At 72.4% G+C, this 57,671-nt stretch carries 48 protein-coding genes and 1 pseudogene (1 of these 49 running past the window's edge); 27 read left to right on the forward strand and 22 right to left on the reverse strand.

The window, feature by feature from the left end; genetic code table 11:
* The 7 genes and pseudogenes from ACWDEN_RS11140 to ACWDEN_RS11170 all read right to left on the reverse strand — a co-directional run.
* Positions 1-431, reverse strand: a pseudogene (locus ACWDEN_RS11140) (LCP family protein); the annotation flags it as partial.
* Positions 432-658: 227 nt separating this feature from the next.
* Positions 659-931: a hypothetical protein gene (locus tag ACWDEN_RS11145; protein WP_450858467.1), complete on the reverse strand. Its 273-nt coding sequence runs from the start codon at positions 929-931 to the stop codon at positions 659-661.
* Between the two features lie 93 nt (positions 932-1,024).
* Entirely contained in the window at positions 1,025-1,717 is a 693-nt protein-coding gene (locus ACWDEN_RS11150; protein WP_450858469.1) for a lytic transglycosylase domain-containing protein, read from the reverse strand.
* Entirely contained in the window at positions 1,714-4,359 is a 2,646-nt protein-coding gene (mgtA, locus tag ACWDEN_RS11155) for a magnesium-translocating P-type ATPase (RefSeq protein ID WP_450858471.1), read from the reverse strand. The genes ACWDEN_RS11150 and mgtA overlap by 4 nt, the downstream gene beginning before the upstream one ends.
* Positions 4,352-4,714 (reverse strand): ArsR/SmtB family transcription factor, encoded by a 363-nt coding sequence (locus ACWDEN_RS11160; protein ID WP_069779703.1) that lies wholly within the window; start codon positions 4,712-4,714, stop codon positions 4,352-4,354. The genes mgtA and ACWDEN_RS11160 overlap by 8 nt, the downstream gene beginning before the upstream one ends.
* Before the next feature lie 163 nt (positions 4,715-4,877).
* Positions 4,878-5,438 carry a phosphate ABC transporter ATP-binding protein gene (locus ACWDEN_RS11165; protein ID WP_450858664.1) on the reverse strand — a complete coding sequence of 187 codons (561 nt, stop codon included), beginning with the start codon at positions 5,436-5,438 and terminating at the stop codon, positions 4,878-4,880.
* Between the two features lie 42 nt (positions 5,439-5,480).
* On the reverse strand, positions 5,481-6,134 hold the full coding sequence (locus ACWDEN_RS11170; protein WP_450858473.1) for a TetR/AcrR family transcriptional regulator: 654 nt from the start codon (positions 6,132-6,134) through the stop codon (positions 5,481-5,483).
* A 109-nt stretch (positions 6,135-6,243) separates the two neighbouring features.
* Here ACWDEN_RS11170 and ACWDEN_RS11175 point away from each other — a divergent pair, with 109 nt between their 5' ends.
* Genes ACWDEN_RS11175 through ACWDEN_RS11185 form a run of 3 tightly spaced genes read left to right on the forward strand, consistent with a single transcriptional unit; the run spans position 6,244 to position 9,006 of the window.
* Positions 6,244-6,702 carry a cupin domain-containing protein gene (locus ACWDEN_RS11175; RefSeq protein WP_450858475.1) on the forward strand — a complete coding sequence of 153 codons (459 nt, stop codon included), beginning with the start codon at positions 6,244-6,246 and terminating at the stop codon, positions 6,700-6,702.
* Positions 6,703-6,751: 49 nt separating this feature from the next.
* Positions 6,752-7,570: an alpha/beta fold hydrolase gene (locus ACWDEN_RS11180; RefSeq protein ID WP_450858477.1), complete on the forward strand. Its 819-nt coding sequence runs from the start codon at positions 6,752-6,754 to the stop codon at positions 7,568-7,570.
* Positions 7,571-7,584: 14 nt separating this feature from the next.
* Positions 7,585-9,006, forward strand: coding sequence for a DHA2 family efflux MFS transporter permease subunit (locus ACWDEN_RS11185; protein WP_450858479.1), 1,422 nt, complete (start codon positions 7,585-7,587; stop codon positions 9,004-9,006).
* Positions 9,007-9,097: 91 nt separating this feature from the next.
* Here ACWDEN_RS11185 and ACWDEN_RS11190 read toward each other — a convergent pair whose 3' ends face one another.
* Genes ACWDEN_RS11190 through ACWDEN_RS11200 form a run of 3 tightly spaced genes read right to left on the reverse strand, consistent with a single transcriptional unit; the run spans position 9,098 to position 11,492 of the window.
* Complete coding sequence (locus ACWDEN_RS11190) at positions 9,098-9,283, reverse strand: hypothetical protein (RefSeq protein WP_351209663.1); 186 nt, start codon at positions 9,281-9,283, stop codon at positions 9,098-9,100.
* Positions 9,280-10,191: a class I SAM-dependent methyltransferase gene (locus tag ACWDEN_RS11195; protein WP_351618904.1), complete on the reverse strand. Its 912-nt coding sequence runs from the start codon at positions 10,189-10,191 to the stop codon at positions 9,280-9,282. The genes ACWDEN_RS11190 and ACWDEN_RS11195 overlap by 4 nt, the downstream gene beginning before the upstream one ends.
* Positions 10,188-11,492 (reverse strand): cytochrome P450, encoded by a 1,305-nt coding sequence (locus ACWDEN_RS11200; protein WP_450858482.1) that lies wholly within the window; start codon positions 11,490-11,492, stop codon positions 10,188-10,190. The genes ACWDEN_RS11195 and ACWDEN_RS11200 overlap by 4 nt, the downstream gene beginning before the upstream one ends.
* A gap of 445 nt (positions 11,493-11,937) precedes the next feature.
* Between ACWDEN_RS11200 and ACWDEN_RS11205 the strand changes: the two genes are divergently transcribed.
* From ACWDEN_RS11205 to ACWDEN_RS11235, 7 genes are all read left to right on the forward strand, one after another.
* Positions 11,938-12,306: a hypothetical protein gene (locus ACWDEN_RS11205; protein WP_351618910.1), complete on the forward strand. Its 369-nt coding sequence runs from the start codon at positions 11,938-11,940 to the stop codon at positions 12,304-12,306.
* A gap of 40 nt (positions 12,307-12,346) precedes the next feature.
* Positions 12,347-13,375, forward strand: a complete 1,029-nt coding sequence (locus ACWDEN_RS11210; protein ID WP_450858484.1) for an ABC transporter ATP-binding protein — start codon at positions 12,347-12,349, stop codon at positions 13,373-13,375.
* Positions 13,376-13,443: 68 nt separating this feature from the next.
* Complete coding sequence (locus ACWDEN_RS11215) at positions 13,444-14,259, forward strand: ABC transporter permease (protein ID WP_351618916.1); 816 nt, start codon at positions 13,444-13,446, stop codon at positions 14,257-14,259.
* A 184-nt stretch (positions 14,260-14,443) separates the two neighbouring features.
* Entirely contained in the window at positions 14,444-15,718 is a 1,275-nt protein-coding gene (locus ACWDEN_RS11220) for a cytochrome P450 (RefSeq protein WP_450858487.1), read from the forward strand.
* Positions 15,718-16,968, forward strand: coding sequence for a flavin monoamine oxidase family protein (locus ACWDEN_RS11225; protein ID WP_450858489.1), 1,251 nt, complete (start codon positions 15,718-15,720; stop codon positions 16,966-16,968). The genes ACWDEN_RS11220 and ACWDEN_RS11225 overlap by 1 nt, the downstream gene beginning before the upstream one ends.
* Before the next feature lie 2 nt (positions 16,969-16,970).
* On the forward strand, positions 16,971-17,972 hold the full coding sequence (locus tag ACWDEN_RS11230) for a Rieske 2Fe-2S domain-containing protein (RefSeq protein WP_450858491.1): 1,002 nt from the start codon (positions 16,971-16,973) through the stop codon (positions 17,970-17,972).
* Positions 17,969-18,739, forward strand: a complete 771-nt coding sequence (locus ACWDEN_RS11235) for an alpha/beta fold hydrolase (protein ID WP_450858493.1) — start codon at positions 17,969-17,971, stop codon at positions 18,737-18,739. The genes ACWDEN_RS11230 and ACWDEN_RS11235 overlap by 4 nt, the downstream gene beginning before the upstream one ends.
* A 65-nt stretch (positions 18,740-18,804) precedes the next feature.
* Here ACWDEN_RS11235 and ACWDEN_RS11240 read toward each other — a convergent pair whose 3' ends face one another.
* Together ACWDEN_RS11240 and ACWDEN_RS11245 are read right to left on the reverse strand one after the other, a co-directional pair.
* Complete coding sequence (locus tag ACWDEN_RS11240; RefSeq protein WP_450858495.1) at positions 18,805-20,811, reverse strand: carbamoyltransferase C-terminal domain-containing protein; 2,007 nt, start codon at positions 20,809-20,811, stop codon at positions 18,805-18,807.
* Between the two features lie 243 nt (positions 20,812-21,054).
* Positions 21,055-21,999, reverse strand: coding sequence for a helix-turn-helix transcriptional regulator (locus ACWDEN_RS11245; RefSeq protein WP_351618934.1), 945 nt, complete (start codon positions 21,997-21,999; stop codon positions 21,055-21,057).
* Between the two features lie 449 nt (positions 22,000-22,448).
* On the opposite strand from ACWDEN_RS11245, the gene ACWDEN_RS11250 reads away from it, so the two are divergent.
* The 4 genes from ACWDEN_RS11250 to ACWDEN_RS11265 all read left to right on the forward strand — a co-directional run bounded on the left by ACWDEN_RS11250 (position 22,449) and on the right by ACWDEN_RS11265 (position 24,545).
* Positions 22,449-22,613, forward strand: coding sequence for a hypothetical protein (locus ACWDEN_RS11250; RefSeq protein ID WP_351618937.1), 165 nt, complete (start codon positions 22,449-22,451; stop codon positions 22,611-22,613).
* A 54-nt stretch (positions 22,614-22,667) separates the two neighbouring features.
* Complete coding sequence (locus ACWDEN_RS11255; RefSeq protein ID WP_450858498.1) at positions 22,668-22,934, forward strand: hypothetical protein; 267 nt, start codon at positions 22,668-22,670, stop codon at positions 22,932-22,934.
* Positions 22,935-22,998: 64 nt separating this feature from the next.
* The gene (locus ACWDEN_RS11260; RefSeq protein ID WP_450858500.1) at positions 22,999-23,886 is read left to right on the forward strand and encodes a hypothetical protein; all 888 of its coding nucleotides are present in this window, start codon (positions 22,999-23,001) and stop codon (positions 23,884-23,886) included.
* Positions 23,820-24,545, forward strand: coding sequence for a VOC family protein (locus ACWDEN_RS11265; RefSeq protein ID WP_351618946.1), 726 nt, complete (start codon positions 23,820-23,822; stop codon positions 24,543-24,545). Before ACWDEN_RS11260 ends, ACWDEN_RS11265 begins: the two co-directional genes overlap by 67 nt.
* Here the strand turns inward: ACWDEN_RS11265 and ACWDEN_RS11270 are convergent.
* Positions 24,532-27,081 carry an AAA family ATPase gene (locus ACWDEN_RS11270; RefSeq protein WP_450858502.1) on the reverse strand — a complete coding sequence of 850 codons (2,550 nt, stop codon included), beginning with the start codon at positions 27,079-27,081 and terminating at the stop codon, positions 24,532-24,534. The two genes, ACWDEN_RS11265 and ACWDEN_RS11270, sit on opposite strands and share 14 nt — an antisense overlap.
* Before the next feature lie 249 nt (positions 27,082-27,330).
* On the opposite strand from ACWDEN_RS11270, the gene ACWDEN_RS11275 reads away from it, so the two are divergent.
* From ACWDEN_RS11275 to ACWDEN_RS11330, 12 genes are all read left to right on the forward strand, one after another.
* On the forward strand, positions 27,331-29,607 hold the full coding sequence (locus tag ACWDEN_RS11275; protein WP_450858504.1) for a TOMM precursor leader peptide-binding protein: 2,277 nt from the start codon (positions 27,331-27,333) through the stop codon (positions 29,605-29,607).
* Between the two features lie 21 nt (positions 29,608-29,628).
* Positions 29,629-31,269 carry a SagB family peptide dehydrogenase gene (locus ACWDEN_RS11280; RefSeq protein WP_351621777.1) on the forward strand — a complete coding sequence of 547 codons (1,641 nt, stop codon included), beginning with the start codon at positions 29,629-29,631 and terminating at the stop codon, positions 31,267-31,269.
* A gap of 22 nt (positions 31,270-31,291) precedes the next feature.
* Entirely contained in the window at positions 31,292-32,104 is an 813-nt protein-coding gene (locus ACWDEN_RS11285) for an HlyD family efflux transporter periplasmic adaptor subunit (protein WP_450858507.1), read from the forward strand.
* A 26-nt stretch (positions 32,105-32,130) separates the two neighbouring features.
* Positions 32,131-34,401: an NHLP family bacteriocin export ABC transporter peptidase/permease/ATPase subunit gene (locus ACWDEN_RS11290; RefSeq protein WP_450858509.1), complete on the forward strand. Its 2,271-nt coding sequence runs from the start codon at positions 32,131-32,133 to the stop codon at positions 34,399-34,401.
* Positions 34,398-37,415 carry an NHLP bacteriocin export ABC transporter permease/ATPase subunit gene (locus ACWDEN_RS11295; protein ID WP_450858511.1) on the forward strand — a complete coding sequence of 1,006 codons (3,018 nt, stop codon included), beginning with the start codon at positions 34,398-34,400 and terminating at the stop codon, positions 37,413-37,415. Before ACWDEN_RS11290 ends, ACWDEN_RS11295 begins: the two co-directional genes overlap by 4 nt.
* A 67-nt stretch (positions 37,416-37,482) precedes the next feature.
* Entirely contained in the window at positions 37,483-37,833 is a 351-nt protein-coding gene (locus ACWDEN_RS11300) for a YciI family protein (protein ID WP_450858513.1), read from the forward strand.
* A gap of 1,056 nt (positions 37,834-38,889) precedes the next feature.
* Positions 38,890-40,257 (forward strand): alpha/beta hydrolase family protein, encoded by a 1,368-nt coding sequence (locus ACWDEN_RS11305; RefSeq protein ID WP_351621793.1) that lies wholly within the window; start codon positions 38,890-38,892, stop codon positions 40,255-40,257.
* Positions 40,258-40,503: 246 nt separating this feature from the next.
* Positions 40,504-42,756, forward strand: a complete 2,253-nt coding sequence (locus tag ACWDEN_RS11310) for a HAMP domain-containing protein (protein WP_450858516.1) — start codon at positions 40,504-40,506, stop codon at positions 42,754-42,756.
* A gap of 14 nt (positions 42,757-42,770) precedes the next feature.
* The gene (pgsB, locus tag ACWDEN_RS11315) at positions 42,771-44,234 is read left to right on the forward strand and encodes a poly-gamma-glutamate synthase PgsB (RefSeq protein WP_351613205.1); all 1,464 of its coding nucleotides are present in this window, start codon (positions 42,771-42,773) and stop codon (positions 44,232-44,234) included.
* Positions 44,231-44,713 (forward strand): poly-gamma-glutamate biosynthesis protein PgsC/CapC, encoded by a 483-nt coding sequence (locus ACWDEN_RS11320; protein ID WP_351613208.1) that lies wholly within the window; start codon positions 44,231-44,233, stop codon positions 44,711-44,713. Before pgsB ends, ACWDEN_RS11320 begins: the two co-directional genes overlap by 4 nt.
* 44 nt (positions 44,714-44,757) lie before the next feature.
* Positions 44,758-45,849 carry an NlpC/P60 family protein gene (locus ACWDEN_RS11325; protein ID WP_450858519.1) on the forward strand — a complete coding sequence of 364 codons (1,092 nt, stop codon included), beginning with the start codon at positions 44,758-44,760 and terminating at the stop codon, positions 45,847-45,849.
* A gap of 103 nt (positions 45,850-45,952) precedes the next feature.
* Positions 45,953-47,869 (forward strand): ArnT family glycosyltransferase, encoded by a 1,917-nt coding sequence (locus ACWDEN_RS11330; protein ID WP_450858521.1) that lies wholly within the window; start codon positions 45,953-45,955, stop codon positions 47,867-47,869.
* Positions 47,870-47,908: 39 nt separating this feature from the next.
* Here the strand turns inward: ACWDEN_RS11330 and ACWDEN_RS11335 are convergent, their stop codons facing one another.
* From ACWDEN_RS11335 to ACWDEN_RS11365, 7 genes are all read right to left on the reverse strand, one after another.
* Positions 47,909-48,577, reverse strand: a complete 669-nt coding sequence (locus ACWDEN_RS11335) for a response regulator transcription factor (RefSeq protein WP_351613217.1) — start codon at positions 48,575-48,577, stop codon at positions 47,909-47,911.
* Positions 48,574-49,857: a histidine kinase gene (locus tag ACWDEN_RS11340; protein ID WP_450858523.1), complete on the reverse strand. Its 1,284-nt coding sequence runs from the start codon at positions 49,855-49,857 to the stop codon at positions 48,574-48,576. The genes ACWDEN_RS11335 and ACWDEN_RS11340 overlap by 4 nt, the downstream gene beginning before the upstream one ends.
* Positions 49,858-49,902: 45 nt before the next feature.
* A complete protein-coding gene (locus ACWDEN_RS11345; protein ID WP_351613223.1) occupies positions 49,903-50,754 on the reverse strand; it encodes an ABC-2 transporter permease in 852 nt (283 codons plus the stop codon).
* Complete coding sequence (locus ACWDEN_RS11350; RefSeq protein WP_351613225.1) at positions 50,751-51,692, reverse strand: ABC transporter ATP-binding protein; 942 nt, start codon at positions 51,690-51,692, stop codon at positions 50,751-50,753. The genes ACWDEN_RS11345 and ACWDEN_RS11350 overlap by 4 nt, the downstream gene beginning before the upstream one ends.
* 193 nt (positions 51,693-51,885) lie before the next feature.
* Positions 51,886-53,844 (reverse strand): sensor histidine kinase, encoded by a 1,959-nt coding sequence (locus ACWDEN_RS11355; protein WP_450858526.1) that lies wholly within the window; start codon positions 53,842-53,844, stop codon positions 51,886-51,888.
* A 243-nt stretch (positions 53,845-54,087) separates the two neighbouring features.
* Complete coding sequence (locus ACWDEN_RS11360; RefSeq protein ID WP_351613231.1) at positions 54,088-54,315, reverse strand: hypothetical protein; 228 nt, start codon at positions 54,313-54,315, stop codon at positions 54,088-54,090.
* 116 nt (positions 54,316-54,431) lie between these two features.
* Positions 54,432-55,277: a TrmB family transcriptional regulator gene (locus tag ACWDEN_RS11365; protein ID WP_351613234.1), complete on the reverse strand. Its 846-nt coding sequence runs from the start codon at positions 55,275-55,277 to the stop codon at positions 54,432-54,434.
* A 248-nt stretch (positions 55,278-55,525) separates the two neighbouring features.
* Here ACWDEN_RS11365 and ACWDEN_RS11370 point away from each other — a divergent pair, with 248 nt between their 5' ends.
* The gene (locus ACWDEN_RS11370) at positions 55,526-56,785 is read left to right on the forward strand and encodes a S53 family peptidase (protein WP_450858529.1); all 1,260 of its coding nucleotides are present in this window, start codon (positions 55,526-55,528) and stop codon (positions 56,783-56,785) included.
* A gap of 81 nt (positions 56,786-56,866) precedes the next feature.
* Here the strand turns inward: ACWDEN_RS11370 and ACWDEN_RS11375 are convergent, their stop codons facing one another.
* Both ACWDEN_RS11375 and ACWDEN_RS11380 read right to left on the reverse strand, forming a co-directional pair.
* Positions 56,867-57,226, reverse strand: coding sequence for a PASTA domain-containing protein (locus ACWDEN_RS11375; protein ID WP_450858531.1), 360 nt, complete (start codon positions 57,224-57,226; stop codon positions 56,867-56,869).
* A 432-nt stretch (positions 57,227-57,658) separates the two neighbouring features.
* Positions 57,659-57,671: the 3' end of a contact-dependent growth inhibition system immunity protein gene (locus ACWDEN_RS11380; protein WP_450858533.1), read on the reverse strand. 638 nt of this gene lie beyond the right edge of the window; 13 of the gene's 651 nt are visible here — the last part of the coding sequence; its start codon lies beyond the right edge, outside the window; the stop codon is at positions 57,659-57,661.

The following is a 57,671-nucleotide window of genomic DNA, read 5'->3' on the forward strand; positions in this document are numbered from 1 at the left end:
CCGCCGAGCCGGCAGTCGGCCTGACTGGTACGGCCGTCCGAGCCCATGACCAGGATGTTGATCGGGGTACGGCCGAAGGCGTCGGCCTTCTCGGTGCCGCCCTTGCCGTCGAGCGCGACGCTGTTGATGTTGCCGTTCAGGTGCTGGTAGAACCACCAGCCCGCACCGGCGGTGATGACGATCAACACGGACAAGGTGATCGCGGCGATCTTGAGCACCCGTCGGACACGCCCGACGGGATGTGCGCGGCGCCGCGACCGGCTTGCGCCCCGGGACCGGGTTCCACCGCGAGACCGGGAAGCCGCCCGGGCCGCGGCCCGGCCGCCCGGTGGGCGCGTGCCCTCCGCCTCGGACGTACGCTGTCCGGGCACCCGGGTGGTGGTGCGGCTGCGCGTGGCCTGGCCGGCCGGGCCGTCCCACGGGTCGCTCATCTTCCACTCCCATGTACGGTCGGGCTCGTCAGGCCGGGCCATCAGGGGTACGGCCGGGCATGCGCGGCTGGGTACGGACAGGCGAGGGTGGACCCCACCTCGATTGCGTAGTTGCGCAATCTAACAAACCCGTGGCGCGGGTTGTACAGGTCCTTACGTATCTCACGGGCGACGGGTCTCATGAGCGGGTGGACCGGCGCTCCCACGCCCGGTCGGACCCGGCTGCCTCAGTGGTCGTTCCTTCCGTACCGCGCGATGATCCACGCGGCGCCGCGTTCCGCCAGGGCTCGCCGCCGTCCCCGGCGCGAGCGCTGACCGGCGGGGCGTGGCGGCGGAGCCTGCGTCGGCATGGCCGCCACAGCCGCCAGACGGCCGGCGGCGCGGGCCAGCTCCGCCTGCAACCCCCGACGCCGCTCGGAGGAACCGGCTCTCAATAACGCCGCGTAGAGCCCTTCGACCTCGGCCAGGGCCGCCCCCAGCCGCATGTTCGCATCACGCACTCGCCGAATGTCACCGCGCGGCATGAACACCCTTCCTCCCCCGATCACGGGGTTTTACCCCCGCTGACTGCGATTATTGCGCAACCCGGCAACTCAGCCTGCGTCGACGGCCCTTCCCGCTTTCGCCCAGTTCTGGTGCAACTGGTCCAGATATGACCGGGCCCGACTGCCCAGGGTGGCGCCGCGGGCGAAAGCGAGCATGTTGCCCGCACCGGCGTTGTACCCGAGCGCCAGGAGGTCGTTCTTCGTGTAGGAAACCGGCCAGTGCGCGGGCAGTTCGGCTGCCAGGTCGTGCAGGTACCAGGCTTCGGCTTCGATCGCCAGGTCGCGGTCGTCGGGCAGTTCCTCCCAGCGGCGGCCGGCGAAATCCCGGCCTCTCCTGACCTCGTCGAAGGTGGCGCGGTGCATGTCGGCGATGCCGAAGGCGGCGTCGGGCTTGTACTTCTGCCAGGCCCGCTCGAAGGACGGATCGTGCGGTTTGTACGACTCGTTGTAGAGGATCGCCATCACCAACTGCGCGCTGACGCCCGCCTGGCGGGCCCGGGCGCGAACCTGGGAAGCGTGGTCGGCGGGGTCGTACGAAGAGGAGACCGACGTCGACGGGGAGGAAACGGACGGGCTGACAGACGGGGTTGGCCCGGTGGACGACGCCTTGCCCTGAGGCGGGGTGGTGTCGCCCTGAGGGGTGCCGGCGGCACGGACGATGACGTACAGCGCCAAGGCGAAGACCACCAAAGGCAGCCACCGCTTGCGCCTCGGTGCCCCGTGTGCCGTGGGATCGCTCATGGCGTGCGTGCCCTGGCCACCAGGAGGGCGGCGGCGTACAAGGCCAGGACCACACCGAGCAGGAGGTAATAGGCGGTCGGCAGTGCGGCGAGGCCGACCAGCGGGCCGAGCGGTGAAGGCGGCAGCACCAGGCCGATGACGGACAGGGCGATCGCGGCCCAGCCGACCGGGCCCGGCCTGCGGCTCTGCGCGCCCTGCCGGCCGGCCCGGAGCAGCACCATCACCAGGGCCTGGGTGAGCAGGTTCTCGGTGAACCAGCCGGAGTGGAACACCGCCTCGTCGCCGCCCGTGCCAAGCCCGTGCAGGGTGAAGGCGAGCACGGCGAAGGTGGCGAGGTCGGCCACGGCGTTGAGCACTCCGAACCCCGTGATGAAGCGCAGGAGGTCACCGGGGCGCAGCACGGTCGGCCGACGCAGCGCCGGCGGGTGCGGACGGTCGTGGGCAAAGCTGAGCTGGGCCGCGTCGAAGCAGAGGTTCTGGGTGAGGACCTGGGCGGGGAGCATCGGCAGGAAGGGCAGCAGCAGGCCCGCCGAGAGCATCGCGATCACGTTGCCGAGGTTGGAGGACAGCGTGACCCTCAGGTAGGTGGCGATGTTGCCGCCCGCATGCCTGCCCGTGTCGATGGCATGGGTGATGGCGGTGAGGTCCTTCTCGGCGAGCACCACGTCCGCGCCCTCGCGGGCCACGTCGGCGGCGCCCTGCGGAGCGATGCCGACGTCGGCGGCGCGCAGGGCGGGCAGGTCGTTGACGCCGTCGCCGAGGAAGCCGACGGTGTGCCCGGCGCTGCGCAGTGCCTGGGTGATCCGGGCCTTGTGGTCGGGGGTGCAGCGGGCGAAGACGGCCGTACGGGCGACCAGGGCGGTCAGTTCGGCGTCGGTGAGGGTGTCGATGGCGTCGGCGGTCACAACGGCGTCCTCGGGGGCCGGGACACCGAGGTCGCGGCAGGCCCGGGCGGCCGTGCCGGGGTGGTCGCCGGTCAGGACCTTGACGGTGACTCCTTGCCCGGTGAGGACCTTCAGCGCCTCGGCGGCGGTGGGCGCGAGCGCGTCCCGCAGGGTGACCAGGCCACGGAAGGTGAGGCCGCGTTCGTCGGCCTGTGTGTAGCCGCGGGTGCGGGCCGGGCGTTCGGCGGTGGCGACGGCCAGGATGCGCAGCCCCTCGCCGGCCTGCCGGGCGGCGAGGTCGCGCAGCCGTGCGCGTTCCTCGTCCGGGAGGGCGCAGCGTGCCAGGACGGCTTCGGGGTCTCCCTTGGCGACCAGGGTGTGCGTGCCGAGGCGGCCGGGGGTGCGGACGACTGCGGTGGCGAGGCGGCGGGCCGGGTCGAAGGGGATGGCGGCGATGCCCTCGTACGCGAGGAGGTCGTCCTCGTCGACCGCGTCCAGGACCGCCTCGTCCAGGGCGTCGGGCTCGGGCAGGTCGGCGAGTTGCAGGGTCCACCAGGCGTTGACGGCGGCCCAGTGCAGGACGTCGGGGTCGTCCCGGCCGTCCGGGCCGAGGCTGCGGTCGACGACGGGCTGGTCCTGGGTGAGCGTGCCGGTCTTGTCCAGGCACAGCACGTCGGCAGCGCCGATGTCGTACAGGGCGGGGAGCCGTCTTACGATCACCCCGTGGGTCCGGGCCAGCAGTGAGGCTCCGCGGGACAGGCAGGTGGTGACGAGGACCGGCAGCATCTCCGGGGTCAGCCCCACTGCCACCGCGACCGCGAACGGCAGGGTCTCCAGGCCGCGTCCGCGCAACGCCGCGTTGGCCATCAGCACCAGCGGCGGTGTCAGCAGCATGAACCGGATCAGGATCCAGGAGACGCCGTGGACGGAACGGTCGAAGGCGCTCGGCTCCGGCCGGCCTGTCGTACGGCCGTGCGCGGCGCCGAACCGGGTCTCCGCACCGGTCGCGGTGACGACCGCCGTGGCACTGCCGGAGGCGATGCTGCTGCCCTGGAAACACCACTGCGGCTGATCGAACGGTCCGCTCCCGCTGCCCGCAGGCGCGTCGTCGGTGTGCTTCGCGACGGGCGCCGACTCTCCCGTGAGCGCGGACTGGTGCACGGTCAGGCCGCTCGTGCGCAGCAGGCGTACGTCCGCCGGCACGAGGTCACCGGGCCCGAGGCGAATCACGTCGCCGACCACGAGTTCGTCCACGGGGATCTCGCGAGAGGTGGGTACCGCGTCCTCGTCGGCGCGCCGCAGCACGGTCACGGTGGTGGCGACCAGCTGACGCAATGCGGCCGTGGACCGGTCGGCCCGGTGCTCGCCCGTCGCGCGCAGCCCGCAGCTGACCACGACGAGGGAGAGGATCACCGAGGCGGTGCCCCAGGCGAGGACGGCCGCCGAGACCAACCCGAGGCAGAGCAGGACCGCGGTGAAGGGATCGCGCAGGCTGCGCACGAACAGTCGGGGCCAGGAGGCCACGCCCCGAGCCGGAACCGTGTTCCCGCCGAACCGGGCCAGGCGCGCCTCGGCCTCGGCCTCCGTCAAGCCGCGCGGACCGCTGTCCAGCCGGCGCAGCACCTCCAGCAGCGTCGGCGCGGAGGTTCCCGGACCCGGCGCCCCGAGTACCCCGGAGCCTGCAGCTCCTACCGCGGATACAGCCACCGGAACGGTCGGGTCGGCGTCCCGGTCCGAGGCCGCGGTGGTCTCAGCCACTGGTCCCGTGCAGGAGCCGTACCGGCGCGGAAACCTGGTGAGAACGTGCCGTCAGCTGCCCGATCATCACTCGCACGAGCGTCACGACGTCCGGGTCGTCGATGTAGTAGACCTGCCGCCGGCCCTCACGGCGAGAGCGCACGAGCCCGGCGAGCTTCAGCTTCGCCAGGTGCTGGCTGACGGCGGGCAGTGCCCCGCCCACCCGGTCGGCGAGGTGCGTGACGTCACTCTCCCCCTGCGACAGCGCCCACATCAGGTGGAGCCTGACGGACGAGGCGAGCAGCCCGAAGGCGCCGGCAGCAGCCGCCAGCACGTCGGCCGACGGGTCCTCGAAGCCACCGACGTTGTCCGTCACAGTCCTGTCCCCTCCCGCCCACACTTCACAGTCGACGTACATGCGCCCACACAGTGTAGGCGCCGGGTCCGGGCGGTCCCCCGCAATCGCAGTGCCCGGCCGGACGGCTGCCGACCGGGCTCACGGGGCTCGACGGGTCGGAGCACCGGTGCCGCAAAGCGGGTCAGCCGAAGCGGCCCTCGACGTAGTCCGCTGTGCGGGGGTCGGTGGGGGTGGAGAACATCGTGGTGGCGGGGCCGTGTTCCACGATGGCGCCGAGGGTGCCCTGTCGGGCGAGGAAGAAGGCGCACAGGTCGGAGATGCGGGCCGCCTGCTGCATGTTGTGGGTGACGATGACGATCGTCACCTCGTGGGCCGGCTCGCGGATCGTCTGCTCGATGCGGAGGGTGGAGGTGGGGTCCAGGGCGGAGCAGGGCTCGTCCATCAGCAGGACCTCGGGGCGTACGGCCAGGGAGCGGGCGATGCACAGGCGTTGCTGCCGGCCGCCGGAGAGTGCGCCGCCGGGCTGGCGGAGGCGGGAGCGGACCTCCTGCCACAGGGCCGCCTTCGTGAGGCACTCCTCGACGAGGTCGTCGCGGGCGTCGCCGTTCACGTGCGTGCCGGTGAGCTTCAGGCCCGAGGTGACGTTGTCGTAGATCGACATCGCGGGGAAGGGGTTCGGTTTCTGGAAGACCATGCCGATGCGGCGCCGGGTCTCGGTCAGACGGCGGCCCCGGGCGTAGATGTCCTCGCCGCCAGGACCGCTTCGCGGGCCTGCGTGCCCGGCTCACCCTCGCGGGGTCGTCCGCTGTGCGGCTTCGGTCAGCGTGGTCGCCGTGTGTACCGCGCTGGCGATGGCGTCGTCGGGGGCGAGGCCGCACAGGTCGGTGAGGGAGAAGAGGGCCTCGGCGCTGACGACCACGGCGAGGTCCCGCTTGAGCTGGGCGAGGGCTTCCGGATCCGTCGCCCCCAGCGTGTCCTCCAGGGGCTGGAGCGCGAGGTCGATCAAACCGAACCGGATACCCGGCCTGGCGGTCGCCGCCTCGGGGCGGGTGATGGTGGCCGCGATCATGGCGCGCACCGCTCCCTGCCGGAGGAGTACGCCGCGCAACAGGAACTCGCAGGCGTAGGCGACCCGTTCGACGGGGTCGGTGGAGTCCGCGACCGGAGCGAGGGCCTCGGCGGGGGGCGGCCAGGCGCCGGCCAGGGCCTCGCTGATCAGCGAGGGGAGGTCGGGGAAGTATCGGTAGGCGGTGGCCTCGGAGACCAGGGCCGCGCGCGCGATCGCGGGCATGGTCACCTCGCCGCCCGTGCCGATGAGTTCACGGGCGGCTTCGACGATCGCCGCGCGCGTGCGCCTCTTCTGATTGCTGCGGCCGGTGCCTGTGTCCGCCTGCGTCGCCACCCGGTACGCCCCCTCTCCCCTTTCGCGTCCGTCCATCCGCCGTCAGTTTATCACTGCCTGCTCTCGTCGTGAGAGTTCACTTGCATAACGAGACACCGCCCTCTAATCTCCTTCATGAGAGCTGACTCTCACGAAGGAGATGGCGATGACCGAGGTTTCCGTGGTCGGCCCCGACGACGGCGAGACGATCCGTCTGGGTCCGGCGCAGATCCGCATCCTCGAGGACGGCAGCACCACCGGGCACCGTCTCGGCATCGGCGAGATCACCCTCGCCCCGCACAGCGCAGGGCCCCCGCAGCACCGCCACGCCCAGCACGACGAGGGCTTCTACGTGGTCTCCGGCACCGTGCACTTCACCGTCGGGGAGACGACCCACGTCGCGCCGGCCGGCACCCTCGCGATGATCCCGCCCGGCGCCCCGCACACCTTCGCCAACCCCGGCGACGAGCCGGCGGTGATGCTCAACACCTTCACGCCCGACCTGTACGTGCAGTACTTCCGCGACCTGCGGGACATGATCGCCGGCGGCCGGGAGCTGACCCCGCAGGCGACCGTCCAGGTGATGAGCCGGTACGCCACCGAGCCGGCGACCGACTACGCGTGACGGCCCGCGTCAGCAACCCCTGCCACCAGAAACCGACTTGGAGACGTCCATGACCAGCACCGCCCGCACGATCACCCTCACCCTCGACTCCGGCGACGTCGACGTGAACTTCACCGTCGACGAGCGGGGCAAGGGACACCCCTTCCTGCTCCTGCACGGCGGGGGCGGCCCGCAGACCGTCACCGGGTTCGCCGCGCTCCTCGCCGAGCAGCGGCCCGCGCGGGTCATCACCCCGGTCCACCCCGGCTTCGGCGGCACCGCCCGGCCCGACTGGCTGACCGACGTGCCCACCCTCGCCCAGATCTACGGACGGCTGCTGGACGAACTCGGCCTGCAGGACGTCACCGTCGTCGGCAACTCCATAGGCGGCTGGATCGCCGCCGAAATCGCCCTGCTCGGCAGTGACCGGATCAGCAGCGTCGTCCTCGTCAACGCCGCCGGCATCCAGGTCCCCGGCCACCCGGTCGCCGACCCCTTCACCCTGACGCCCGCCGAACTGTCCGCCCTGGCCTTCCACGACCCCGCGAAGTTCGCCGTGGACCCGAGCACGTTCTCCGAGGCGCAGCTGGCCGCAGCGGCCGCCAACCGGGCCGCGCTGCAGGTCTATTCGGGCCCGCACGCCATGGCCGACCCCACCCTGCGCGAGCGCCTGGCCAAGGTCACGTCCCCGGTCCTCGTGGCGTGGGGCGGGAGCGACCAGGTCGTCGACACCGCGTACGGACGTGCGTACGCCGCCGCCGTCCCCGGAGCCCGGTTCGAGCTGCTCCCCCGCACCGGTCACATGCCCCAGATCGAGACCCCGGGGCAACTCCTCCCCGTGGTCTGGGACTTCGCCGACACGCACGCCACCCGTCGGCCCACCGACTGAGCGCGGGAGCCCACGTGCCCGATCCCGTACCGGGGCGGCGCGCCTCCGTCCTGGCCGTCTGCTGCCTGAGCGTGCTGCTGGTCAGTCTCGACGTCACCATCCTCAACGTCGCACTCCCCTCGATGCAGCGGTCCCTGCAGTCCTCCGTCTCCGGCCTGCAGTGGACGCTCGACGCGTACACCATCGTCCTGGCCTCGCTGCTGACCCTGGCCGGTGCCACCGCCGACCGCGTCGGACGGCGGCGCGTCTTCCAGCTCGGTCTCGTGCTGTTCACCGGTGGCTCGGCCCTGTGCAGTCTGGCGCCCACGACGGGCTGGCTCGTCGTCTTCCGTATGGTGCAGGCGGTGGGCGGCAGCATGCTCACCCCCGTCGCCATGGCCATCCTCGTCAACACCTTCACCGCACCACGGGAGCGGGCACGGGCCATCGGCGTCTGGGGCACCGTGGTCGGCCTGAGCATGGCGGCCGGGCCGGTTCTCGGCGGGGTCCTGGTCGAGTCGGCCGGATGGCGGTCGGTGTTCTGGCTGAACGTGCCGATCGGGCTGGCCGCGCTGACGCTCGCCGCGCTGTTCGTCCCGGAGTCCCGCGCCCCGGCCGCCCGACGCGCCGACCCCGTCGGCCAGCTGCTGGTGATCGTCCTGCTCGGCACGCTGACGTACGCCATCATCGAGGCGCCCGGCCAGGGCTGGACCGCGCCGCCGATCGTGACCTGCCTGGTCGTGGCAGCGGGCACGCTGGCCGCCTTCGTACCGTACGAGAACCGGCGCGCCGAACCGCTGATCGAGCCGCGGCTCTTCCGCAGCGCACCCTTCAGCGGGGCCACCGCGACAGCGGTCCTCGCCTTCGGCGCGCTCGGCGGCTTTCTGTTCGCCAACACCCTCTATCTGCAACGGGTGGTGGGGCTGAGTGCCCTGGGCACCGGGCTGCACCTGCTGCCGATGGCGGTGCTGACCCTGGTGTGCCCGCCGCTGTCCGGGCGGATCGTGGGCAGCCGCGGTCCACGGATTCCCCTGCTGCTCGCGGGGGCCGGCATCGCCGCCAGCGGTGTACTGGCCGTCGCCGTCACCCGCTCCGCCCACCCCCCGGGCATCCTGCTGTACGTCACGTACGCGCTGTTCGGTCTCGGCTTCGGCTTCGTCAACGCGCCGATCACCTACACGGCGGTGTCCGGCATGCCGCGCGCCCGGGCCGGGGTCGCCGCCGCGGTCGCCGCGACCAGCCGTCAGGTCGGATCCTCGCTCGGCATCGCGGTGATCGGCGCCGCGGTCGCCTCCGGCGCGCGGCCCACGGCCTGGTGGATCATCGCCGGGTGCGGGGCGGCCATCCTGGTCCTGGGCACCGTCACCTCCGGCCGCTGGGCCGCCGCCACCGCGGAACGTGCCGCCGCCGTGCTGGGGCCCAACCCGCCGCGCGCCGCGGCGGACACCGCGGGGTGACCGCCGGCGGATCCTGATCCGCAGACTGCCGAGGTCCGCGGCCCGGTGGGGCGGCCGGGGTGCGTGCGCCCCGGCCGCATCACCGCCCCGCTCAGTAGCGGGGCTTGCGGGTCAGGGCGATGCCGCCGAGCAGGAAGGCGACGCCGAGGACACCGGCGACGATGGCCGAGGTGGTGTCGGCCGGCTTGTGGCTGGCGTCCATGACGGCGGTGAGCAGGCCCGCCACGGCGCTGATGTAGCAGAAGATCGTGATGAAGATCTTCACGTTGGGGTTCACTTGGGTGCCTTTCGTTCGGTGGTGCGAGGGGTTTTCCCAGGGGTTTCCTGCGGACCGCGACATGCGGGAGCGGTCGCGGCGACGGTGAGACCGAGCAGCATCACCCAGGCGTCGGGATCCGCACGGAAGCGGTTCCAGCGATCCGAGGCGAGGGCGAGTTCGGTCAGGGAGAGGACGCCCTGGGCCACGAGGGGCTCCAGGCGCTGCGGGCCCAGTTGCGGGGCGAAGGCGTCCGTGGGGTGATCGTCGTTGGTGGTGGCGAACGGTCGCAGGACGACGTCCTCGAAGCCCGCCGCCCTCAGCAGCCGGGGCAGGCGGCGGCCGATCGCACGGTCCCCGCCCGCGGCACGTTGCGCGGCGGCCATCTTGGCGTGCACGCCGCCCAGTTCCGGGTAGGACGGGTCGGCGACGCCCCAGCAGGAGGAGTCGACCTCCGTGCAGGCGACCCGGCCGCCCGGCCGCAGCACCCGGCGTACCTCGGCCAGTACGGCGGCCGGGTCGGGCACGTGCTGGAGCACATAGCGCAGCAGGACGAAGTCGACGCTGTGGTCCTCCAGCGGCATGTCCGCGGCATCGGTGACCAGCAGGGTGACGCCGGGACCGGCGGCGTGGGCCAGGAGTTCGGCGTCGATGTCGGCGGCGACGAGCCTGGTGCCGCCCGGCAGCGCGGGGCGGAGCCGGCGGGTCACCGCGCCCGATCCCGCGCCGACTTCGAGCACGGTGGGGCGGGGACTGCCGGCGGTGGAGCAGATGCCGAGGTCGCGGAGGATGCGCAGTTCCTCGGCGAAGGAGAGTTCGGCCTGGGACTCCAGGCGGGCCAGCTCCGCCGGCAGTCCGCCGCCGGTGGTGCGGGCAGGGTCGTACGAGCCGCCCGGCGGGCGGACCGTTCCTGGGACGGGCGTGCTCATCGGGGCCTCGCGATCATCGTCATGCCGTGCTTCGGGCGCAGAGTGACCAGGGCCTCGGGCTCCACCTCGAACCCCCGGGCGGTCTCCAGCCGCACGGACTGGGCGAGAGTGGCGAGCACCAGCACCGCCTCGAGCAGGGCGAAGTGCTGACCGACGCAGATCCGGTCACCACCGCCGAACGGCAGGTAGAGGTGGCTCGGAAGCGAGGCACCGTCGAAGCGGTCCGGGCGGTACGCGTCGGGGGCGTCCCAGTACGCGGGGTGCCGGTGCAGCACCCACTGGCTGACACACACGAGCGTGCCGGGCTCGACGTGGTATCCGCCGATGACGTCGGCGCCCACCGCCCGGCGGGAGATCAGCCACACGGGCGGGTAGAGCCGCATCGCCTCCTTGACGGCCCGCTGGCAGACCGGCAGGTCGGCGAGGTCCTCGGCGGTGGGAGGACGGCCGCCGAGCACCCGGTCGACCTCCTCGCGGACCTTCGCCGCCTCGTGCGGGTGCCGGTCCAGGAGATGAAGCGTCCAGGTCAGGGACTTGGCGGTGGTCTCATGGCCGGCCATGACGATGGTCAGCACCTGGTCGCGCAGGTCCTCGTCGGAGACCAGGTGGCCGGCGGACATCATGGTGTCCAGCAGGTTCCCGGCATGGCCGGAACCGGGACCCGGGCCGGGCGCCGACGGCCCCGCCGCACGCCGTGAGGCGATCAGCGTGCGGGTCACCATGTCCAAAAAGCCCCGCGCGCGGCTGAAGTCGGCGAACCGGCGTGCGGTGTCCGCCGGGTCGGGGTCCGGGTCGGGCACGTAGTGGCCGATGCACCGGTTGACGGCGTCCACCGCGCGTCCGAAGCCCTCACCTATGCCGTCGAGGTCGGCGCCGAGGATGGCCCGGGTGAGAATGCCCAGCGTGAGCGCGGTGAGGTGATCGTCCACCGCGAGCGGGGTGCCGGACTCGATCGCCGGACGCCAGCGCTCCAGCATGCCGGAGGTGGCCTCGGTGACGATGCCGTCGAAGGTCCTGACCGAGCTGGGCCTGAAGGCCGGGGCGGTCAGATGGCGCTGGCGGGCCCAGTCGTCGCCGTTACTGGTCAGCAGCCCGTTTCCGAGCAGCGGACGCAGCATCGCGTCGTCCGGGGTGCCTTCCTTGGTGTAGTTGGCGCCGTTGTCCTTCAGTACATGACGGGCGTATTCAGGGGTGTTGAGCAGGTAGACGGTCTCGCCGTCGGCCCGGTGACGGGTGATCCCGCCGTAGGTGCGGGCCAGTTCGGTGATGAAGGCGAGCGGCGACTCCCGCATCACCGCCATGTCGATGTCCCCCGGCGGGCCCGGTGGAAGGGCCTCGCCCCGGGGGCCTGACCGCGGGACGCGCGGCGTCGTGTGCGTAGGCACGGTGCGGACCACCTCCGTGATTCCTCTCATGTCATGTCAGGTCAGGCAGAACCGGATCGAGTCGGCCTCGGCGGGCGTACGCGCATACGTATTCCGCGCACCATACGTACTCGGAATTCCCGAATACGTACTCGCCGATCGACGATACGCATTCGGATGCGTATTCCGATGCGTAATCCAATACGTATTCACGGCTTCACCCGACCCGGAATCTACCGCACCAGCCGAACGTGCTCAATACTTACCTCTGGAGCCGGAACTGACGTCTTGGCAGCCTTCCAGACGGCGTGCAATTGTTCATTCGCCGGCAGCGACAAGAAGGCGCCGCAGGCAAACCGGAACCGAGAAAAGGAAAAGTCTTATGGCTTTGGACCAGCGGAAGCGGGCCGAGTTCGTCAACGGCTACACCCGCGCCCTGATCAGCGCCTGGTCGAGCGAGGAGTACGCGGCCCGGCTCCAGTCGGACCCGCGTGCCGCGCTCGCCGAGGCCGGCCTGGAGCTCCCGGCCGACGCGGAGATCGTCATCGTCTCCACCGCCGCCGAGGGCGAGCAGGAGGGCAACCTCGAGGTGCAGGTGGAGCTCTACGAGATCGGTCTGGCGACCGGTCGCTACGAGTTCCACATTCCCCAGACCCCGCAGATCGACACCGCCGAGCTGAGCGAGGGCGACCTGTCGGACATCGCGGCCGGCGGCAACTCCTGCTGCTGCCCGTGCTGCTGCTGCACCTGATCCACCCGATCAATCTGATATCCACCCAGGAGCGATCCAAGTGGCAACTGCCGTCGGGGAGAACCCCGTCTCGGTCCGTGGTCTTCGCAAGAGTTACGGCGACTGGCACGCGGTGCGGGGACTGGATTTGGACATCCATCCGGGAGAAGTCTTCGCACTGCTCGGGCCCAATGGCGCGGGAAAGACGACGACCGTCGAGATCCTGGAAGGCGTCCGCCAGCGAACCGGCGGTGACGTCCGGGTCCTCGGCTGTGACCCAGCCGAGGACCGGCGGGGGTGGCGCGCACGCATCGGCGTGGTGCCCCAGAACACCGGCGCCTACGCGGACCTGACGGTACGCGAGGTCGTCGAGCACTTCGCGGCGTTCTATCCGGCGCCGCTCCCGGTCGGCCAGGTGATCGACATGGTCGGCCTGGGCAAGCACGAGAAGAAGCAGAGCACGGACCTGTCCGGAGGACAGGCCCGGCGCCTCGACGTCGCGGTGGGCATCGTCGGCGACCCGGACCTGATCTTCCTCGACGAGCCCACCACCGGGCTGGACCCGGTGGCCCGCCGGGAGGCCTGGGATCTGGTCCGGTACTTCTCCGAGCGCGGTACCACCACCGTGCTCACCACCCACTACCTCGACGAGGCCGAGGCGCTCGCCCAGCGCGCCGCGGTGATCGTCGCCGGCAAGGTCGTCCTGTCCGGATCCCTTGCCGAGTTCGGCGCCCGTTCGCAGACTCCGACCACGGTCTCCTTCCGGATTCCGCCGGAACTCACGGGACGCGCGCTGCCTGTACTGCCGCCGGGGGCGCAGACGCTCGCCGACAGCGGGGACGGCGTGCTGCGCATCGCCACGCACACTCCCACCGCGCTGCTGTCCGCACTGACCCCCTGGGCGCACGAGGCGGGCGTCGGGGAACTCCCCGAGCTGCGGGTGCACCGCCCCACGCTCGAGGACATCTACCTCGACCTGATCAGGGAGAACGTCAGCGGCACCGACCGCGGCACCGACACCCTCGGCCGCGCCGACGACGGCACCGACGACCTGACCGGCGACCGCACCAGCGAGGCGGGCATCCGATGACACTCACCGAACCCTCCACACCCTCTCCGGGCCGCATCGACCCGACCGTGCCGAAAGCGGAGCGTGCGATGGCCGAGTCCCCTCGGATGCCCGGCGTCTGGCGGGCCTCCGCGGCCCGTTCCAAGGTCGAGCTCAGGGCGTTCTTCCGCAACAAGCAGTCACTGGTCTTCACCCTGATGTTCCCGGTGATCCTGCTGGTCGTCTTCGGCTCGATCTTCTCCGGCAAGGTGGCGGGCACCCAGACCGACCTCAAGCAGGTCTTCATGGCCGGCATCGTCGCGGCCGGCGTGATGAGCACCGCCTTCTCCGGGCTCGCGATCAGCATCGCGATCGAACGGGACACCGGTACGGTGCGCCGGCTCGCGATGACGCCGATGCCGAAGTCCGCCTACTTCGTCGGCAAACTGGTGCGCGTGATCGTCACCACCGCGCTGGAGACGGCACTGCTGCTGGGCATCGCGCTGACCCTGTTCGGCCTTCCGCTGCCGAGCACGGGCGAACGCTGGGCGACCCTGGGCTGGGACCTCGCTCTCGGGACCGTCGCGTGCGCCATGGCCGGTGCGGCGTACTCGGCGCTGATCCCCAACAGCCGTTCCGCGGCGGCGATCGTGACGCCGGTCTTCATGGTGCTGCAGTTCATCTCGGGCGTCTTCTTCCCCTTCGGCCAGCTGCCGCGCTGGATGCAGACGGTGGCCGCGTTCTTCCCGGTCAAGTGGATGGCGCAGGGCTTCCGTTCGGTCTTCCTGCCGGACTCCTTCACCGTGGTGGAGCCGGCCGGCAGCTGGGAGCTGGGACGCACCGCGCTGGTCCTCGCGCTGTGGGCGCTGGGCGGCCTGGTGGTCACCGCCCTGACCTTCCGCTGGCGCGGGCCGCGGGTCCGCTGACGGACGGTCGAGGGCCTCTGGAACCCCGGGCCGCTGACGGCCTGGGGACCACTGACGACCAAGGGACCGCTGACCACTGAGGGCCACTGACGACCAAGGGACCGCTGACCACCGAGGGCCACTGACAACCGAGGGCCACGCGTCTACCGACCACCGGTCCGCCGACGATCCCAGGAGCAGGACCATGACCACGGCGCCGGTGCGCCTGCCGGAGCACCTCGACCACCCCTTCTCCCCCGCGGGGCGGACCAACCCCCATCCGGCGTACCGGTGGCTGCGGGAGAACGATCCGGTGCACTACGACGCCGCCTCCCGGTTCTGGCTGGTCACCGGGCACGCCGACTGCCAGACGGTGCTCCGGGACCCGCGGTTCTCGGCGGCCGGGGGGCAGCGGGAGCGTGCCCGTGACGACCAGCTCCCCCCGTCGATGCTCACCACCGACCCGCCGGACCACCACCGGCTGCGGGCCCCAGGGGCACTGCTCCTGGGGCCGTCCGCCGTCCGGTCCGTCGCCGGCGATCTGGCCCGCGATGTCGACGAGCTGCTCGACCGGCTCGCCCGGCGCCCGGGGGCCGAACGCCCGGACGCGGTCACCGACATCGGACGGCCGCTGGCCACCGCCGCCTTCGGGCGTCTCTTCGGGCTCGCGCCCGATGAGTACGCCCGCTTCGAGACCCTCGCCCGGGCCGCCTCCATCAACCTCGACCCGATGGTCCCGCCGGCCCGTGCCGCCCTCGGCCGGACCGCTGCCGCCGCCCTCACCCGCTATCTGGACGCGCACAGCGCCGCGTCGGCGCCGGGCGGCTGCGCCGCACCGCTCGCCGCGTTCGCGGCCGACGACCGGCTCACCAGACCGGAGATGCTCGGCGTCCTCAACCTGGCGGTGGTGGGCGGCTGGCAGCCGCTCGCCGAGCTGGTCGGCAACGCGCTGTGCACCCTCCTCCCCGACCGCGCCGCGGTGCGCCGGCTCGTCGCCGGGGACGACGCCGACGGGGAGACGGGCGACGGGGACGGAGAAGCGGCCCGCCGCGCCGTCGACGAGCTGCTCCGTCTCGAGGCGCCCATCCCCTTCACCGCCCGGGTCACCACCGACACCGTGGACCTGGCCGGCGGCACCCTCCCGCCCGGCGCGCGCGTCCTTGCGGTGATCTCCGCGGCCAACCGCGACCCGGCCGTCTTCACCGACCCCGACCGGCTGCGCGTCGACCGGCACCCCAACCCGCACCTCGCCTTCGGCGGCGGCCCGCACTTCTGCTTGGCCGCCCAGCTGGTACGGCAGGTGGGCGGCCTGCTGCTGCCGCGGCTGCTGCGCCGGTTCCCCGAGATGCGCGGCCCGGACGGTGCGCCCGACTGGGACCGCTGCCTGGTACCGCGGCGCCTGCGCGCCTTCCCCGTGGCCCTGGGCGTCCCGGGCCCGGACCCCCAGGGCCCCGGCACGGCAGAGGAGGACCACGGCTGATGCGAGCCGACGTCATCGTGGTGGGCGCCGGCGCCGCCGGCCTGGCCTGCGCCGGGCGCCTCCACCGGGAGGGGCTGAGCGTGGTCGTCCACGAGGCCCGGGACCGAGTGGGCGGCCGCATCCACACGTTCCACCCCGCCGACGGCGGGCCTCCGCTGGAGCTCGGCGCCCAGGTGGTGCACGGCGCGCGCAACCCGGTGCACTCACTGGTCGGCGCCGACCGGATGGTCACCGTGCCGCGCCGGATCACCGCCCGCGTCGTCGAGGACGGCGGCAACCAGGACATGGGCGTCCTGAGCAGCCATGGCCGTCGTCCCCCCTGGCTGCTGGAAGCCGGGCTGCACCGGGACCCGCACCCCGGGGGCCAGTCGGTCGGCGCCTGGCTGCGCGCCCGCGGCAGCGGGCACCTCGAGGCACGGGCGGCGCGAGAGTGGTTCCGACAGAACTGGGCCGCCGAACCGGACGAGTTGAGCGCCCGGGGCGTGTCGGGCGCCCACCGGGGCGACACCGGCGCCGGCGAGGGCGAGTTCGCCGTGCGGGGCGGATTCGACCGGCTTCCGCTGCTGCTCGCGCGGGGCCTGCGGATCAGTCCCGGCGATCCCGTACACGAGATCCGCTGCCTCCCCGGACGGGTCGAGGCCGCCACCGTGCGGGGTACGACCAGCGCCTTGGCCGCCGTGATCACCGTGCCGCCCCCGGTGGTGGCGCAGGGTCGGCTGCGCCTCGTCGGGCCCGGGTCCGCGGCACTCGACGCGAAGACCGCGGCCGCCGGCCGGATACCGCTCGGCGACGGGTACTGCGCGGTGGTGACCCTGACCCGCGCAGCGCCCGGCACCGCCATCACCTTCGACGCCGACGGCAGGGGCGGCTTCGTCCGCTGCTCCGCGGGCCGGCCGGAGGTGCTGTTCGTGGCGAAGGCCGGGGCGGCCGGCGCCCTGCGCGCCGCCGTGCGCAGTACCCCGGCGCTGTCGTCCCTGCTGGAGACCGTCATGCCCTGGACCGCGGGCGCCCGGGTGGCCGGCCTGACCACCGCGGACTGGGGTCGGGACCCCTGGACCTCCGGCGCGTTCACGGCCCCGCGCACCGGCTGCGAGGACGCCGTACGGCAATGGGCCGCGCCGGTGGACGACACCCTCTTCTTCGCCGGCGAGGCGACCGTCACCGGCAGCCGGCTGCCCTGGGTGCAAGGCGCCCTGGCGAGCGGTGAGCGGGCGGCGGAGGAACTGCTCAAGGTATTGGCGAATCGATGACCATGGAATCCACAACTGTGCACAACGGCTGGTATCTGCTGGCCTTCCGGTCCGAACTGACCGAGGAGATCACCCCGCTGGAGGTCGGCCACCGCCGCCTGATGGCCGTGCGGGAGGACGACCGGATCCGGGTCTTCGACGCCGTGTGCCCGCATCGCGGCGCGCATCTCGGGTACGGCGGCAAGCGCCAGGGCGACTGCGTGGTCTGCCCCTTCCACGGGAAGCGGATCGCCCTCGCGGACGCCTCCAAGCGCTGGTCCGTGGCCGAGCACACGGTGCTCGCCTGGGGCGAGGCCCTCTTCGTCCGGCTCACCGGCGACCCGGGCGGCGACCGCGGCTTCGAGCGGGCCGTGCAGGCATGGGAGACCACGTACCCGCTGGTCAAGGCCGTCACCCTGCCCGTCGCGGTGGCGTCCGAGTACGTCGTGGAGAACGCCTTCGACCCCGACCACTTCAAGGCCGTCCACGGGGTGCCCGGCACCCGGGGGATGGCGACACGGACGGGCGGCAGCGGGGAGCTCGTGATCGAGGGCGAGTTCCTGATGCAGACCTCGCCCTGGCAGGACGCCCGCCGGCTGGAGGAAGTGCGCTGGGAGGCGGTACGCACCGGGACGGTGCGCTGGGACTACAAGCCCCGTTTCCTGGCCCGCGCGTTCAGCCCGTCCGTGGTGGTCACCGAATTCGGGCCGCCGGAGGAGGTGCATGTCATCGTCACCGGCTCGGTGCCGACGGCCGGGGGCGGCTGCGTCGCCCGGGTCGCGATCGGCGTGCGCGGCGATCAGCGGTCCGCGCTGCCCGCACTGATCGCGGGCAGCGATAAGGCCCTCGGCGAGGACAAGGTGGTCTGGGAGCACCTGGACCCCCACGCGACCGCCGACTACGACGCCCGCGACACACCGGTACGCGCCTTCCGCATGTTCTGCACCGGCTTCGGCGACCTGGGCGGAGCGTCGGGCGAGGCGGGCGCGACCGACGAGGCCGGTGCGGCGGGGGCGGCGCGATGAACGAACTCCGTCTGCACCGTTCCGGCAGTGGACCCGCCGTGCTCTGGCTGCATGGTTACACCATGGACTCCACCGTGTGGCGGCCGCTGTGGGACCGGCTGCCCGGCTGGAGCCATATCGGCGTGGACCTGCCCGGCCACGGCGGCTCCGCCCCCGTCCCGGCCGGGCTGACGCTCACCGAACTGGCCGGGTGGCTCGCCGAGATCGCCGAGGACACCGGGGCCCGCCGGGTCGTCGCGCTGTCCTTCGGTTCGATGGCCGCCGTGCAGCTCGCCGTACAGCGGCCGCGACTGGTCGAGCGCCTGGTCGTGGCGGCCCCCACCCTGGCCGGTACGGCGAACGACGCGGCGGCGAAAGCGCGTTACCGCCAGCTGGCGATGCTGTACCGGATGACCGGTCCGGGGGAGCAGCTGGCCGACCTGTGGATGCAGTCGCCGCCCGACATCTTCAAGGGCACCGAGCGGCACCCGGAGGTACGGGCCGCGCTGCGGGCCGTCGTCGCCCGGCACAGCTGGGCGGAGCTCGGCAACGGCGCGATGGACGGCCTGACCGCCTGCCGTCACACCGAGGACGATCTGCGCCGGATCACCGCGCGCACCCTGGTGATCGTCGGTGACGACGACATGCCCGCGTTCGTCCGCAACGGCGAGCTGCTGCAGGCCGCGGTCCCGGACTGCCGGCTGCTGACCCTCCTGGAAGCCGGGCATCTGCCCCTCCTGGAGCGTCCCGCGGCGGTGGCCTCCCTGATCGCTTCGCATCTGGACTGAACGGGCGTGCGGACGGGGGGCAGGGCACGGCGCCCTGCCCCCCGTCCGCCTGCGCGGCGGTCGCCTCAGCGGCTGCGGCGCAGCGGGTTGATGACGCCGAAGGCGCCGGTCAGCGTCGAGGGGTCGACGAAGGAGCCGCCGGGACCGTGGGTGCGCCGGAAGTTCTCGACGAGCCCGGCGAAGGACGGGTCGGCCTTGACGCGGTAGGCGGCGAGCATGTTGACCCGCTCGGGCGTCGAGATCTCCTGCTCCGCGCGCAGCTCGTGGCTGCGGGACAGGTGGTACATGCCCTCGACCGTGTAGCCGCGGTCCAGCCAGCTCTGCCACAGCGCGTCGCGGTCCGCCTCCTGGCCCGCGAAGTACTCGAGGGCGCGCGGGCGTGGGCCCTCGGGCGCCGGGACCGCCGGCACCGGGTCCGCCCGCAGCTCCACCCGCCGCCCGCACAGGTACAGCACGCCGATGCCCTTGCGGACGCAGAGGTTGAGCGCCTCCGCGGCCGTGTCCACGATGGCCTCGCCCTTGTCGTTGAGCGAGGTGTTGCACAGGATCGGCACCCCGGTCGCGGCCCGGAAGGCGTCCAGCGCCCGGTGCAGCGCCGGGTTGGCCCGCGCGGTGACGGTCTGGTGCCGGGCCGAGCCGTCCAGATGAACGATCGCGGGCACCAGATCGCGCACTTCGGGCCGCACCTGGACCGCTTCGAGCATGTACGGCGACTCGCGGTCCGAGGCGAACCACTGCGGTGCGTGCTCCGCCATCACGACGGGCGCGACCGGCCTCCACCACTGGCGGCGCTTGATGTCGTTCAGCATGTCCTTGACCTTGGCCGACCGCGGGTCGCCGAGCAGGCTGCGGTGGCCCAGCGCGCGCGGCCCGAGCTCCGCCGAGCCGTCGACCCAGGCGATGACGCCGTCGGAGACATCGCCGACGAACCGGTCCGCCGAGAAGTCGGTGACCGAGGCGATCCACGGGGCGAACTCGGCGAGGGCGTCCTCGGCGTCCGTCACGTCGCGGCCGAAGTAGGCCGAGTCGATGCGGAGTTCGGCCGTCCGAAGCGCGCCGGAGCCGTACAGGCCGAGCAGGCCCAGGCCGATGCCCTGGCCGGAGTCGTTGGCGCAGGGCGGGGTGATCAGCCCCTTGAAGCCGAACCGGTCCATCAGCAGGGTGTTGGTGGGGCAGTTGAGCGCGTAGCCCCCGCTGGTGGACAGATAGGTGTCCTCGGCCCGGATTCCGCCCGCCGCGAGCAGCCGCTCGACGTTGCGGACGGCGATGGACTCGCAGCAGCGCTGGACGACCTTCATCACGGCGCTGCGCAGGTGGTCCTCGCGGCTGAGCGCGGGGTCGAGGGTCCTTCCCTCCAGCCGGCGTTCGGCTTCGGCGACGATGTCGCGCACCAGATCATGTGCCTGCTTCCACGGTTGCGTCGCCGCCCCGCCGAAGAACGTCACATCCTCGATCGCGGCTTCGGTGTCGAACGGGATGCTGGTCGGTGAAGCCGAGGCCAGGGCCATCAGTGAGCCCGGTTCCAGGCCGAAGACGGTCTCGGCGGCCGTGTAGAGGGGTCCGGGTGACTCGACGGGCTCGAAGGTGATCTGCCCGGCCTTGGACACGCAGCCCGCGTACCAGTAGCGATTGGGGCGGTTCTCCTGCGCGTAGTCGGGGAGCGCGTCGATGGCCAGACCGATGATCTGTTCCTCGCGGAAGAGCCTGGTGTCGCGCATGACACCGCTGAAGAGGTGGGCCAGGCTGTGGACGGGGAAGTCCTCGGCACCGGCCGGCTTCGGCACGGGCCGGTCCTTCGGCAGACCCGGGGTGCCCCAGCAGGCGCTGATGTCGGCGAGGGTCAGGCCCTCCTCGGCCAGCAGGGCGTCCAGGAACGCCGTGGCGCGCTCCTCGGTGTAGAGCGGCCAGAAGTGGTGTTTCTGCCCGCTGACCCGTTCCAGCTCCCAGACGCGGACCAGCGTCAGCGCCGATCCCTCCTGCCGCCAGAGGGCGACGTTCTGGTCGTGACGCACGGAGAACACCGCGCCCGGTCCGGGCGGAGTGAGATAGGCGGACAGGAAATACTCGGTCACGATTCCTCTTTCCTCTGGCTGCCAGGACGAGGTATTTCCGGTCCACCGCGAGGGAAGGAGTCATCCCCGCCAAAGACCAGCCGCCTTCCCCGGCGTCGGTGACAACGCGGTCATTCAAACACGCCCACCGGAGCCCGTACATACCGAAAAACCGCGGTACGTACGGCCGCTATTTCCGGTGTACGTATGCGCAGTAACCGAATTCGGCATTCCGCTGTTCTCGCGCCGGACGGCCGTCGCGGGTCAGAGCCAGCCGCGGCGGCCCGCGTGGAGTCCGGCCTCGAAGCGGCTGCGCGCACCGAGCCGTTCCATCAGGTCCGCCATCATCCGGCGGACGGTGCGCAGCGACAGTCCGAGGTGCTTGCCGGCGGCCTCGTCGGTGTAGCCCTGGCCCAGCAGCCGGAGCAACTGCTGTTCCTGGCGGGTCAGTCCCTGCTCGTCCCGCTCCTGCGGGGTGCCCAGCGGTGTCGCGTCGGCCCAGACCTGCTCGAACAGGGAGACCAGGGCGGTGATCACACCCATGGAGGTGATCTGGACCGCGCCCTTGCGGGTGTCGGCCGGATCGAGGGGGACCAGGGCGACCTCCCGGTCGAAGATGACCATCCTCAGGGGCAGCGCCGGTACCGTCCGTACCTGGCCGCCCAGTTCGGTCAGCCACTCGGCGTGCTTGGTGGTCGCGCGGTCCTTGCGGACGCTGTCCAGGAAGACGGAGCGCATGCGCACGCCCCGGCCGAGGGCCTCCATGTTGAGCGGACGGCTCGCCTCCAGGGAGGCGGCGGACCGGGCTCCGCCGGGGCTGAACGCGAGGCACTCGGTGGAGATCGAACGGGTCAGCTCCTCCAGCCGGGCCTGCACGGTCGCCATGCCCATCAGCCGCTCGATCCGGTTGTTCTGCTCGCTCGCCGACTCGTCGCGGTACTCGGCCAGCATCCGGGTGATCGCGGCCTGGCTCTCCTCGAACTCCTGCTCACGGCGCTGCCGCTGCAATTCGTTGTGCTGCAGCAGGGCCGCCAGTCCAACCCGCGGATCGACGGGCAGCAGTCCGCCGGGGGCTTCACCGGGCACCTCCTCGGAAGGCCGGAGCAACCGGAGGTCGGCGAGCTGGTCGAGCGCGGCCCGCACCTCGGACTCGCTCATGCCCAGCCGTGACGACAGCTCCTCGACTCCCAGCTGATGGTCGGTCAGCATCAGTCGGTAAACCGCCTGTGTCGCACCATCGATTCCCCGCATGGCTGGCGTATCACCCCTCGCACGCACGGCCCTTGATCCCCCCGGCCCCCCGTTCGGGCGTACCGCCGACCGATCATCCCACGCCGCCGAGAGGGACGACAACCAGCCACGGCGTGATCCCCGCCGCAGCCGGCCCCACCGCTCCGCATTTGCGTGGCACCAAAGTGCCAAGGTGCTTTTCATGCCGCCCCGAAGATCTTCCGAAGCGTGGACGGCTCCAGCAGAATCCTTCCTGCCGGGAGGCCACGGGGGCCTTCCCAATCCGATACGCCGGCCGATGATGATTTCGCCCTCACCCGTGATGGCGGCACATCAGGAATTGACCTGCGGCCGTATATCGGAGCAAAGAATTTCCTGGGGGAATCATGCTTTCCTGTACCAAGCTCTCTGCGTCCGCTCTGCTCACGATGTTCGTTTCGCTGGGCGTGCTGGCCGGCCCGGCCCACGCGGCGGCGCACGGCACCCTGCCGGCCGGCACGACCACCGCCGTCTCCACCGCCGTCTCCACCGCCGTACAGACCGCCGTGCACGGCGGTGGGTTCGTCGGTGACGAGGACATCCACTGGGACTGAGACCGGCCCCGCCGTCCGCACCACCGATCCAAAAGGGCTGAGACAACCGTGCACATGGCCACCGCCACGCTGGTCGGACCGACCCCGGAGCACGTCCTGGACGGGACCCTGCTGGGCTCGCTGCTGTGGGCCGTGGCCGAGGAACGCAACGGGCTGGAGCACGTCAGCGTGGCCGCCCGTCCGGGGCGGACCGATGTGGTCCTCTTCTACACCGGCAACAGCCCCTGCGCGGCAGACGCGGCCGGCGCCGATCTGTGCCGCCGGGCGCTGTGGGCGGCCTCTCAGCTCCACGGCTGGCGCCTCGGCCCCGGGCCGCACTAGGGCGCGTCCGCGCCCGCGCACCGCACCGCTCAACGGAATGTGCAACAACCCGTCAGGAGACGCTGTGACGGCATGGGAACCGATCGTGCTGAACTTCTTCGGCATCGAAGTCGCTGTCATCTCGGCCGACCGGGACGAGGTCGCGTTCCACTTCGGTCCGCACATCGTGAAGAACCCCGGCGGTCCCGGTCAACTCCGCGTGGAGTTCTCCCCGTCGGCCGGTCCCGCCCCGGCGGAGTTCCTGGTGCGGCGCGGTGACGGCACCCCCTTGCTGCGCCGGGCCTTCCGGGGCTGGGGGAACGTGCCTCCTGCCCTGCCGCCCTTCGCCGCGCTGCAGGACCGGTTCTGCCTGGTGCCGGCCGTCGTGCTCGCCAAGGCAGGCGCGACGGTGGCGCTGATCGGCGGACCGTACGCGGAGCAGGCCAACGTCGGGGCGGCGCTGGCACACCGGTCCTGGGAGTTCGTCTCCGGCCGGCTGCTGGTGCTGGACCGCCGTACCGGGGAGGTCCTGCCGTATCTCGTCCCCCTGCAGGCGCGCGGCAGGGCAGCCGCCTGGCTGCGGGGCGCGGGACTGCCGAACGAGCTGTGCCGCGCGGTCACCTCGCCGGCCGGCGCCGAGGTGCTGCTGGTGCGGCCGGAGTGTCTCGGGCCGGTGGCGCCGGTCCGGGCCAGGCTGGGCCCGCCTACGCTGGTCCAGCTGTGCCGAAGTGCTGATGAAAGCGTCCGGTTGACGCCCGCCGAGTTCGCCGTGCAGGCATGGCCGGAGGGTTCTGCCGGGCTGCTCGACGCAGCGCCCGCCCACCGTCTGGAACTGCCCGGCGTCAGCGGGGCGGAGGAGGCGGCCGGGTTGATCGACCAGGAAGTACCTCACGAGGAGGGGGAAGCATGCCTTTACGTACCGACTACGCCGCCGGCACACCGTGCTGGGTTGACTGCATCACTCCGGATCTGACCGCGAGCCAGGCGTTCTACACGGCGCTGCTGGGCTGGGAGTTCACCACCGAGACGGCCGGCTACCACCTGGCCACGCTCGACGGGCACATCGTCGCCGGCTTCGGTGGCAGTCCGGCCGGAATGCCCCCGAACGCCACCTGGAACGTGTATCTGGCCACCAAGGACGCCGACCACACCTGCGTCGAGGTCGGGCGGCTGGGTGGACGGGTGGTGATGAACCCGGTGCCGGCGGGTGACGACGGGCGGCTCTTCCTCGCGGTCGACCCCTCGGGCGTGGTCGTCGGCTTCTGGGAGGGCCACCACGACGAGGGAGTGGTGCTCGCCGGGGAGCCCGGGACGGTCTCCGGGCACGAGCTGCGGGTGCCCGACGCCGTACGGGCCGCCCGCTTCTACGGCGAACTGTTCGGCTACCGGCTCGCCTCGCAGGACGAGCGGCTGGAGCTGGAACTGGACGGGTCCGCCCAGGCCCGCGTGGTCGAGAGCGACCAGGGCCGGCCGCTGTGGCTGCCGTACTTCGGCGCGGCCGACGCGGCGGACGCCGTGCGCCGGGCGCTCGCTCAGGGGGCGACGGTGGTCCGCTCCGGCCCGGGAGAGCCGACGGTGCTGCGGGACCCGTGGGGTGCCGAGTTCGGGTTGATCGGCGTCACAACGCCTTGACGGCCGCGCCGAGTTCGGCACGTCCCTTGATGGCGAGCTTGCGGTAGATCCGGCCCAGGTGGGTGTCGACCGTACGCTTGCTCAGGCAGAGCCGCTCGGCCACCTCCAGATTGCTCAGCCCCTGCAGGACGAGCTCGGTCACCCTGCGCTCGCTCGGAGTGAGCCGGACCGGGCCCGCGTCGCGCGTACCGATCACCGGGCCGCGATCCGGTGCCGGGCGGGGACGGGTGTCCGTACCGGGCGGCGGGTCGGCGGCGATGGTCCGGGCCGCGGCGTACTCGCCCAGCATCTGGTACGCCATGGCGGCGTGGGTGCGCCACGGGACGCTGGCGGGGTTGGCGATGCCCCGCACGGCCAGCTGGTGGCCGCACTCCAGGAAGAGGCGGAGTGCCTCCTTGTGGTCGCCGCGCGCCGCCGCGACCAGCCCGCGGGCCTCCAGCACCACCGCCCGGACCAGCGGATGGGTGTCGGCGGGCAGCGCGGCCCGGGTGAGCCGCGACTCGTCGGGAACCTGGCCGCGCCGCAACAGGACCCGGATCCGCAGTGCGGTCGCCGCGCCGACCAGCTCGTCGGCATGGATCTGCGCCGCCAGCCGGGCCGCCCGGTCGGCGTCGGACAGCGCGGTGTCCAGGTGCCCCTGCCGGTAGGCGATGTCGGAGCGGGCCAGCAGCGCCAGCGCCAGCTCGCCCGGGTGGTTCATGCGCTGGGCGGAGCGGACCACCCGGCCGGCCCAGGCGGCCGCCTCGTCCAGCCGGCCGCTCCAGGCGAAGGCCATCGCCGCGCCGAGCACCCCGATACCCGCTTCGGCGGGTGAAGCGCCGCTCACGCACCGGGCCGCCAGCCGGACCGCGCGCCGGGGTGAGCGCCCGCCGGCCGCGGCCATGGCGGCCAGCGCGCCCAGGAAACCCGAGGCGGCGGGCCCGTCCTCGGCGGCCCGCAGCGACGCGACCGCGCGCCGGACGGCGGTGCGCCGTCCGGTGAGGACCGCCTGTGCGGCGAGCGGCAGCAGCAGCTCGCCCGCCGGGGCCTCGGTGGCGGCCAGTGCGCCCGCCGCCTCCGCGAACGGCACCGCGGCTCCGGCGGCGGTGAGCGCCAGCAACGGATGGGCGAAGGGCAGCAGCAGCCGGGCCCGTTCGACCGGGTCGGCGGCCGCCGCGAGACCGGCGGCGTACCGGGCGCAGACGGCCGGGTCGCGGTGCAGCTCGACGGTGCCCAGCTGCACGGTGAGCGACTGGATCAGCGCGGGATCCGTCGCCTCGGCGAGCGCGCGCTGCAGATAGCAGGCCGCGTCGTCCAGCCGTCCGTCGGCGGCCGCTTCCCTGGCGGCCGCCCGCAGGACCGGCAGCGCCCAGTCCAGGCCGGTGGTGCCGGACGACATCAGATGCTCGGCGACCCGGCCCGCGGGTGCGCCGAGCCGGACCAGCAGGGCCGCGGCCCGCTCGTGCAGCGCGACCAGGACGCGCGGATCGGTGCGGGCCAGCACGGCCGTGCGGACCAGCTCATGGCGGAAGGTCTCCGGCGGGCCGGGGTCGATCAGGTCGGTGCGCCGCAGCGCCTCGCGGGCCTCGTCGGCCAGCAGGTCTCCCTGGCCGGCCAGGAGCGCGGCGGTGGCCAGGTCCGCGCCGGGGCCGAGCACGGCGAGGGAGGTGAGCAGCTCCATCGCCCGTGGACGGCTGCTGCGCAGCCAGCTGAGCGTGGTGTCGGCGAGGGTCGCGGCGCCGATCCGCAGCACCGCGTCCATGTCGGGCGCGCCGGGTGACGTACGGGCGTCCAGCAGCCGGGCCGTCAGCTCCTGGAGGACCAGGGGGTTCCCCCGCGAGAGGTCGTGGCAGACGGAGGCCAGCTCCGGGTCGACCGGCGCACCGAACGCCGAGCTCACCCGCTCGGCCACGCAGCTGTCGCAGAGCGGTCCCGGGGTGACGGTGCGGGTGTGGCCGAGCACGCCGAGGTCGGCGGTGAGCGGGTCGGCGGCCTCGGCGGCGGTGGTGGCGAGGAGCGCCACGGGAAGGCCGTCGAGCCGGCGGGCGAGGTAGGAGAACCACTGCCGGGACGCGTCGTCCGCCAGGTGCAGATCGTCGATCGCCATCACCACCGGGGTGCGGGTGGTGAGGGAACGGGCGGCGTGGAAGAGGTTGTTCAGCACATGGTGCCGGCCGTTTCCGGATTCCGTGCCGGAGGCGTTCGGTTCGACGACCGGGAGAGCCTCCGCGAGGTATCCGCCGGGGGATTCCGCGGGGAATTCCGACGGCTGCGCCCGTTCCGACCGGTCCGGTCGGCCGGGCCCGTTCATGAAGGGGTCGAAAAGCTGGCGGACGACGCCGTAAGGAAAGTCACGTTCGTTGTCGTGGCACCGCGCCCGCAGCACCACGGCGTTGGCGGGTGTCCGGCCCAGCGCGGCGCGCAGCAGCGCGGTCTTCCCGATTCCCCGCGGCCCCTGGATCAGCACCACGGCGGGCCGTCCGGCCCCGGCCTCGTCGAGTGCCCGGCCCAGTTCCCCCAGTTCCCGCTCGCGATGCAACAAACTGCCTGCCGACAACGTGTCCCCCCATTGTCCCGTCGGCACACCAGTATCGCGCACCCGACCACGCTGTCAACGCGCGGCAGGATACGTATTCGCCTACGTACTGGGGGCGTCGAATACGTAATGAGCGCCGATACGTAGGGATTGCCGGGCGCCGAATTTGCAGTATGTACAGGGGTTTTGACACGTGTTCGAATGCCCGGAGGGTATTTCACCGCTCAACCGGCGGAGACAGCAGAACTCGTGAACACGGGGGGATGACGCATGGAACGGCCGCGGCTCAAGGCCCATTTCCTGAGCGAAGTGGTGGACGGAAAGGTCTTCCTGCTCGGCGAGGGTCAGGACTATCTGGTCCCGGGAGCCGCCGCCGTGCGTCTCCTGCCGTACCTGGACGGCCGGCGCACCGTCGCCGAGATCCTGCAGGAGCTCGGGGGCAGTGTGCCGCTCGGCCAGGTGCTGACCGCGCTGCGGCGTTACGAGGCCGCCGGGCACCTCGCCGAGGGCCGCCCCGACCTGCCCGAGGACGTGCTGGCCTACTGGGACGCCCAGGGCGTCGACCCGGCCGCCGTACAGACCGCCCTGGCCCGCACCGAGCTGCTGGTCCTGGCCCTCGGGGGGACCTCGGCCACTCCGGTGGTCGAGGCGCTGCACGCGACCGGTCTGCGGGCCCGCGCGGTGGACGAGGCCGGGGCGTTGGCCGCCGGTGCGGACACCCTGGTCGTCGCGCTGGCCGACGACTACCTCGACCCGGCGCTGGAACGGCTCAACACCGCCCGGCTGGCCGACGAACGCCCCTGGCTGCTCGCCAAGCCGACCGGCACCAGCCCCTGGCTCGGCCCGCTGCTGCGCCCGGGCGTCACCGGCTGCTGGACGTGCATGGCGCAGCGGATCAGCGGCAACCGGCAGGTCGAGCGCTACCTGGCCGGCAAGCGCGGCCAGACCACCCCGTCCCACCCGACGCGCGCGGCCATCCCGGCCGGCCCGGCCATGCTCGGGCAGCTGCTGGCGGCGGCGACGGCGAAGTTCCTGGCGAGCGGCTCCTCCGCCGCGCTGGAAGGGCTGATGGTCACGTGGGACCTGGCCACCCTGCAGACCGCCGAGCACACCCTGGTCCGCCAGCCGCAGTGCCCGAGCTGCGGCGACCCCGGCCTGATCGCCGAGCGCAGCCCCAAGGTGGTGCTGTCGCCGAGCCCGGCCGGGCACACGACCGACGGCGGATACCGCGTCCAGGCACCGCAGTTCACCTACGACCGGCTGAAGCACCACATCAGCCCGCACCTGGGTGCCATCACCCGCCTCGGCGCGCATGACGACACCGGCAACGGCATCACCTACAGCTTCACGGCCGGCCACAACTTCGCGATGGTCAACGACAACATGGACCTGCTGCGCCGCAACATGCGCGGCCAGAGCGGCGGCAAGGGCCGTTCGGAGATCCAGGCCAAGGTCAGCGCCGTCTGCGAGGCGATCGAGCGCTACTCGGCGGTCTGGCGCGGCGAGGAACCCGTGGTGCGCGCCGCCTACCGGGATCTCGACCCGGACACCGCCGTCCACATGGACCGTCTGCTGCTGTTCTCCCAGGCCCAGTTCGAGGGCCGCGCCGAATGGAACGCGCAGCCCGCGCACCGGCTGCACCTGGTGCCGGACCCCTTCCCGGCCGAGGCCGCACTCGACTGGTCGCGCGCCTGGTCGCTCACTCACGACGCCGAGCGGCTGATCCCCTCCGGCTACGCCTGGTACGGCCACCCCGACCTGGCACGGCACTTCTACTGCGTCGGCGACTCCAACGGCTGCGCCAGCGGCAACACCCTGGAGGAAGCGATTCTGCAGGGGTTCTGCGAGGTCGTGGAGCGGGACGCGGTGGCGTTGTGGTGGTACAACCGGCTGCCGCGGCCCGCGTTCGACCTGGACTCGCTGAACGACCCCTACGTGCGGACCATGCGCGACTTCTACGCCTCGGTCGACCGTGAGCTGTGGGTCCTGGACATCACCTCCGACCTGGGCGTGCCCACCTTCGCGGCCGTCTCCCGGCGCAGGCACGACGTCGAGGACATCATGGTCGGCTTCGGGGCGCACCCGGATGCGCGGATCGCCGCGATCCGCGCGCTCACCGAGGTCAACCAGTTCCTTCCGTTCGTGGACCGCCGCGACGACAGCGGCGCCACCCTGTACCGGACGGACGACCCGGAGACCCTGGAATGGTGCCGGACGGCCACCGTCGCCCAGGAGCCCTGGCTGCTCCCGGCCCAGGACCTGGCGCCCACCGTCGTCACCGACTTCGCTCCGCCCGCCGGCGACGACCTGGCCGACCATGTGCGGGACTGCGTGGAGCGCGCGCGGGCCCGCGGCATCGAGATCATCGTGCTCGACCAGAGCCGGCCCGACCTGGAGCTCAGCGTGGTCAAGGTGATCGCCCCCGGCATGCGCCACTTCTGGCGCCGGCTGGCTCCCGGGCGGCTCTACGACGTGCCGGTCGAGCAGGGCTGGCTGGCCACCGCGCACACCGAGGAGCAGCTCAACCCGAAGAACGTCTTCTTCTAGAACGGGCCGGGAAACCCAGAGATGACCGCAGAGACGTCCGCCGCGCAGACCGCGGCACAGATGACCGCTGCCCGGACCGGTGCGGAAGCCGGTGCCCAGACCGGTGCGCAGACGGCCCCCGCATCGACGCCCCCCGCATCGACGACCGCCGGCCTCGCCGCCCCCACGGCGACCGGGACCGGCACCGCCCGGGTGGTCCGCCGCGTCCGGCTGCGCCGCGACGCCGTCTGCGAGCCGGCGCCGGCCGCCGCCCGTACGGTCCGGCTCACCGCCCCCGTCGGCTCGCTGAACCTGCCGGACCTGTCCGCCGGAGCCCGTGAGGCGGTGGCCGCGCTGGCCTTCGCAGAGCACACCGAGGAGGATCTCGGCGCCCTGGTGGCCGCCCGGGACGGCGAGACGGGGCTGCTGCGCTGGCAGCTGACCTTCCGCCGGCTCGGCATGGCCGGAATGCTCGAGACCTCCGTCCACCTGGTGTCGGGGGCCGCCGACGAGCCGCTGGCCCGGCTGCGGCCGATCGGCCGGGGCGCCGCCCTGCCGGGGCCCGTACCCGACCCCACCCGGCAGGTGAAGCTCTCCCGCTTCGCCACCGCCGGGGCCGAGGACGGCGCGCTGGTGGTCCGGGCGCCGGGCAGTGCGCTGGCCGTGGAGCTGGGCACCGGGGCGGCGGGGCTGCTTCCCGGGCTCGCCGGATGGACCAGCCCCGCCGCGCTCGCACAGCTGCCGGGCGGGCTCACCCTCGACGCCGTACGCCAGGTCCTCCGGCTGTTCGACGTGGCCGGGCTGCTGGCGTACGGCTCGGCCGGGCAGGAACCGGAGGCGACCGAGCGGCGGTTCGTCCAGTGGTCGGCTCTGGACCTGATGTTCCACTCCCGCACCAGGCGGCCCTCGACGGTGGCCGGGTACGGCGGCACGTACCGCTTCGGCGACCGTTTCGCGCCCGAGCCCGCCTCTCCCCCGCCCTTTCCCGGCGAGAAGGTCGCGCTGGCCGTTCCGGATCTCGCCGCGCTCGCCCGTACGGACAGGCCGCTCACCGAGGTGCTGGAGCAGCGCCGTTCGGTCCGCGACCACGACGAGCAGTCGCCGCTGACCGTGGACCGGCTCGGTGAGCTGCTCTACCGCACCATGCGCCGCCGGCAGACCTTCACCGGCGGCGACCGCCAGGAGCACGCCGACCGCCCGTACCCGAGCGGCGGCGCGGTGCACGAGCTCGAGGTCTATCCGCTGGTGACCCAGTGCGCGGGCCTGAAGCCGGGGCTGTGGCACTACGCGACCGACCGGCATGAGCTGGAGCTGGTCGCCGAGCCGGGCCCGGCCACCGCGGCGCTGGTCTCCGGTGCCCGCGAGTCCGCCCTGATGACGGCCGATCCCCAGGTGGTGCTGCTGGTCACCGCCCGTTTCGGCCGGGTGATGTGGAAGTACGAGACGGTCGCCTATCCGCTGATCCTCAAGCACGTCGGCGTGCTCTACCAGACCTTCTATCTGGTCGGCACCGCGATGGACCTCGCGGTCTGCGGCCTCGGCGGAGGCGACGCGGCCGACTTCGCCGCGGCCAGCGGTCTGGACTTCTTCACCGAGGGCACGGTCGGTGAACTGATCGTCGGCAGCAGGCCCGTGACGCTGCGTCAGGACATCGGCGTGCCACGAAGAGAGCCCAAGAGATGACATCCCGAGGAGGGGATCGGCGATGAAGTTCCGTTTCAAGGCTCTGCAGCGGATGCGGGAGCCGGACGAGCTCGACTCCCCGACCTTGCTGGCCGCGCCTCGCGGCTGGATCGCGCTGTTCGTCGTCCTGATCACCATGAGCGCGGCACTGCTGTGGACCTTCGCCGGCCGGATCCCGGTCACCGTGGACGCGCCTGGCCTGCTCACCCGTCCCAGCGGCACCGCGGTGATCCAGAGCCAGTACGCCGGGATGGTGCACTCCGTCCTGACACGGCCCGCCGACCGTGTCCGGCCGGGGCAGACGGTGATCAAGGTGCAGGACACCCAGGGCCGTCTGCGGGAGATCACCAGCCCCTTCGGCGGGCAGGTGGTCGGGCTGTCGGTCACCGACGGACAGGTGGTCGCGCCGGGCTCGCCCGTCGCCTCCGTCGAGCGCACCGACGACGCGCGGGACCGGATGGTCGCGATGGTCTTCGTCCCCGCCACCCGCGCGGCCGGACTGCGCCGTGGCGACCTCGTGGACCTCTCGGTGTCCACCGCGCCGGCCGGCGCCTTCGGCCTGCTGCGCGGAAGGATCAGCTCGATCAGCCCGTACGTGCTCACCAGGGAGGCCGTGTCGGGCCTGGTCGGCGGGGAACTGGCGGCCCAGCCCTATCTGCACGGGGCACCGCCGCGGCTGGTGGTGGTGGACCTGATTCCCGACGCGTCGACCCGGACCGGCTTCGCCTGGACCTCGCAGAGCGGTCCGCCGATGCCGTTGAGCACCCAGGTATCGGTCACCGCGACGATCAACGTGGGCCGGCAGACGCCGTTCGACCTGATTCTCGGCCGCTGAGGGGGGGCGCTGCGATGACATCCACGATGCCTGAGACCCGGCGGGACGCGCCGGGTGCGGGCTCCGGCGGCACCCCCGGACACGGCGGGCGCCGTACCGGAAGCCGCCGGGGATCGCGGCCCCGCCGCTGGCGGCACGCCGTTCCCACCGTCCTGCAGATGGAATCGGTGGAGTGCGGCGCGGCCAGCCTGGCCATGATCCTCGCCTACCACGGCCGCCACGTACCGCTGGAGGACCTGCGCGGCGTGTGCGGGGTGTCCCGGGACGGCGCCCGCGCGTCCACGCTGCTCTCCGCCGCCCGCAGCTTCGGCCTGACGGCCCGCGGCTACCAGACGGAGGCCGACCGGCTGCGCGACCTGACCGGCCCGGTGATCATCTTCTGGGCCTTCCAGCACTTCATGGTGGTCGAGGGGATCCGCACCCGGTACGGCCGCACCGTCGTCGCGGTCAACGACCCGGCGAGCGGGCCGCGGCTGATGGAGTGGGACGAGTTCGACTCCGGCTTCACCGGGATCGTGCTGTCCTTCGACAAGGGCCCGGACTTCCGGCCCGGAGGCAGCAGGGGCGGGGTCGGGCGCGCCCTGCTGGAGCGCCGGCTGCCGACCGGCCGGGCGATGCCGCTGGTTCTGCTGGCCAGTGTGCTGCTGGTGATCCCGGGCATCGCGATCCCCGCGTACACCCGGGTCTTCATCGACCGGGTACTGGCCGGCAGCGGGAGCGGCTATCTCTTCCCGCTGCTGGCCGCCATGACCCTGACCTCGGTCGCGGTCTTCATCCTCACCTCGGTGCAGCGGCACTACCTGCTGCGGCTGGAGATCCGGATGGGGCTGGTGAGCTCGGCCCGGTTCTTCCGCCATCTCCTGCGGCTGCCCGTGGACTTCTTCCTGCAGCGGCGCCCCGCCGAAGTGGCCAAGCGGGTGGCCGGCAACGACACGGTCGCCGAGATCCTCTCCCGGGACCTCGCACTGACCGTGATCAACCTGGGTCTGGTGCTCTTCTACGCGGCGGTCCTGATCCGCTACGACGTCCTGCTCGGGGTGATCGGGGTGGGCATGGCGCTGCTCAACGTCGTCGTGCTGCACGCCGTGTCACGCGCCCGGACGGACGCGGTGGCCGCCCTGCGCACGGACCGCGGCAATCTGACGGCGACCACCTTCACCACCCTGTCGCTGATCGAGACGGTCAAGGCGACCGGCGCCGAACCCGAGGCCTTCAGCCGCTGGGCCGGCTTCCTGGCCAAGGTGGTCTCCGCCAAGCAGAAGCTCGGCATCCCCAGCGCGGTGCTCACCGTGGTGCCCCCGATGCTGGCCGCCCTCAACAGCGGTCTCATCCTGCTGGTGGGCGGGCAGCGGGTGGTGGACGGAGCGATGAGCGTGGGCCTGCTGGTCTCGTTCCAGACGCTGCTGTCCGCGCTCAGCCGCCCCGTCGCCCAACTGACCAACCTGGGCGGCCGGTTGCAGGACGTCACGGCCGACATCAAGCGGCTGTACGACGTCGAGCGCTACCCGGTGGCCGCCTGCTTCGCCACCGCCGACCCCCCGGCCACCGCCAAACTCGACGGCACGCTGGAGTTCGAGCACGTCAGCTTCAGCTACAGCCCGCTGTCGGAACCGGTGATCAAGGACCTGAGCCTGACAGTGGTGCCGGGCCGCCGGGTCGCCGTGGTCGGCGGCTCGGGCAGCGGAAAGTCCACCCTGGGCCGGCTGCTGACCGGGCTCTACGCCCCCGGCGAGGGACAGATTCTGCTCGACGGCAGACCCCGCGAGGAGATCTCGCGCACCGTGCTGGCCGCCTCGCTCGCCTATGTCGACCAGGACATCTCGCTCTTCGAGGGCACCGTCCGCGACAACCTGACGCTGTGGAACGACGACGTGTCCGACGAGGCGGTCACCGCGGCGCTGCGCGACGCGGCCGTCTTCGACACCGTGATGACCCGGCCCGGCGGTGTCCACAGCCCGGTCCTGGAGGGCGGCCGCAACTTCAGCGGCGGACAGCGCCAGCGCCTGGAGCTGGCCAGAGCACTCGCCACGGAGCCCACCCTGCTGGTGCTGGACGAGGCGACCAGCGCGCTCGACCCGGAGACCGAGCGCACCATCATGGACAACCTGCGCCGACGGGGCTGCGCCTGCCTGATCATCGCCCACCGGCTCTCCACGGTCCGCGACGCCGACGAGATCGTCGTGCTGCAGCAGGGCCGGATCGTCGAACGAGGCACCCACGAGGAGCTGCTGGCGCTGGGCGGCCACTACACCGCCCTCATCGAGTCCTCGCGACGCGAGGAGGAGGACGAGCTGTGAGTACCGCCGTCACCGGCAACACCCTGGTCACCGGCAACACCCTGGTCACCGGCGGCGCCCCCGCCGCCGGCAGCGCCTTCGCCGCGTTCTTCACCGAGGCGGCCGAACCGGTGGACCAGCAGGCGGACCGCTACCTGGTCCTGGACGACCCGGGCCGGATGCTGCTCGTGCTGACCGGAGCCGTCGACCTGTTCGCGGTCCGGCTGGGCGACCGGGAACCCAGCGGCCGTTGGCACTTCCTGTGCCGGATCGAGGCCGGCACCCTGCTCCCCGGCGCACCCGCCGGCCCGCTGCACGGCATCGTGGCCCGGCCGGTGCTCGGCGCCGAGGTCTCCTTCCTGGCCACCGCCTGGACCGAGGGACTCGCGGCACTGGGACACCCGTGCGGTACCGCGGCCGGTGCCGCCGCCCGGGCCCTGCCCCCGTCCGCACAGCAGCAGGCCGTGGACCAGTTCCTGGGCGGTCTCGCCAAGGGCATCACGGCACTCGCCGGCGCCCTGCGCGACACCCTGCCGCCGCGTGAGTTCACCCCGCTGGCCACCACCGGGCCCACCGCGCTCCGGAAGGGACAGGCGCTCCGCTCGGTGGACGGGGTGCGGTGGGTGCGGATCGAGGACGGCACCGTCGAGCTGCCCGAGGGGGCGGACGGCGAGCTCACCCCGGGAGCGGACGTCTGCCTCACCGAGCGGGACTGGCTCGTCGCGAGCAGCGCCGCCACCGTCCGCGCCCGTTCGCTGCCCGAACTGCTCGACGGGGGCGAGCTGTTCGAGCGGCTTCAGACGCACTGCGGCCGGCTGCTCTACACCGTGGACCGCCGGGTCGAGACCCGGCGCGCAGCCGAGACCGAACTCCTCGCCGCCCGCCGGGAGCGCGACGCCGGCACCCTGGCGCACTCCGCACGCGGCTTCGAGTCCGTCCTGCACGACACGTCCTCGCGGGTCCGCATCGGTGACGCCGCCGGCGACCCGCCGACCCTCGCGGCGGCCCGCCTGGTCGCCGGTCACCAGGGCTTCACCGTCAGGGCGCCGGTGGCGGCGGGCGGCCACGACCGGAACCTGGACGAGCTCCAGGCCATCGCCCTCGCCTCGGGCGTCCGCACCCGTACCGTCCGGCTCGACGGCCGCTGGTGGCGCGGGGACCTGGGCCCCATGGTCGGCTACCGCAAGGTCGGCGGCGACGCGGTCGCGCTGCTCCCGGTGAGCGGCCGCTACGTCCTGGCCGAGAACGGCACGGTCACCCCGCTCACCCCCGAGCTCGCCGGCGAGCTGCAGAACAGGGCGACGGTGCTCTACCGGCCGCTGCCGCTCACCGTCCGCACGGTCGGCGGGCTGCTGCGCTGGGGGATGCGCAACAACCGGCGCGATCTGTGGATGTTCGCGGGGATGGCCACGATGATCTCGGTGATCGGGCTGCTGGTCCCGGTGATGACGGGTGCGGTGCTCGGCACCTTCGTGGCCCACGCCCAGCGCAGCCTGATCACCGAGGGTGCGGTGGTGGTGATCGGCTCCGCGATGGCCGTCGCCGCCCTCTCGGTGGTGCAGAACATCGCCGTGCTGCGCATCGAGAGCCGCTCGACCGCCGCCATGCAGGTGGGAGTGTGGACCCGGCTGCTCTCGCTGCCCGCGTCGTTCTTCTCCGGCTACTCCACCGGCGAGCTGGGGACGACCGTGCTGGGTGTCAGCGCGGCGCAGGAGACGCTGTCGGGGATGACGACCACGGCGACCCTCGGGTTGCTCACCGGCCTGGCCAACCTGGTGCTGGTCTACTTCTACGATCTGCGGCTGGCGGGCCTGGCGACCGCGCTGGTGCTGTTCGGCGTCGGCTTCGGGCTGCTCGCCGGCCGGCTGGAGGTCCGCTGGCAGCGGCGGCTCTACACACACGAGCAGGCGATGTCCGCGCGCGTCTTCCAACTGCTCACCGCCGTACCGAAACTGCGGGTGACCGCGGCCGAGGACCGGGTGTTCGGGGTGTGGGCGGCGGAGTTCGGCAAGGGGCGGGGCCTGGCCGCCTCCGCACGCCGGATCCAGAACGCCGTCACGACCTTCAACTCCGGCTTTCCCCTGGTGTGTTCGGTGGTCATCTTCGGAGTGATCGCCGGCCCGCTGGGCGGCGACGTCCCGATCCCGGTCTTCCTCTCCTTCTTCACCGCGTTCAATCTGCTCATCGCGTCGAGCCTGCAGTTCACCTCGGCGGCGGTCACCGCCCTGGGCGTGGTGCCGATGCTGGAGCGGCTGCGGCCGATCCTCGAGGGCCGGCCGGAGGTGGACGACACCAAGGCGGACCCGGGCGACCTGTCCGGCCGGCTGGGCCTGAGCCATGTCACCTTCCGCTACGGCCAGGACGGCCCGGCCGCCCTGCAGGACGTCACGCTGACCATCGAGCCCGGGGAGTTCGTGGCGATCGTGGGACCCTCCGGCAGCGGCAAGTCGACGGTGCTGCGGCTGCTGCTCGGCTTCGAGCGGCCGGAGAGCGGGACGGTGCTCTACGACGGACAGGACCTGGGCGAGCTGGAGGTCTCGGCGGTACGCCGGCAGTGCGGCGTGGTGCTGCAGCACGGGGCGCTGCTGGCCGGGGACATCAAGGCCAACATCGTCGGCAGCACCAACCACACCCTGGACGACGCCTGGGCGGCGGCCGAGATGGCCGGGATCGACAAGGACATCGCGGCCATGCCGATGGGCATGAACACCGTGCTCTCGGAGGGCACCAGCACCCTCAGCGGCGGCCAGCGCCAGCGCCTGATGATCGCCCGCGCGCTGGTCTCCCGGCCCCGCATCGTCTTCTTCGACGAGGCCACCAGCGCGCTGGACAACCCGACACAGCGCCTGGTCACCGAGAGCACCCGGCGCCTGAACGCCACCCGGGTGGTGATCGCGCACCGGCTCTCCACGGTCGCCGAAGCCGACCGGATCATCGTCATGGACCAGGGCCGGGTCGTCCAGCAGGGCCGGTACGAGGAACTGCTCGCCGACCGCGACGGGCTCTTCGCCCGCCTGGCGAGCCGTCAGATGTAGCCGGTACGGAGGAGCCGACCGGTCATACCGCCGGGAGACCGGTGAGCCGCCAGAAGAGGGGACTGACATGGAATTCGCGCTGCTGGTCTTCGGGCAGGAGACGGACTGGGACCGGATGACCCCGCAGGAGCGCGAGGAGCGCTTCACCGCCAACCGCGCGTACGGCCGCGCGATGGCGGAGGCCGGCGTCCGGATCGTCTACGGCGCACGGCTCGCCCGCCCGGCCTCCGCCGAGCACGAGGGGCGCGCCGGCGAAGGGGTGCTGGAGGTCGGCGGACTGTGGGTCATCGACGTCCCCTCCGAGGAGGAGGCGCTGAGCTGGGCGGAGCGGATGCCGCTCAGCGATGCGGGCCGGGTGGAGGTCCGCCGCTGCGACGGCCCACCGCGAAACCGTGCCTCGGCCCGGCCGCCGGCCTGACCCTGCCCGGATCCCATGGAGCACCTCGGTGGCCCGCAGGCCCGGGCCGCCGAGCCCAAGAAGCCGTGCGGCGAACCCTAGTTGTCCTCATCCCGGTCATCCCGGTCGTCCTTCTCACCCCGCGCACTCGACGACGGCTTGGCAATGATGACTCGCCCGGGATTGCCGTTCCTCCCTCTCGGGCCGGGACGGCCCCTCCTGCCAGGACGGCCGTCATGCCCGCGCCGCCCCGGTCGGCCTGTCGGGCCGGTGGGGCCGGGCGGACCAGAGGGGCCCGAGGGGCCGACCAAGCCGGACTTGATGCCGGTCCCCTGGAGGTCGATGCCCCGCGACTGGAGTTCGTCGAGCCGCTGTTGATGGCCGACGAGCGCAGCCGACTGCGCGACGAGCAGGACAGTCAGCACTGCGCCGAGCACAAGGCGGCGCCGCGGGCCACGCAGAGCCTCGTTCACGCTGTTCACATCACTCCTCACGCTGTATGACATCGAAAGAGCACGTCGGCGCCGCAGTTCGCCGGGGTGCTGTCCGCAACCGACCGAGGGGCTAGCCCGACGCCGGCGGGCAGACGGCGTCCTTCCCGTCCGTCCCGTCCTTCCCGGAACGACCTTCAGTCCCGTTCTGACCGTCCTGTCCGTCTTTCCCGTCCTTGCCCGGCGGGCCGATGGGACCGGGAGGACCGGAAGGACCGGGAGGGCCGGACGGAGCGGCCTGGAGGCGCTCCTGGAGGCCGACGGGCTGTGTCTGCAGATCGTCGATCCACTTCTGCTGGGCGATGAGCGCAGCCGACTGCACCACGAGCGCGACGGTCAGCACTGCGCCGAGCACTAGGGGGCGCCGCGGACCACGCAAGGCTTCAATCACGCTTCTCACATCGTTCCTCACTCTGTGTGACGGCGACGAAAGTGTAAATCAGAAAGGCTTTGAAATGGCGGACCCCCACGCCGGTGCGCGAAGTCGGCGGTATCAAGGGGAGCGTGGGTCCGCACGCCGCTGCGGCGGTACGGTGTGCGGCAGTCGATCGCCCGTTCTGCGATCGCCGACCACCAAGGGGGTTCCATGAAACACCGCCGCCCGCGCCACCGTCGCAGAGCGATAGCCAGAGCGGTCGGTACGGCGGGTGCGCTGGCCGTCGCCCTGGGTGCGGGGATGACGCCGGCGATGGCCGCCGGAAAGACGTCCGCCAAGCCCGCGGCCACCGGGTTCTCGCCCGACCAGCCCGACCACCCCGACCAGCCCGGCCAGAACGCTCCCTGGGCGCCCGAGAACGACGAGGCGCCGCTGCACCACAAGCCCGTACACCCCGAGGCCCTCGCGTCCGGCCGCACGGACGCGTCCGGTCTCCAGCTCAACATGCCCGCGCCGACCGGACCGTACAGCGTGGGCATGGTCGGCCTGCACCTCGTCGACAACTCCCGTACGGATCCGTACGTGTTCGGCAACACTCCTCGCGAGTTGATGGTGTCGCTCTTCTATCCGGCCACCGCCACGTCCGGGCACTACCAGGCGCCGTGGATGCCGTCGATCTCCGGCGCCCACTTCCTCGCCTCGCGCGGGCTGTCGCCGCAGGAGGTGACCCTGCCGAGGACGGCGGGCCATGTCCTCGCCCCGGTGAACACCAAGCTCGGCAAGCTGCCCGTCCTGCTGTACTCGACCGGGCTGCACTCGGACCGCGCGATGGGCACCGCCCACGCCCAGGATCTCGCCAGCCGCGGCTACCTCGTGGTCATGGTCGACCACACCCACGACGCCAACGAGGTGCAGTTCCCCGGCAACCGGCTCGAGGTCAACACGATGCCGGCGGGCGCCCACTCCTCCGACACGCTCAAGGTGCGCGCGGCCGACATCCGGTTCGTCATCAACCAGCTCGGCACGATCAGCAAGGGCGGCAACCCGGACCCCGGCCACCCCACGCTCCCCACCGGGCTGTCGGGCGCCGTGGACATGTCCCGGATCGGGATGTTCGGCTGGTCGCTGGGCGGCGGGGCGGTCGACACCGCCATGCAGCTCGACCACCGCATCGCCGCCGGTGCCGACCTGGACGGCCAGTTCTTCGGGACGGCGCCGAGCAAGGACCTGGACCGCCCCTTCATGCTGTTCAGCTCCGGCACCCACAACCGCAACAACGACGGGTCGTGGCGCACGCTGTGGTCGCATCTGAAGGGTTACCGGGTCGACGTCCAGCTCCATGGCGCGGCGCACCTGTCGTTCAGCGACAACGAGTGGATGGTGCCGCAGGAGGCGGGCCTGCTCGGGCTCTCCCAGGAGCAGCTCCAGCAGCAGTTCGGCACGATCGATCCCGGCAGAGCGGTCAAGGTCCAGTGCGACTACCTGGCCGCCTTCTTCGACCAGGAGCTGCGCCACCAGCACAGCAGCCTGCTCGACGGCCCCAACCAGAAGTACCCGGAGATCTCCTTCGTCCGCTGACCGGACATGCGCAAGGCGGGCCCCGCGACCCTGTGTGCGGGGCCCCACGCGCACCTATGTCACACCTACGTCACAGGGGCGAAGGTGTGATGGTTATGTGATCGCATGAGGCTAAAGTGTTCACTCTATCGAACACTCGGGCGCTCGGCGCCAATTGAGGAAGGACCCGCTGCCCTGCCCTCCGCACCCCGGGCGCCGCGCCGGCACCGCCTCCGCCGCCGCGCCGATATGCCGATGCTTGGCGGGGTGCGCCCGCCGATAGCCGCACTCGTCGTACTCCTGCTGGTGGTCGCCGCCCTGACCGTGATCGGCCTCGACGGCGTACACGCCGAGCGGGTGCCGCAGGCCGTGCTGAACGGCGAGCAGCAGATCGCCGCGGACACCGCCCAGTCGGTGCGCACCGCGATCGACGTCGAGGCGAGCACCGTACGCCGTACGGCCAACGCGTACCCGGCGACGAGCGCGTCGACCCCCACGACCGCGCTCAAAGCGCTGACCTCCACCAGGAAGGCGGTCCTCGGCAAGGCGCTGCTCGACCCGCGCACCGGCAGACTGCTGGCGGCCGGCGGCAAACCGGTGCCGCTGGCCGGGGTGGACGTCCCCAGGGCGGCGTCCGGCCACGGGTCGATCCCGCCCCGGCTGGTGACCTCGGGCGGCACGCGGCAACTGCTGTACTTCGCCCGGGTCACGCTGCCCGCGCAGCAGGAGGACGCCAACCAGGACCAGAACCAGACCCCGAGCCGGTCCGACCGGCAATGGCTGCTGGTGGTCTGCGAGACGCTCCCCGCCCTCACGACGTACGGCGACGGCCGCACCGCCGAGGTGCTGGACGCGCGCGGCACGGCGCTCGCCACCACGGCCCACGGCGCGGCCTCGCCGGCCGCCGCCGACAGCGGTCTGCCCGCGGCGGCGGCCCGCGCCGCGAACGGGTCGGGGCGTGACACCGACGCCTCGGGAAGCATGCTGGGCGCCGCCACGGGCTCCCGGCGCACGGTGGCCGGCTGGGCCCAGGTCGCCTCGGCGACCGGTCCGGGCGACACCGACAGCCTCGGTCTGGTGGTGCTCACCTCGCGCGCCGTGCCCACCACGACCGCCGCCGCCGACTACTCGCGCTTCGCGCTCGAGGCCGCGGGGGCGCTGGCCGGGCTCGCGCTGCTGCTCGGGCTGGTGCTGCACTTCTTCGTGCAGCGTCCGCTGCTACGGCTGTACCTGTCCGCCGGCCGCCTGGCCCGGGGCGCGACCGAGGACGGGCCGGGCGCGCTGGAGGAGCTCTTCCGGCCGGTACCGGTGCACGGCTTCGGGGAACTGGCCCGGATCGGGCGGGCACTGGAGTCACTGCGCCTGCAACTGCTCGGCGAGAGCGGCCCGCAGGAGTTCCCGGCCCGGCGCGGACCGGGCTACCGGGCGCTGGCCGTGGCCGGCGTGGTGGTGGTGGCCTGCTGGGCGGTGCCGATGATCTTCATGCTGAACCGGGCGGACACCGCGACCGCGGTTCCGGTTCCGGTCCTCGCCGACCAGCAGGCGCGCACCCAGGTCGCGGCGAACCGGATCCGGCAGTCCCTCGACCAGTCGTACACCGACCTGAGCGACGTGGCGGCGGGTCTGCCCGGCCGGAACCGCGCCGCCCAGACCGAGGTTCTGCGGCGCACCCTGGCCGACCACAAGCAGTACCGCTCGCTGTATCTCCTGGACCGCTCGGGCGGCATCACGCTGAGGGTGGGCGACACACCGCTGCGCACCCTCGTCCATGTGCCCGACGGCGGCGGGATCACCACCGTCAACACCTCGGGCCGGATCCCGGCGATCGCCGCCTACGCCCAGGTCCGCGCCGTCAGGGGCAAGGCCCCGGCGGCCGGGGTGGTCCTGTTCGGCGAGATCGACGTGAAGGCGCTCAACTCCGTGCTGGCCAGGCCGAAACTGGGCAGCGTGTGGGTGACGAACGACGAGAACAAGGTGCTGGCGGCGAGCGTGGGCTACCGCGCCTTCCAGTCGCTGCCCGACTCCGGCCTGACCCGTCTGGCCCGCGGCACCCAGGGCGCCCCGGGTACCGCCGGCACCGCGATCTCCGCGGTGCTCTCCTCGTCCTCCGGCCCGTCGGTCGACGCGGCCGCGCCGCTGGCGCAGAGCGGCCCGACGGCCCGCCTCGGCTGGCACGTGGTGACCGCGGAGCCCGCGGCGGCGCTCCAGATCCCCGCGGTGCAGGCCGAGCAGCGCACCATGCTCGCCGGGATCCTGGGCCTCAGCCTGGGCGCGGCCTGCCTGGGCTGGCTGCACGTCGTGGTGATCCGGCCGCTGCGCGCGGTCGCCGTGCTCGTCGAGCGGCTCGCCGGCGGAGACCGCCGCACCGTGCTGCACCCGGTCAACCACGACGAGATCGGCTCCGTCACCCGCGGCCTGGAACTGATGCGCCAGGCCCTCGCGGACCGCGACCGGGCGGCCAGGTCCGGCCACGCCGCCAGGGTCTCCGGATCCGTGCGCGAGAACACCCTCCAGCGGTAAAGGACGGAATCGGCATGCTCTTCCTCTATGTCATAGTCCTGCTGTCCTGTGCCGCGCTGTGGATCGCCGGAATCCTGGAGCAGCAGCGGCACTTCGCCTCGCTGGAGCAGATACCGACGCGGGTGCTGGTCAACGGCATCCGCGGCAAGAGTTCGATCACCCGGCTGTGCGCGGGCGCGCTGCGCGGCGGCGGCCTGGTCACGGTGGCCAAGACCACCGGCACCGCGGCCCGGTTCATCCACCCGGACGCCACCGAGGAGCCGGTGTACCGCAAGTTCGGGCTGTCCAACATCGTCGAGCAGATCGGCATCGTGCGGCGCGCGGCGACCTACCGGCCGGACGCGCTGGTGATCGAGTGCATGGCGGTGATGCCCGCGCTGCAGGAGATCAACCAGGAGAAGCTGATCCGCTCCACGATCGGCGTGCTGTGCAACGTCCGCGAGGACCACCTGGAGGAGATGGGTCCGACGCTGGACGACGTCGCCCGCTCCCTCTCCCGCTCGATGCCGGTGGGCGGGGTGTGCGTGACGGCGGAGAAGGACCGCTTCCACATCCTCCAGGAGGAGGCCGACGCCCGTAACTGCAAGCTGGTCTACGCCGACCCCGAGACGGTCACGGACGAGGAGCTGCGCGGCTTCAGCTGGTTCACCTTCAAGGAGAACGTGGCGATCGCGCTCACCGTCGCCGAACTGCTCGGCATCGACCGGCAGACCGCGATGCAGGGCATGTGGGACGCGCCGCCCGACCCGGGCGTGCTGTCGGTGGAGCGCTACGTCACCCCCGAGGGCAAGCGGCTGCGGTTCGCCAACGTCTTCGCGGCCAACGACCCCGAGTCGACGCTGATGAACGTCAAGCAGCTGGAGGACCTGGGCGCGATCAGACGGCCGCTCAGCGTCGTCATCAACTGCCGCCCGGACCGGGTGGAGCGCAACGGCCAGATGGGCGCGATCGTCTCCGACCTCGCCGCCGAGACGGTGTTCCTGATCGGCCACCCGACCAAGAGCGCCCGCGACGCGATCCCGGCCGGCTTCACCGGGCGGGTGGTCGACCTCGGCGGCGACCGCCGGGACCCGGAGGAGCTGACCGCGGCGATGCTCGCGGAACTCGGCCCGGCCTCCTCGCTGGTGGCGATCGGCAACATCCACGGCCAGGGCGAGCTGTTCCTGGAATGCCTCGCCGAGCTGCCGCTGGACGAGTCCGAGGACCCGCTCGACGCCGTACCCGACGGCGACGGCCTGGACCAGGAGACCATGCAGATCGCCGTGTTCCGGCCGCGGATCGCGGTGGCCCGGCCGCCCGAGCCGGAGCCGTACAGCTGGGTGGCGCCGCTGGAGACACCGGCGTACGGCTTCCACATCCCGGAACAGCGCGAACTCGCCCACCGGTTCGCCGCCCGCCAGGGCCGGCCCGACGGCGAGCGCGCCGCAGCGGACCCGCACCACTCCTACGACCCGCACCAGCCCACGAGGAACCCGTGATCCCCGCCCACCTCACCGCACAGACCGCCGCGCTCGGGATCGCCCTCGGGCTGGTCTTCTCGCTCGTCTGTTATCTGACCACCAACCTCTCCCCCGGGGGGATGATCACCCCGGGCTGGATCGCCCTCACGCTCGTCACCGACGTGCAGATGGCCGGCCTGATGGTCGGCGTCGCGGCGCTCACGTACTTCGGGACGAAACTGCTGCAGCGCACGGTGATTCTCTACGGCAAGCGGCTGTTCGCCGCCGTGGTGCTGTGTGCGGTACTGATGCAGACCACCGTGATGCTCGCCCTCAACCACGAGTTCCCCCTGCTGTACACCTCGCAGACTCTTGGCTTCATCGTCCCCGGCCTGGTCTCCTACCAGATGGTCCGCCAGCCGCTGGCGGCCACGGTCATCTCGACCACGGCGGTGACGCTGGCCACCTACGTGGTGCTGATCTCCGGTCTGCTGATCGGCGTCATGCCCACCGGCTGACCTGCCCACCGCCCTCTCACCTCGCACTTCCAGGAGGATCGGCCATGCACTCCCAACCCGTCGGCAGAGGCAGCCGCCCGACCCGCCGCGCCGTGCTCGGGACGATCGCGGGCGTGGCGGCCGCCGGAGTTGCGGGCGGGTACGCCTGGGACCAGCTCGGGCACGACAGCGGCGGTGGCGACGACCTCGGCGGTACGGCAGCCGACGGCACGGACACCGGCCCGAGCGCCCGGCCCACCGGGCCCCACACCTTCGAGCGGCTGTCCGCCCCCGACCGCACCGTGGTCCGCGCCGCCGACGGCGGCACGCTCGCCACGTTCACCGACGGCGCCCGTACGGCCGTACTCACCGGGCCCAACCGCACCTTCAGCGAGCCGCGGACCACCGAGGCCACGGTGACCACGGACGCCTGGGTGCGGGTGCTGCCGCACGAGTGGCAGCAGGGCATGGAGAAGTCCGCCTGGTTCAAGGGCTGGTTCCGCAAGGCGCTCGGCGACACCAGCCCGGACGTCTTCGCGGTGGCCTTCGAGTACTCGAGCGCCGGGGCGCCCGACAAGCACAACGCGTCCGGCGTGCGCTACGCGGGCACCGCCCACTTCGGCCCCCGCAACGCCAAGGTCAACAACCCGCTGGACTTCGCCTACCACGACGAACAGTCCGACTTCTACGACTATCTGGGCATTGACTGGACCTTCCCGGACGGCACGCGCGTGCAGCCGGAGCAGGCCCGCTACGGCGACGTCGACTGCTCCGGCTTCCAGCGTCTGGTGTGGGGCTACCGCATGGGCATCCCCCTGCACAACACCAACACCCGGGGCACCGGCCTGCCGCGCCGAGCCTTCGCCATCGCCGCCTACGGCCCCGGCCAGATCGTGATCCCGGACACCGGCGAACAGCCCACCGACCTGGGCGCCCTGCAACCCGGCGATCTGGTCTTCTTCGCCATCATCAAGGACCGGCCGCACTTCATCGACCACTGCGGCATGTACATGGGCCTCGACGACCAGGGCCGGCACCGCTTCTACTCCAGCCGCTCCGCCGCCAACGGCCCCACCCTGGGCGACCTGTCGGGCCGCTCACTGCTGGACGGCACCGACTTCTACGCCCGCGGCTTCCGGGCGGCCCGCCGCCTGTGACCCCGCCGCCCGATGCCCCCACCGCCTGTCCCCCCGCCGCCCGGTGATCCCGCCGCCTGTGCACCACCGCCTCACCTGACCTGCTGATCCGAGGACCACTGCCATGACCGCCATCCCCGCCGTCCAGCCCACCGGCGCGCACCGAGGCCGCCGGGCGGCGAACCGCCGCTCCGGCCCGCCGGAAGACGCCCCGCGCTGGGAGCGCCCGGCGCTCGCCGCGGTGCTGGCCGTCGCCACGGTGCTGTACTCCTGGGGCATCGGGCACGCCGCGCTCCACCCCTTCTACGGTGCGGCGATACGGTCGATGGCCGACAGCTGGCGGGCCTTCTTCTTCGGCGGGCTCGACGCCAGCGGTTCCATCACCATCGACAAACTGCCCGGCGCCTTCTGGCCCGACGCCGTCTGCGTCTGGCTCTTCGGCCCGCACACCTGGGCGGCCGCCCTTCCGCAGGTCGCCGAAGGCGTGCTCACCGTATGGCTGTTGCACCGGATCGTGCGGGCCTGGGCCGGGCCCTTCGCCGCGCTGGTCGCCGCGCTGACGCTCACCCTCACCCCGGTCACCGTGGTCCTCGCCCGGGCCACCATCCCGGACACCGCGCTCACTCTGCTGCTGGTGGCGGCCGCCGGAGCGCTGCAGAAGGCGGTGCGCACCGAGCGGCTGCTGCCGCTGATCACCTGCGGGGTCTGGGTCGGGCTCGCCTTCCAGACGAAGATGCTGCAGGCGTGGCTGGTACTGCCGGTCTTCGCCGCGGTCTACCAACTCGCCGCGCCCGGAAGCCGGTTGAACCGGGCCCTGCGCGTCCTGCTGGCCGGTGCGGTCGCCCTGGTGGTCTCCTGCTCCTGGGTGCTGATCGCCTGGGTGACTCCGGCCGCCAGCCGCCCTTACCTCGACGGCACGTCCAACAACGATCCGTTCACCCTGGTCTTCGGCTACAACGGACTGAGCCGCTTCGGCAGCGACTCCACCGCCTTCGGCGCCGTCGCGGGCACCGCCGCCAGCCGCACCACCGGCAACACCGGCTGGAACATGCTGATCAACCACAGCGTCGGCCCGCAGATCGCCTGGTTCCTGCCGCTCGCCGTGCTCGCCGCGGTCCTGGGCGTCCTCTGGCGCGCCGGGCAGCCGCGAACCGACCCCCTGCGCGCGGGATTCGTGATGTGGGGCGGCTGGCTGGCCGTGCACGCCCTGGTGTTCAGCAGCTCCAACGGCAACCACGCCTACTACACGGCCGTCATCGCCCCGGCACTCGCCGCGCTGACCGGCGGCGGGCTCGCGCTCTTCCGGTCGGAGTACGAGTCGGGGTCCGCGCCGGGGTCCCGGCCGGACGGCCGGCGGCACCTGGCGCTGCCCGCGGCGATCGTGCTGACGACGGCGTGGGCGCTGGTGCTCGACTGGCCGACCCGATTCGTCTCCTGGCTGCTGCCGGTCGCCGTGATGCTCGCGCTGTGCGGCGCGGTGGGCCTGTGGACCCGCGGTCCGCGGACCTCCCCGCGGATGGTCCACGGCGCCCTCGCCGCCGGTATCGCGGCCACGCTGGTCGTACCGGCCGGCTGGGCCGCCTCCAGCCTCGACCCGCTCTACGCGGGCGCCGCCACCTCGCCGATGGCCGGTCCGGTCGGCAAGGCCTACCATCCCCGACACGCTCCGCGGGGGGTGGGGCTCGACCGGCCCAGCGCCCGCGACACCGCCCTGCTCGGCTACCTCACCACGCACCGGCACGGCGAGAAGTACCTGGTCGCCACGCAGGCCGCCTACACCGCCGAGCCCCTGCTGCGCGCGAAGTCCGAGCCCATCCTCGTCATGGGCGGCTTCACCGGCAACACCCCCTTCCCCACCGCCCAGCAGCTCGGCAGTCTCGTCAGCGCCCACCAGCTGCGCTACGCGCTGCTCACCACCGCGCGCCCCACCACTGCCGCCACCACCTGGGTGAAGGCCCACTGCACCCGCATCCGGCCCGCCGCCTACGGCCGCCGCACCGGCGGCACCTTCACCCTCTACGACTGCAGCCCCCAGAGGTGAGGGGGTGCCGAGGCGCCTGCCCGTGACCGGACGCGCCGCTCAGTCCGAGTGAGGCCGGGCCAGGCCGTGGTCGTAGGCGAAGATCACCGCCTGGATGCGGTCCCGGGCGCCGATCTTGGACAGGACGCGGCCGACATGCGTCTTCACCGTGGACTCCGACAGGACGAAACGCGTGGCGATCTCACCGTTGGTCCAGCCCTTGCCGATGGCGACGAGGATCTCGCGTTCGCGGTCGGTGAGGGCACTCAGGCGCGGATCCTCGGCGGAGCCGTTGCCGCCGGGCGGCACGAGACGGGCGAACTCGTGCAGCAGGCGGCGGGTGAGCGCGGGCGCGATCACCGCGTCACCGACGGCCACCGCGCGGATGCCGGCGAGGAGTTCCTCGGGGCGGGCGTCCTTGAGGAGGAAGCCGCTGGCTCCGGCGCGCAGGGCCGCGTGGACGTACTCGTCGAGGTCGAAGGTGGTCAGGACGAGGACGCGGGAACGGTCGCCGGCGGCGACGATACGGCGCGTGGCCTCGATGCCGTCCATGCCGGGCATGCGTACGTCCATGAGGACGACGTCCGGGCGCAGTTCGGCGGCCTTGCGCACGGCCTCGGCTCCGTGTGCCGCCTCCCCGACCACCTCCGTCTCGGGCACGGAGTCCAGAAGCATGCGAAAGCCGTACCGCTGCAGCGGCTGGTCGTCCACGAGGAGCACGGTGGTCACCGGGCACCGCCCCGGGGAGCGAGGTCGAGGGCGGCACGCACCGTCCATCCCGGGCCCGCGGGACCCGCGCTGACGTGTCCGCCGTAGAGAGCCGCTCGTTCGCGCATGCCCACCAGACCGTGTCCTTCCTCGTTCGCCGTGCCGGGACGCTTCTCCGGTGCGGGTGGCCCGGAGTCCTGGACGGTGATGGTCAGCCGTGCGTCCTCCACGACGATCGCCAGGTTCGCACGGGCGCCCGCGCCGGCGTGTTTGAGGGTGTTCGTCAGGGCCTCCTGCACGATGCGGTAGACCGTGAGCTGCACCCCGCTGTCGAGGGCGTCGACGTCACCGGCCGTACGGTAGACGACCTCCAGGCCGGCCGCGCGCACCCCCTCGCACAGCGCGTCGATGTCCGTGAGCCCGGGCTGCGGGCTCAGTTCGGGCTCGCCCCGCGGGCCGTCCGCCTCACGCAGCACGCCGAGCACCCGCCGCAGTTCGCTCAGGGCCTGGCGACCGGTGTCGCCGATGAGGTGCAGGGCCTCCTTTCCCCGCTCCGGGGCGGCGGCGGTGGCGTAGGCGCCCGCGTCGGCGAGGGTGATGATGACGGACAGGTTGTGGCCGACGATGTCGTGCATCTCGCGGGCCACCCGCGTCCGCTCGGCCGCGACGGCGAGCCGGGCCCGCTGGTCGCGTTCGATCTCCAGGCGGGCCGCGCGGTCCCGCAGCCCGGCCAGCTGAGCCCGCCGGATACGGATCATCAGGCCGAGCGCGAGGGCCGCGGTCGCCGTGCTGAGCAGGAAGAAGAGCGCGTCCCAGACCGACACCGCCGCCGAGACGCGCGCCGCGACCAGGCCCAGCGCACCCGCCATGACCGCACAGGCCCAGGGCAGCTGCCGTAGCCGCCCGTGCAGGGCCAGGCTGTAGAGGGCGATGAACAGGGCGACGTCCGCGCGGAGCACGGCGCCGAGGGACCACTGGACGACGAACACGGCCGTGACGGCGCCGAAGGCCACGGCGGGCGCCCGCCGCCGCCACAGCAGCGGCAGCACCAGCCCGGCCTGCAGGACCAGCATGCCGAGCGTGGGCAGCCTGGTGAACGCGAGACGCAGGCGGCGCGGGCCGTCGCCGTCCCCATGGACCCCGTGCAGCAGGTCCGGCAGGCAGAACATCAGGAAGACCAGCACCACCACCGCGGTGTCCAGCACCCAGGGACGGTCCTGGTCGGCGTGCCGGAGCCGCTGGCCGGCCCGGCCGAGCCGGGCGACCAGCGGCCCCATCCCGCTGAGATCATCGGTGGTCACGGAATTCACCCGTCCATGATGCGGGTGCCGTCACCCGGAGGTCGCTCAGACGTCGCTGCGCAGCATCCGGTACGCCGCCCCGGCCAGCGCCAGTGCCGTCCAGCCGAGGAAGACCAGGAGCCCGGCGGAGGGCGACAGGGTGGTGGAGTCGTGGGTCAGCGCGAAGATCGACTCGCCCGCGTGGCTCGGCAGGTAGGGGTCGATGTCGCCCTGCCACGAGGTGGGCAGCAGGGAGACCAGTCCGGGCACCAGCATGAGGGCCGCGACCAGCACCGAGATGCCGCCCGCGACGGACCGCAGCAGCGCCCCGAGGGCGGTGCCGATCACGCCGACCAGGCCGAGGTAGAGCCCGGCGCCCAGCAGGCTGCGTACGACACCGGCGTGGCCGAGGCCCAGGGCGGCGGGCGTGCCGGACACGATCCGGCTGCCGACGAGGAAGGCGACGAACGCGCCGACGGTCGCGACCACCAGGGCCACCAGTCCGTACACCGCCGCCTTGGACCACAGCACAGGCAGCCGGCGCGGTACGGCCGCGAGGGTCGAGCGGATCATGCCGGTGGAGTACTCGCCCGCCGTGACCAGCACGCCGAGCACGCCGAGGGCGAGCTGGGCGAAGTTCGTGCCGAAGAGGGACAGGCTCACGGCCGTCGCGGTGGCGAAGTCGCGGTCCATGTGCCGGCCGGAGTCGAGGTTGGACTTGTAGTGGCTCGCGGCGATGACGCCGAAGGCCACGAGGAACAGCAGGCCCAGACCGAGGGTGATCCAGGTGGACCGCAGGGACCAGAGCTTGGCCCACTCCGAGGCCAGCACGCGCCGTCCGGTCACCCGGTAGGCGGGGCGGGCCGGAGCCTGAGTGGCGGCCTCGGGGGTCTCGGGTGTCGCCGTGAGGGTGCTCATGCCGCGCTCCCGGAGGTGGTGTCGGTGCCGGTCGTGGAGCCGTGGTACTCCACGGCGTCCCGGGTCAGTTCCATGAATGCCTCCTCCAGCGACACCGCCTTCGTGGTCAGCTCGAACAGCGGGATACCGTGCTCGGCCGCCTTCAGCCCGATCTCACGGGCGCTCATCCCGGTGACCTGCAGCTCCTCGGTGCCGACGCGGCCGGTGATGTCCACACCGGGCCCGGCCAGCACGTCCCGCAGCCGTGCCGGATCCTGTGTGGCGACCTTCACGGTGTCGCCGCCCGCCTCGCGGACCAGGTCCCGTACGGTCGTGTCGGCCAGCAGCCGTCCCCGGCCGACGATGATCAGGTGGTCCGCCACCAGGGCGACCTCGCTCATCAGGTGCGAGGAGACGAACACCGTGCGCCCCTCGGCCGCGAGGGAGGTGAGCAGGTTCCGGATCCAGAGGACGCCCTCGGGGTCCAGCCCGTTGACGGGCTCGTCCAGCATCACCGTCTGCGGATCGCCCAGCAGCGCGGCCGCGATGCCGAGCCGCTGCCCCATGCCGAGGGAGAAGGCACCGGCCCGCTTCTTCGCGACGCTGCCCAGACCGGCGAGCTCGACGACCTCGTCCACCCGGCGGCGCGGAATGCCGTGGGTCAGCGCGAGCGCACGGAGGTGGTTGTAGGCCGAGCGGCCCGGGTGGATCGACTTCGCCTCCAGGAGCGCCCCGACCTCCTGCAGCGGCGCCTGGTGACGGGCGTAGCGGTGGCCGTTCACCGTGACGGAGCCGCTCGTCGGCGCGTCGAGTCCGACGATCATGCGCATCGTCGTGGACTTGCCCGCCCCGTTGGGGCCGAGGAATCCGGTCACCGTACCCGGCTTCACGGTGAAGTCCAGACCGTCGACGGCTGTCTTCTCCCCGTACCTCTTGGTGAGCTGCTGGGCCTCGATCATTCGCGTTCTCTCTCTCGCGGACTGCGGCGCCCGGCAGGGCCGACGCCTCCTCCGCCACGCTAGGTCCGCGATCTGCCGGATCCGGTGGTACCGGGGACCGAAAACCGCCGGGCAGGTGGTACCGGGGTACTACGGCGGATCGCGGCCGCCCGTCATCAGGGCCGGCCCCAGGTGCGGGATGCCTCAGCGGTCCTCACGTGGCCGCCGCGGTCGTCGAGGCGTCCGGCTGCCGGACGAGGGCGGTGGGCAGGGCGACGTACGCCGTGACGCCCGAGCCCTCCGTGGGACGCAGTTCGACATGGGCCCCGAGGCGGCCGGCGAGGGCGCCGACGACGTGGTGGCCGAGGAACCGGGTGGGCGCGGCGAGCAGGGACCCGGCCCTGCCGGACAGCACGGCGTTGGCCTGGGACATGCGCTCTGCCGTCATTCCGATTCCGCGGTCGACCACCGCGAGGCAGTACTCGCCGCCGTCCCGCCAGCCGTACACCGCGACGGGCTGCTGCGGCGGACTGAACATCAGCGCGTTCTCCACCAACTCGGCCAGCAGGTGGGAGAGTTCGGCGACACAGTGCCCCCGGACGCGGCACGGCTCGATGTCGGTCACGGCGACCCGCTGGTACTGCTCCACCTCGGAGACGGCCGACTGCACCACCTCGGTGACCGTGACCGTGCCGGGCCGGCGGCGGGCCGGGGGCTCCTCGCCGGCCAGGACGAGCAGAGACTCGGCGTTGCGGCGCATGCGCGTCGCCAGATGGTCGAGCTCGAAGAGTTCGGCGAGGGCGTCCGGGTCGAGCTCCTGGCTCTCCAGGGTGGTGATCAGCCCGAGCTGCCGGCCGAGGAACGCCTGGTTGCGGCGGCCGAGACTGGCCAGCGACTCGGTGCTGTTGCGGCGCAGGACGGCCTGCTCGGCGGCGAGGCCCACGGCGGTGCGCTCGACATTGCGCAGAGCGGCGACCAGCCGGGTGATCTCCCGTGCGGTGCCGGGGACTTCGGCCGCCTCGGGCTCCGCGGGCAGCGGGGTGCCGGGGTCGGCCTCCTGGATGTGCCTGACCACCTCCGGCAGCCTGGTGCCCGCGACCGCGTCCGCCTCGTCGGCCAGGGCGCCCAGGGGACGGGTGATGGAGCGGGCCGAGAACACCGCGAGCGCGCAGGCCACGGCGAGGATCAGCGCGCCCAGCGCCAGGAAGCCGGCGAGTTCCCGGGTGGCCGCGCCGCCGACCTGGTCGGCCCGTGCCCGTACGTCGTCACCGACCTGTTTCCGCACTCCGTGCAGAGCGTCGACGAGCGTCGTCATGTCGGCCCACCAGCGGGTGGGGTCGACGCCGAGGTGCGAGCCGTCGGCGCCCGCCTCGGCCTTGGCCTCGTACCCGGTGACGCGGCGGGCGGCCGGCGTTGCGAAGGCGCGGTCGAGGGACGACTGCTCGGCGCCGTCGGCGAGTTGGCGGTACTGGCCGAGGGCGGCGACCCGCGTGGCGCGGATGTCGGTGAAGTCGAGGTACTCCCCGGCACGGAACCGCCGGGCCGCGAACACGCCGTTCAGGGAGCCGCGTTCGAGGGCCATCGCCTCCGTGGCACGCGCCAGTGCCTGCAGCGCCTGCACGCCCTGCGCGATACGGCGGTCGCCGTCGGGCGCGCCGGCGCCCTCGGCGTCGATCAGCGCGGTGACGGCCCCGGTGTAGAAGCGCAGGGTGGCGGTGCGGTCGGCCGTGCCGGTGTCGACGGCGGTACGGGTCGCGACGAGGCCGGCGAGCGGGAGCTGGGCCCGGCGTAAGGCGGAGGCCGCGGCCCCGGGCAGACCGTCGCTCTCCGCCGCGAGCGCCGCCCTCAGGGACGTACGCGCGTCGTCGGTGCGCGCCCGCTGCGCGCGCACCTCGTCCCGGTACTGCTCGGCGCCGCTCAACAGGCCGTTGGTGAGGCCCCGTTCGCGCTGGAGCTCTCGGACGAGGTCCTGCTCCCGCAGCAGGACGCCGACCCGGGACTCCGTGGCCCGCGCGGCGGAGAAGTCGTAAGCGCGGTCGGCGACGCCCAGCCCGGTGAGGGCGAGGAGCAGACAGGTGGGTACGGCGAGGACGATCGCCATACGGCCGCGGATGGAGCCCCAGCCGGGCATGCGGACGAAGTGGTCGGGTCGGCGGATTCGGTTCCCCCTCATGCACCGCGAGGCTGGAGGGGGCCCGCCCGGCGCCTCGTTTCCCGCCCGTAAGACATCGATTCACAGGTGCTCACCCGACGCCCGCAACGGCTGTGAGAGGGGTTGGCGAAGGCCCCGGACCGGTCACGGTCCGGGGCCTTCGCATCCACTACACACGTGAAGACAACTGGCCGCCGGCGGCCAGGCGGGCGGCGGGCCGGTGGCCCGGGCGCCGATACCCCGTTCGGTGAGCTGGGTGACCGGCTAGCACTTGGTGATCTGCGCGCCCGGATTTCCCTCGCCGTTCAGCAAGTTGCCGAGTACGCCGTTGGCGATGCCCACCTCACCCAGGATGTCGATGCACTCGCCGCGAGGCATGACCGCACCTTGGGCGGTGGCGGCGGTGGCTGCGGTGGTGGCGGCGCCGGTGGCTATGAAGCTCACGCTAGCGACAACCGCGGCCGCGACAGCGGCCTTGGAGAGCTTGCGCATGTGTCCTCCTTGGGTCGAGTGGAGCGCACCGAAAGATCCATAAAGCGCTCATTTCGGAGGCTAATCCGGTATGCACCACGGCGCTCATCGGCAGCGCCATCCGGAGTCCCCCGGGCTCACCCGGTCGTGTCGTACGGCTCCCCTGGCGTCAGGCCCGGCTCCGGTCCCCGCGCGGCGTCCTTCCACACCGTGTGGAAAGCCAGCCGCAGGCAGCCCGCCAGGGCCGGGTGTTCGATGAAGAGCGTGGTGGTGGAGCCGGCGCCGGCCACCGGGTCGGGCATGTCGCACAGGACGAGAGAGGCGTCGGCGATGACGAGTTTCAGGGGCAGTTCGGGGGCGAAACGGGCCTCCTCGCCCGCCGCGGCGAAGCGCCGTACGTGGTCCACCTGCTCGGGGTCGTCCAGGGCGTCGTCGAGGTAGATCGCGCGGACGGTGCCGCCCGAGCGGTGCAGCCGGTGGACCACCGCCAGGCCGTCCGCGTTCTCGGTCGGGGCGACGAAGGGCGGTTTGCAGAAGGTGAGCAGTTCGTGCCGCGCCTGCCGCTGGATGTCGGCGAAGCGTTCGGAGATCGCCTTGGGATCGCGCAGGATCTCGATGTAGTCCAGCGGGTCGGTGTGGTCCCGGCCCTGGGACCACAGGGGTTGGAGGAGGCCCGCCAGGTCCTGGGAGACCCGCTCCAGCCGGTCGACGGTCTCCCGCTGCGCGGCCATCAGGCGGGCCAGGGCCAGCTCGGGCGTGACGGCGGAGTAGGTCGCCACCCGCCCGGGGTGGGTGGTGGCCAGCTGGCGCCGTACGAGGGCGTCCAGCACGTCGTACACGCGCTGGCGCGGCACGTCGGCCTCCCGGGCCACCTCGGCGGCCGTGTAAGAACCACGCCTGATGAGGGTCAGGTAGACCCGCGCCTCGTAGCGGGCCAGGCCCAGCGACATCAGGTCGTTGATGGTTCCCTCTTCAAGCTCCATGGCTGCACAACGTACCCGGCGATGCCGAGGGTTGAGACCAAGGTTTTTACCAACTGGCTCTGTTCTCTTCGGCAAATTGTCCATAGCCTCATGTGTAGCCACCACTGACCAGGGTGGCAGCATCAGCAGGATGCCCGACTCGACTCCGCCCGGCCACCCCCAACGGAAAGCGCTTGTCATGCTCATGGCATCACAGGCCTTCCGGCCGCCGGAGTGGAGCCACCCATCCCCCCACGGAGGGCAGTTCATTGCGTTCTCACCGCAGAAGGACCCTGATACGCCGCGGCGCGCCCGCGCTCCTGTCCGCAGCGGCTCTGATCACCGGCGGCCTCGCCGTAGCCGCACAGTCGTCGGCCTTCGCCACGACGACCACCGCATCGGCCGCGACCACCACGACCTCCACGGTGCACACCCGCCCGCTGTGTTCGCAGCCCACCAAGCCCGGATACATGGCCTGCCAGGCAGTCGTCCGCACCGACCTCACGCCGCAGAAGTCCCTCGGCCGCCACGACACCCCCAAGGGCTTCGGACCGGCCGACCTCCAGGCCGCCTACAACCTGCCCAAGGACGGCGGCAAGGGCGCCACCGTCGCCATCGTCGACTCCAACGACGACCCGAACGCCGAGAAGGACCTGGCGGCCTACCGGTCCCAGTACGGCCTGCCGGAGTGCAGCACGAGCAACGGCTGCTTCAAGAAGACCGACCAGGACGGCGGCACCAACTACCCCGCGCCCGACGCCGGTTGGGCCGGCGAGATCTCCCTCGACGTCGACATGGTCAGCGCGGCCTGCCCGCAGTGCCACATCCTGCTCGTCGAGGCCAAGTCCGCGAACATGGACGACCTCGGCGCGGCCGTGAACCAGGCCGTCAAGCAGGGCGCCAAGTACGTCTCCAACAGCTACGGCGGCGGAGAGGAGGCCGCCGACACCCAGGCGGACGACAAGTACTTCAAGCACCCCGGCGTCGCCATCACCGTCAGCTCCGGTGACAGCGGCTACGGCACCGAGTACCCGGCCGCCTCGCAGTACGTGACGGCCGTCGGCGGCACCTCGCTCAAGAAGGACAGCAGCACCCGCGGCTGGTCCGAGTCGGTGTGGGGCACGTCCGCCGGCGGCGAGGGAGCGGGCTCGGGCTGCTCGCAGTTCGACGCCAAGCCGTCCTGGCAGAAGGACACCGACTGCGCCAAGCGCGCCGTCGCCGACGTCGCCGCCGTCGCCGACCCGGCCACCGGTCTCGCCGTCTACGACACCTACCAGGCCAGCGGCTGGAACGTGTACGGCGGCACCAGTGCCTCCTCACCGTTCATCGCCGGCGTCTACGCCCTCGCGGGCGCCCCGGGCACCGGTGACGTCCCGGCGTCCTACCCCTACGCCCACCCGGACAAGCTGAACGACGTCACCGACGGCTCCAACGGGTCCTGCAGCAACTACCTCTGCAAGGCGGGCAAGGGCTACGACGGCCCGACGGGGCTGGGCACCCCGAACGGCGTGGCCGCCTTCACCAAGTAACACACGAAGAACCGCACTCTCCGCTTCGCCCCGCCGGCCGTCCGGCGGGGCGAAGTGCTGTGCGCCGCCGCCCCACTTCGGCTAGAGCAGGTGGCCGTGATGACGCTCGCGCCACGTCGGCTTGCCCACGCCGAGCACGAGCACCTGCTTGACTCCGAGCCGCGCACCCGCCTTCACCGACTGGGTGTTCACGTCCCAGTTCGACGCCACCAGCACCACCACATGGTTACCGTCGTCCGCCCGCAGCTCGATCCGGCTCTTCGGCACACCGAGCCTCTCCAGCTGGTCCTCGGCCTTCGCGGCGTTCTTCCCGACCAGATCGGGCATCGTCACCGGGCCTGTCGCGACCGGCGTGGGCGCGCCCTTCCCGAACGTGCCGCACCCGGCCAGCGCGGGCACCACCGCGAGCATGAGCGCCGCGCCGCAGATGTACTTCCTCAAGTTCTACTCCCGGGCCTCGCAGTTCCGCCCCTGCGGTCTCGCCTACGTACGAAGATCCTAGGCAGCACAAGCAGCCTTCGGCGGCGGCCGTCCGGCTACCGGGCAGCGGGCATATTGCCGTCGCGCCAGTCGTTCACACGCTTTCGGATGCCGGCGGCCCGAGTGGTTCGACCGTTACTCCGCCCGGCCGGAGGAGACGCGCTTCCCCACCCGCTGGGCGGCCCGCATGGCTCAAGGGGATCAGGTCGGCGCCGACGGGATCGGATGGCGGAGGCAGTCTGGGCCCCAGAATCGCCCGAGGGCCTGCGGGTCCTTCCCGCCCTTCGCAGCACTCCGGCCTGCTGGATGGATCCAGCAGGCCGAAGGACTCTCCCAACAGCGTCGGAGTCTGAACCGCCCCGGCTCGGGCTCTGCTCGTGCGAGCGGGGCGCGCTAAGTGAGACGT

The organism is Streptomyces sp. NPDC001153 (assembly GCF_053598315.1).

Excerpts from the sequence above, each read along its gene's own strand:
- ACWDEN_RS11150 (WP_450858469.1), bottom strand. The coding sequence starts at position 1,717 with ATGAGCGATCCCACGGCACACGGGGCACCGAGGCGCAAGCGGTGGCTG.
- ACWDEN_RS11170 (WP_450858473.1), bottom strand. The coding sequence starts at position 6,134 with ATGGACGGACGCGAAAGGGGAGAGGGGGCGTACCGGGTGGCGACGCAG.
- ACWDEN_RS11175 (WP_450858475.1), top strand. The coding sequence starts at position 6,244 with ATGACCGAGGTTTCCGTGGTCGGCCCCGACGACGGCGAGACGATCCGT.
- ACWDEN_RS11180 (WP_450858477.1), top strand. The coding sequence starts at position 6,752 with ATGACCAGCACCGCCCGCACGATCACCCTCACCCTCGACTCCGGCGAC.
- ACWDEN_RS11195 (WP_351618904.1), bottom strand. The coding sequence starts at position 10,191 with ATGAGCACGCCCGTCCCAGGAACGGTCCGCCCGCCGGGCGGCTCGTAC.
- ACWDEN_RS11200 (WP_450858482.1), bottom strand. The coding sequence starts at position 11,492 with ATGGCGGTGATGCGGGAGTCGCCGCTCGCCTTCATCACCGAACTGGCC.
- ACWDEN_RS11205 (WP_351618910.1), top strand. The coding sequence starts at position 11,938 with ATGGCTTTGGACCAGCGGAAGCGGGCCGAGTTCGTCAACGGCTACACC.
- ACWDEN_RS11215 (WP_351618916.1), top strand. The coding sequence starts at position 13,444 with ATGGCCGAGTCCCCTCGGATGCCCGGCGTCTGGCGGGCCTCCGCGGCC.
- ACWDEN_RS11220 (WP_450858487.1), top strand. The coding sequence starts at position 14,444 with ATGACCACGGCGCCGGTGCGCCTGCCGGAGCACCTCGACCACCCCTTC.
- ACWDEN_RS11225 (WP_450858489.1), top strand. The coding sequence starts at position 15,718 with ATGCGAGCCGACGTCATCGTGGTGGGCGCCGGCGCCGCCGGCCTGGCC.
- ACWDEN_RS11230 (WP_450858491.1), top strand. The coding sequence starts at position 16,971 with ATGGAATCCACAACTGTGCACAACGGCTGGTATCTGCTGGCCTTCCGG.
- ACWDEN_RS11235 (WP_450858493.1), top strand. The coding sequence starts at position 17,969 with ATGAACGAACTCCGTCTGCACCGTTCCGGCAGTGGACCCGCCGTGCTC.
- ACWDEN_RS11245 (WP_351618934.1), bottom strand. The coding sequence starts at position 21,999 with ATGCTGACCGACCATCAGCTGGGAGTCGAGGAGCTGTCGTCACGGCTG.
- ACWDEN_RS11250 (WP_351618937.1), top strand. The coding sequence starts at position 22,449 with ATGTTCGTTTCGCTGGGCGTGCTGGCCGGCCCGGCCCACGCGGCGGCG.
- ACWDEN_RS11255 (WP_450858498.1), top strand. The coding sequence starts at position 22,668 with ATGGCCACCGCCACGCTGGTCGGACCGACCCCGGAGCACGTCCTGGAC.
- ACWDEN_RS11265 (WP_351618946.1), top strand. The coding sequence starts at position 23,820 with ATGCCTTTACGTACCGACTACGCCGCCGGCACACCGTGCTGGGTTGAC.
- ACWDEN_RS11275 (WP_450858504.1), top strand. The coding sequence starts at position 27,331 with ATGGAACGGCCGCGGCTCAAGGCCCATTTCCTGAGCGAAGTGGTGGAC.
- ACWDEN_RS11280 (WP_351621777.1), top strand. The coding sequence starts at position 29,629 with ATGACCGCAGAGACGTCCGCCGCGCAGACCGCGGCACAGATGACCGCT.
- ACWDEN_RS11285 (WP_450858507.1), top strand. The coding sequence starts at position 31,292 with ATGAAGTTCCGTTTCAAGGCTCTGCAGCGGATGCGGGAGCCGGACGAG.
- ACWDEN_RS11290 (WP_450858509.1), top strand. The coding sequence starts at position 32,131 with ATGCCTGAGACCCGGCGGGACGCGCCGGGTGCGGGCTCCGGCGGCACC.
- ACWDEN_RS11300 (WP_450858513.1), top strand. The coding sequence starts at position 37,483 with ATGGAATTCGCGCTGCTGGTCTTCGGGCAGGAGACGGACTGGGACCGG.
- ACWDEN_RS11305 (WP_351621793.1), top strand. The coding sequence starts at position 38,890 with ATGAAACACCGCCGCCCGCGCCACCGTCGCAGAGCGATAGCCAGAGCG.
- pgsB (WP_351613205.1), top strand. The coding sequence starts at position 42,771 with ATGCTCTTCCTCTATGTCATAGTCCTGCTGTCCTGTGCCGCGCTGTGG.
- ACWDEN_RS11325 (WP_450858519.1), top strand. The coding sequence starts at position 44,758 with ATGCACTCCCAACCCGTCGGCAGAGGCAGCCGCCCGACCCGCCGCGCC.
- ACWDEN_RS11330 (WP_450858521.1), top strand. The coding sequence starts at position 45,953 with ATGACCGCCATCCCCGCCGTCCAGCCCACCGGCGCGCACCGAGGCCGC.
- ACWDEN_RS11345 (WP_351613223.1), bottom strand. The coding sequence starts at position 50,754 with ATGAGCACCCTCACGGCGACACCCGAGACCCCCGAGGCCGCCACTCAG.
- ACWDEN_RS11350 (WP_351613225.1), bottom strand. The coding sequence starts at position 51,692 with ATGATCGAGGCCCAGCAGCTCACCAAGAGGTACGGGGAGAAGACAGCC.
- ACWDEN_RS11355 (WP_450858526.1), bottom strand. The coding sequence starts at position 53,844 with ATGAGGGGGAACCGAATCCGCCGACCCGACCACTTCGTCCGCATGCCC.
- ACWDEN_RS11360 (WP_351613231.1), bottom strand. The coding sequence starts at position 54,315 with ATGCGCAAGCTCTCCAAGGCCGCTGTCGCGGCCGCGGTTGTCGCTAGC.
- ACWDEN_RS11365 (WP_351613234.1), bottom strand. The coding sequence starts at position 55,277 with ATGGAGCTTGAAGAGGGAACCATCAACGACCTGATGTCGCTGGGCCTG.